Below are 57,089 nucleotides of genomic sequence, written 5' to 3' on the forward strand. Positions count from 1 at the left end.
GATATCCTTGCCGTCGACGTTCGGCTCGATGTGGTTCCTGAAGTAGGCCGTCTCGGCGCGCGGGACCTTCGCGGCGATATGGAGGGGCATCTGGACTGCGCGCGCGATACGGATGGCGTCCTGCGGACCCTTGTCTGCGGTGAGCCGCCCGAGAAACGCCAAATAGGACCCCGGTTCGTAGGACGGCCGAAACAGATCGGGCGGCAGCCCGTGCTGGATGGTTCCGATCCATTTCGCATCCGGAAGCGGCAGCCGCTGATGATCGGAAATCGACACGAAGCATGCTTCAGGGAAGTGCCTGACGACGTCGGGTAGCCCAGGCAAGTCGAGGCGACCGTGCATGGTCGTGAGGAACGGCACGCCGAGACGACTGAGCAACGGCAGGGACAGCCAGTCGACATGCGCGTGGGTTACGTCGAATTCTTTCGCACGCCTTGCGATTGCCTCCATCAGCATCGCGCTTGCGGCGGTCGGGTCCGCCCCCTTCTGTCCGAGCCGCAGCGCGCGGGGCCAGACCGGATGAAGCGCACCATTCGTCCTGGAATCGCCGCTCGCAAACAGCGTGACTTCGTGGCCGAGCTCGACCAGCCCATCCACCAGCCAGGCCACCACCCGCTCGGTGCCCCCGTAGAGCTTCGGAGGGACGCTTTCGGCCAGGGGAGCAAGCTGAGCGATGCGCATGGCAGGCTACCGTCAAGCCGCCGCACGCACGATCAGCACGATCGCGGCGGACAGAAGGTTCGAAATCGCGAGCAGCGTCCAATTCGGCCTGGCACTTGCGGCCGCGACCCGGCAGACGAGCCCTTCCACGAGCCTTAACATTCGTCCTCGGGAAGCCGATCGAGGTAGGCAATCCCGAATCCCGTGAGTTCTTCGGCATCGCTCCCGCGCGCTTCCCATCTCCCTTGCAGATGACGCTCGAGCAGGCAGCGACGGCAATCTGCGGCATCGACGTGGCGATGCCGGGCGCGGTAAACGGACCAAGCAATATCCACCGCCGTTCGCAGCGGGTCGTCGTCTACCATGTTCCAACTCCGAGATGGAGACGTTCATGGGACAGCAACTCGTTACGACGGCGGAAGTTTCCACTTTTTCCCGGTGGGGCCCGAAGCTGCGCACGGCCACCGCGGGCACAAGCAGGCGCCCTCGGAGAAATCAGGCGACGCGACGAGCCGCCATCTCTCCGGCTAGCACCAGCGCGGCGCGGCTGGCCCCGATTGATGCAATGCCCTGCCCGGCAATGTCGTACGCGGTGCCGTGCGCGGGCGTGCAGATCGGGAACGGGAAGCCGCCAAGCAAAGTCACGCCACGATCAAAACCCATCAGCTTCATCGCGATCTGGCCCTGGTCGTGATACATCGTCAGCACCGCATCGAAGGCGCCGCCCTTGGCGCGCAGGAATACGGTGTCAGCGGGAAATGGCCCTTCCGCGGCAATACCATCGCGCTGGCCGGCGGCGACCACGGGCGCAATGATGTCGATCTCTTCGCGGCCGAAATTGCCGCCGTCACCGGCATGCGGATTGAGACCGGCGACCGCGATGCGCGGCCGTGCGAAGCCGGCGTTGCGCATGCAGGCATCGGTCAGCTTCAGCGCGCTATGGATGCGTTCGCCGGACAGTCGCGCGGCGACGTCCTTGAGCGGGATGTGGGACGTCACGCGGGCGTTCCACAGCCGGTCCAGCACATTGAACTCGCTTGCGGGGGTTTTGAGTCCGACCACTTCGGCGGAGAATGCGATCTCGTCGTCATACTCGGCGCGGGCCAGCCGCATCGCCTGCTTGTTGAACGGCGTGAAGCAGACGGCATCGACCCGGCCGTCGCGGCCGAGCTCGAGCGCGTGCTTGTAGTTGGCAAGCGCGAACCTGCCGCCGGCAAGGCTCGCGATCCCCTGCTGGATGTCGCCGGGATCGAGATGGCCGAGGTCGACGAACAGAGTCTCGCCCTCCGCCGCGCGCAGATCGGCCCCCTGCTCCACTGTTGTCAGCTCCGGCTCGACGCCGGCAACGCGCGCGCCCGCGTCGAAGATGCGGCGGTCGCCGATCACGACAATCTGGCTGCGGGCGCGGATATCGTCCTGCACCACGAGCTTTGCGGTCAATTCCGGGCTGATGCCGGCGGGATCTCCCATTGCCAATGCAATGAGCGGCTTTGCGGTCATATGATCACTTTCTCCCGAGCGGTCTCTTGAGCGGTCTCTTGAGCTCTCTCTTGCGTTCTCTCTTGGGCTGTCGTCTCGTCGGTGGACGGCGCAGGCTTGCGCAGCAGGCGCGCAAGCTGCAGCACGAGCGGAAGCAGCAAAAGTGCGATGCCGGCCACGATCAGGCATGTCACCAGCTTGTTGGCGAAGAAGATCCCGAGCGATCCCTTGGACATCAGCATCGACTGCCGGAACGCGTCCTCGGCCTTGTCCCCGATGACGATCGCGAGCACGAGCGGCGCCAGCGGATAGAACAGCTTCTTGAAGAGATAGCCGACGATGCCGAAGCCGAGCATCATGACGACATCGAGATAGGAGTTCGATACCGAATAGGCGCCGACGACGCAGATGATCACGATCAGCGGCGCGATGATCACGAAGGGAATCCGCATCAGGGCCGCGAAGACCGGAACGGTCAGCAGCACGAGTGCGACGGCGACGATGTTGCCGACATACATCGAGGCAATCAGGCCCCAGACAAAGTCCTTCTGGTCGACGAACAGCATCGGCCCGGGATTGAGGCCCCAGATCATCAGCCCGCCCATCATGACGGCCGCAGTGGCCGAGCCGGGAATGCCGAGCGAGAGCATGGGCAGAAGCGCGCTGGTGCCAGCCGCATGATCGGCCGTCTCCGGCGAGATGATGCCTTCAAGCTCCCCGGTGCCGAAATATCTGCCACGGCGCGAGAAGCGCCGGGCGATGCCGTAGCTCATGAACGATGCCGCAGTCGGGCCACCGGGCGTGATCCCCATCCAGCATCCGATCGCCGCGCTGCGCAACAGCGCAACGCTATGCCGCGGCAGGCGACCGATCGCGCGAAACACCTCGCGCCACTCTATCTTCGACGAGACCGCGCGGGCATGAAACTCCTCTTCGACGGCCACGAGCAGCTCGCCGATGCCGAACAGGCCCATCACCGCGACGACGAAGTTGACGCCCTTGACCAGCTCGTCGACGCCCATGGTGAGGCGCACGCTGCCGGAGACGGTGTCGATGCCGATGGCGGCGATGGCAAAGCCGATCGCCAGCGCGACGACAGTCTTGATCGGAGCAGCCCCGCCCATGCCGACGAAGCTGGCGAAGGCAAGAAAATAGACCGCAAAATATTCCGCTGGCCCGAAGGCGAGTGCGACTTGCGCCACCCATGATGCGAGGAAGGTGATCAGGATGACGCCGATCAGCGCGCCGAATGCCGCCGAGCCGAAGGCGGTGGCGAGCGCCGTCGTCGGCCGTCCATCGCGCGCCATCGGGTAGCCGTCGAAGGTGGTGGCGACAGACGACGGCTCGCCCGGGATGTTGAACAGGATCGAGGTCACGGATCCCCCGAACAACGCGCCCCAATACATGCTGGAGAGCAGGATGATGGCAGAGACCGGCTGCATGCCGAAAGTCAGCGGCAGCAGCAGCGACACCCCGTTCGGAGCACCCAGCCCGGGCAGCACGCCGACGAGAATGCCGAGCAGCACGCCGATCACCATCAGCGCCAGATGCGGCAGCGTGATCGCGATACTGAAGCCGTGAAGGAGTTCCCCGAGATTGTCCATCGGCCTCTCCGTCAGAAGCCGAACGCCGCGGCGAGCGCGCCGTGCGGCAAGCTCACCTGGAACATGCGCTCGAACACGATGTAGAGCGCAAGCGCTGTCGCCGCCGCCATGCCAAGCGCGCGCGGCACGGATTGTTGTCGGGGGATCGCCAGTACCGCGAAGATGTACAGGGCCGAGGCGACGTACACCCCGGCCAACGGGATCGCAGCCACGAAAATCGCGGCCGGCACGAACAGGCCGGCAAGCCGGCGCAGCTCGATCGATGTGATGGCAATTGGGACGCTGGCGAGCGTCGCGGCCGGCATGACACCTCGAAACAGGTTGTAGAGGCTCCCGAGCACGATGATGATCCCGGTCAGGAACGGAAACGTCCCGGCGTCCACGCCCGCGCTCGACCAGCCGATGCCGTTATCGAGGCTGGAAATGACGACCGCCACACCGAAGCTGCCGGTGAGAACGGCTGTCGCAAGTTCGAGAGCGCGGCGCGATATCATCGAGGGCTCCGGTCAGGCCACGTACAGTGTCCGATTATGGCGCACGTGTTTTCCCAGCGTTCGCTGTCGTTCCGGCGGAGGGGTTTGAGGCGTGCGCAGCCTCACTTGACCAACCAACCCTGCTCGCTCGCAACCAGCCTGACGCGCTCGAGATCCTCCTTGATGAACTTGTCGAACTCGGCACCGGTCAGGAACGTGTCGACCTGGGAGGTTTTCTCGATGTAGTCCTTCCAGTCCGGCGTCGCCTGCACCTTCTTCATCAGGTCAACATAGAACGCGGCCTGGTCCGGCGTGACCTTGCCGGGGAGCCACACTGTGCGCGGCTGCTCATACTGCTTGATGTCGAGGCCCTGCTCGACGCAGGTCGGAACATCGCCCCAGCCTTCGGTCGCGGTGACCTTGGCGCCCTGCGGCAGCCGCTTCGGGCTGAAGACGCAAAGCGGGCGCTGGGTGGCGCCACGCCATTGCCCGAGACTCTCGCTGGGATTGTTGACGTGAGAGTCCAGGTGTCCGCCGGCGAGTTGCACGGCCGTCTCGGCGCCGCTCTTGAAGGGAATATAGGTCAGCTTGATGTGGCCGGCCTTCTCGATCATGCGGGTCAGCACCTCGTCGGTATCCTTTGACTGCGCGCCGCCCATCTTGAACTCGCCTGATGCGGCCGCCTTCAGATAATCGCCCGCCGTCTTGTAGGGCGCGTCCTGCTTGACCCAGAGCAGGAACTCGTCCTGCGCCATCGCCGCGATCGGGGTGAGATCGGTGTAGTTGAAAGCGACCTTGGAGACGAGCGGCTGCTGCCAGGCATTCGACGTGCCGAAGATCACCTTGTAGGGATCGCCGGCGGACGCCTTGCCGTAGACATAGCCTTCCGCGCCGCTGCCGCCGCCCTTGTTGACGACGACGATCGGCTGCTCCACCAGCTTGTGCTTGGTGATGATGTTCTGCACGGCGCGCGCGAGATTGTCCGTGCCGCCGCCGGGCCCGGCGGTCGCCACGAACTCGATCGGCTTTTGCGGCTGCCACGCCGAGAGCGCCGGCGTCGTGCCGGCGAGCACAATTACGGCTGCGGAGAGCAGAAGTTTTGATGTCTGACCCATGATGTCCTCCAGCTTATTTTTGTCTCTTGTTCTTGTTGTTTTCGACGTCCGGTCAGGCGACCCGTTCCTCGCCTCTTCCCGATGCCAACACGATTGCGCCTTCTTGTTCGAGCGCGTCGATCTGCTTCCGGTCGAACCCATGCTCGGCCAGCACCTCGCTTGTATGCTCACCGTAGACCGGCGCGCCCGTGCGCACTTTGCCTGGGGTCTCCGAAAACTTGACCGGCAAGCCGATCGTCTTCACGGGCCCGAGCGTGGAATGCTCGACCTCGACAACCATCTCGCGCGCCAGCGTCTGCGGATCGCTGAGCGCCTCCAGCATGTCGTGCACGGGCCCGCACGGCACGCCCTTCTCGTCCAGTGCCGCCAGCCAGTGCGCGCGCGTGCGGGTGCGGAAGCGCTCGCTCAGAACAGCTTCGAGCTCCTTCAAATTGGCCATGCGGTCGGCGCCGGTGACGAAGCGTGGATCGGCTGCGAGCTCGCTTGCGCCGAGCGCCTCCAGCATCAACAGCCAATGCTTCTTGTTGGCGCCGCCGACCACCAACCAGCCGTCCGAGGCCTCGAACGCCTGATATGGCGCGTTGAGCGGATGCGCCGAACCCATGGCCCGCGGCGCGGTGCCCGCGGCCAGCGCGATGGTCGACTGCCAGTAGGTCTGCACCAGCGCGGCCTCATAGAGCGAGGTCTCGACCCACTGCCCTTCGCCGGTCTTGAGACGGTGCGTGTAGGCCGCGAGGATGCCCATGCTCGCCAGCAGGCCGGCGGTGATGTCGGACAGCGGCGGGCCGCATTTCACGGGCGGACCATCGGGACGTTCGCCGGTAAAGCTCATGATTCCGCTCATGGCCTGGGCGACCAGATCGAAGCCGCGGCGATGCTTGTAGGGTCCGGTGCGGCCGAAGCCAGACAGCGAGCAATAGATCAGCGTTGGATGCTGCTTGTGCAGGTCGTCATAGCCGAAGCCGAGGCGCTCCATGGCGCCCGGCGCAAAATTCTCGACCAGCACGTCGGCGCCCGCGATCAGCCGCCGCAACACCTGCTTGCCGCCATCGGTCTTCAGATCCAGCACGATGCCGCGCTTGTTGCGGTTCATCATCAGGAAGGAGGCCGCCTCGTCGCCGATCTTCGGCGGCACCGAATGGCGGGTGTCGTCACCGTTCGGCGATTTCTCGATCTTGATGACGTCGGCGCCCATATCGGCCAGCATCAAGGTGCAGGTCGGCCCTGCCATGACATGGGTGAGATCGATCACCTTGAGGCCGGCAAGCGGCCCCGAACGGCCGGAGGTTGATTGCGAGCGATCGCTTTGCATCGGGGCGTCCTATTGGCCGCGCCATTGCGGCGCGCGCTTGGTGAGGAAAGCATCGAGCCCTTCGCGAAAATCCTGGCTCGTGTAGCACATCAGGATGAGGTCTTCGCCCTCGTCGGGCGTCAGGCGCCTTTGCAGGCGCGCCACGGCCTGCTTGGTCGCATTCAGCGTCAGCGGCGCGTGGCTGGCGAGCAATTTGGCAACCTCGTCCGCGCGCCTTTCGAGCGCGGCGATATCCTCGACGACCTCGCCGAGCAGCCCGACACTGGCAGCCTCGGTCGCGTCGACGAGCCGCGCCGTGAAGATCAGATCCTTGACGCGGGCGGCGCCGATCAGCGCGGTGAGACGACTGACATTGGACATCGACAGGCAGTTGCCGAGCGTGCGGGCAATGGGAAAGCCGATTTTCGCGCTTTGGGTGCCGATGCGGAGGTCACATGCCGCGGCAATGCCCGCGCCGCCGCCGGTGCAGAACCCGTTGATCGCCGCGATCGTCGGCACGCGGCACTGCTCGAGCGTGGTCAACACTCGATCGATGCGGTTCTCGTAGTCGATCGCGTCCTGCGGCGACTTGAAATCGCGGAACTGATTGATGTCGGTGCCCGCGGCAAACGCCTTGTCGCCGGCCCCGCGCAGCACCAGTACCTTGATCGCGTGATCGTCGTTGATCTCCTCGCAGATCGCGGCGAGCCGCTCATACATCGCGAAAGTGAAGGCGTTGCGCGCCTGCGGGCGGTTGAAGGTGATCCGCCCGATCCCGTCCTGGCGCTCGAAAACGAGGTCTTCCGCCTTCACCTGCTGGTCCATTTCCTCGATGTCCTTCTGCTTTTCTACATTTTTGAATGCAAAATGATCAATTTACAAGCCGGAACTTGCATTAATGCGTATATAGCTCCATTTTTGCATTCAATTGGACTTCAGACCCATGCTTCATGAGGAAGTCGTCGGCCGCATCCGGGCCATCCTGCTCGACGGCGAGATCCCGCCGGGCGCGCGGATTCCCGAGCGCGAACTGTGCGAGCGGCTGCAGATATCGCGCACGCCGCTCCGCGAGGCGCTCAAGGTGCTCGCCGCCGAAGGTCTCGTGCAGCTCCTGCCGCATCGCGGCTCGCGCGCAGCAAAACTGACCGACAAGGACATGCGCGACTTGTTCGAGGTCTGCCAGGGTCTCGAGGCGCTCGCCGGCGAACTCGCCTGCGAACGCATCACCGATGCCGAGATCGACGCGATTGCCGCCGCGCACGCGGACATGGTGCGGCATTATCGCGAACGCGATCTGATCCAGTACTATCGCGGCAACCGCGCCATTCACGAAGCCATCGTCGTTGCGGCCGGAAACCCGGTGCTCGCGGGGCTGTATACGTCCGTGACCGCGCGCATCCGCCGCGCGCGCTATGTCACGCCGATGACGCCCGAACGCTGGGCGGTCGCCGTGAAGGAGCACGATGCCATCCTGAACGCACTGCAGAGGCGCGACGGCGTCGGCCTCGCCCATATCCTGCGAGCGCATTTGCGCCACAAGCGCGAAGAGGTTTTGCAGGCGGGCTTTGCCGAAACGGAAGGGAGCGAGCTCGCGCCGAGAATTGCATGAGCCATAGGTCGCGGCGTACAAAGAATCTTGCGGTCACGCCGTATCGGGCGGCCAGCAGACACAATCACGACACAATCATTGATTGCCTTTGGCCGTACTGGCACGGATCGTGCTGACGAGGCTCGTCGGCAACGGACGTCTTTTGTCGCGCGCCGGAATTGCGCATCCAACTTCGACAAACCGAGATCATCGCCAAATCAATTCCACTTGCTCGCCTGCCTGAACCGGCGCAGCATTCGACCATCGGCGCGGGCCGAATGTAACGCGCAAGCAATTGCGCAAAACAAAAGACAAAAGCGGAGGAAACGCATGACAATCGATGTCTCACGTCGGTCCTTGTTGACCCTCGGGGCTGGCCTTGGTGCCAGCGCAATGCTCGGCGGCAGCGCCTTGGCGCGCGCTCCCAAGCTCGGCACCCAGACGCCCTACTGGCACCGCTTCGTTCTCGGCGACGCCGAAGTCACCGTCGTGTCCGACGGACCGCTTCCCCTGGGCGATCCCTCGGGCACCTTCACCGGTGTTTCCAAGGAAGAGGTGAAGAAGATGCTCGTCGACAATTTCCTGTCGCCGGACAATGTCGTGCTCGAGCAGAACTCGCCGATCGTCAACACCGGCGACAAGCTCATCCTGTTCGATACCGGCATGGGCTCATCCAAGATGTTCGGCGTCACCACCGGTCGGCAGCAGAAGAGCATGACCGAGGCCGGCATCAAGCCCGGCGACATCGACGCCGTGGTTTGCTCGCATGCCCATATCGACCACATCGGCGGCATCGTGGACGACGGCGGCAAGCCGCTGTTTCCCAACGCGCAGATCTACATCTCGCAGACCGATTTCGACTTCTGGACCGACGAAGGCAAGCTCGGCAGCGCGGCCAAGGATTTCGTCGTTCACGCCCGCAAGAACCTGCTGCCGGTCCGCGACCGCATCGTGTTCTTCAAGGACGGCCAGGAATTTCTGCCTGGCGTGCAGGCAATCGCAGCGCCCGGTCATACCGTCGGCCACACCATCTTCATGGTCTCGTCGGCCGGCAAGTCCTTCGCCTTCCTTGGTGACCTGTCGCATCATCCCGTCCTGCTGCTCGAGCGGCCGCGGATGGAATTCTCCTACGACACCGACCCGAAGCAGGCGGCCGAGTCACGCGTAAAACTGCTGACCATGCTTGCTGCGAACAAGACGCCCGTGATGTCCTATCACTTCGCCTGGCCGGGCTATGGCCATGTCGCCAAGGCGGGTGAAGGATTCCACTATTATCCCGAACCGATGCAGATGACTTTGTAATCGCCGGATCTGGTCCGGGCGACGCACGCGCCGCCCGGACCATCCGAACGATCACCGCCGTCCGACTGGCCGGTAAAGAACTTCAAATTGCGTGATGCCTCCGGCGGCGTTGGCGAACATTACTTCCTAGTTGCAAGTTAAGTTCATTTCGCTCAATTGCGTTTGGGAGCGTCAATGTCCCGCGAGAACGATGGTTTTGTCTTCCATCGCGACCTGCTCCAATGGGTCCCGGATGTTATCTATCGGGCCGTCAACTTCTTTGTCACATGGGACAAACTGCCGACCCTGCTCGGAGCCGTCAATCTCTCGGCGTTCCGCGACCGGCTGCGGGAGCGCAATCTGCACCATACCGGCTACGGCACGACATCGCCTCGCTGGAACACGGGCAATGACCGGTGGCGTTCCGCCGACGGCTCGTTCAACAGCCTCGACCATCCGCGCATGGGGATGGCTGGCGCCCGGTTCGGACGTAACTTCGCGCTGTCCGAATGCGTACCGGACAGCCTGGACGACCTGCTCGAACCCAGTCCGCGCGTGATCTCGGAGGAATTGCTGGCGCGCCACGAATTTATTCCGGCGACCAGCCTCAATCTGCTGGCCGCCGCCTGGATCCAGTTCGAAACGCATAATTGGTTCAGCCATGGGGCCCCTAAGTCGGGAAACGAGTTCAAAATTCCGCTGACGCCAAACGACGAATGGCCTGCGGATGAGCGGATCGACGACTGCATGAAGATCCGTCGGACCGTTTGCGACGAGACGCCACGTGAACCATGGCTCGGCGCGACCCCCACGTTCCGCAACCTCAACTCGCACTGGTGGGACGCCGGACAAATCTACGGCAGCGACCGCGCAAGGCAGATGCAGATCCGTTCCGGGGCAGATGGGAAGATCGCGGTCGGCGATGATGGGATGCTTCCAGCCGATCCGGTGCATCCCGGCGCCGATCTCACCGGCTTCAACGACAATTGGTGGGTGGGGCTCAGCCTGCTGCACAATCTCTTTGCACGCGAGCACAATGTCATCTGCGACGGCTTGAAGGCGCGGTATCCGACCTGGAAGGACGAGGAGCTATTCCAGCATGCGCGCCTGATCAACGCGGCCCTGATCGCCAAGATCCACACCGTCGAATGGACGCCAGGCATCCTCGGCCATCCCGCACTGGACTTCAGCATGCACGCCAACTGGTCGGGGATCCCGTGCCGGGTGCTGCGCGCCGTGCTCGGCAAGAACAGCGAAGCCGCCTTTGGCATCATCGGCTCTCCGACGGATCAGCACAGCGCGCCCTACGCGATGACCGAGGAATTCACCGCCGTGTACCGCCTGCACCCGTTGATCCCGGAAAACCTTGATGTACGGCGGCTCGATAGCACAGAGATTACCGCTAGCGACTTGGTCAAAATGCAGGGCCCCGCCTCCCGCAAGTTCATGCAGACTCACGGCTTCGCGAACCTGCTGTACTCGTTCGGCACCGCTCATCCCGGCGCCATTCGCCTCCACAATTTTCCCAACTTCCTGCGCCGGTTCACGAAAGACGGCCAGCCGCTGCTCGACGTGGCCGCGATCGACATCATGCGTGATCGCGAGCGCGGCGTGCCGCGCTACAACCGGTTTCGCGAGCTGGTCGGCAAGAAGCGGGTCAACACATTCGAAGAAATCACCAGCATCCCCGGTGCCGCCAGGAAGATGCGCGCGATCTACAAGGGCAACGTCGATCGCGTTGATCTGATGGTCGGATTATTGGCCGAGGACCTGCCGGAGGGTTTCGGCTTCAGCGATACCGCCTTCCGCATTTTCATCCTGATGGCATCGCGGCGTCTGAAGAGCGACCGGTTCTTCACCGATGACTACCGCGCGGAAGTCTACACCAACTTCGGTCTGGACTGGATCCACAACAACGGAATGAAATCGGTGCTGCTGCGGCATATGCCGCAACTCGGACCGGCGCTCGAGGGCGTCAACAATGCCTTCGCCCCGTGGAACGTCCTGCGAGGCTGAGCCTTGGCCCATATGTTCAGCATTCCGGGCCTCGTCCGCCTCGGATGAGCGTCAGCCGCCCTAGCACCCGAGCTTGTCGGCGATCCCACCAAAATCCTTGGCGACGATGTCCCAATTGCCGGTGGCCTCGAAATCGACCTTCTGAAGCGGACCGTATTCGGTCGGCCGCGCCACGAAGGCCGTCTTCAGCCCGTTCTTCTGCGCGGCGGCGAGATCGCCGTTGTGGGCCGCGACCATCATCACCTGCTCCGGCTTGAGGCCGAGCAGGCGCGCGGCGCCGAGATAGGTTTCGGGATCGGGCTTGTAGTGCTCGAACAGCTCGGCCGACATGATGAGGTCCCAGGGAAGCCCTGCGAACTTCGCCATGTTGGTGAGCAGCGCGACATTGCCGTTCGACAGCGGCGAGATCACGAATTTCGTCTTCAGTCGGGTCAGGCCGGCGACGCTGTCGGGCCACGGGTGCAAGCGGTGCCACCCCTTGGTGAGGTGATCGAGATCGGCCTCGGTCAGCTTTGGAATCGAAAATTGCGCGACCAGTTTTTCGAGCGAGCGGCGATGCAGATCATCGAGCATGACGTAGCCGCGCTCGGGATGTTTGCGCACGTCATCCATCGAAGCCATGTACATGCCGCGCCAGCCGTCGACCAAGGCGGTCCAGTCGGCGCTGATGCCGCGGCCCTTCGCCCACCACATGAAGTCGGTGATCAGGCTGGTGCGCCAGTCGACGACGGTGCCGAACACGTCGAAGACCAGGGCTTTGACGGCGGAGAGGTCGGACATGTGCGCTTCCTCTTTTTGTTGTTCGTCATTCGGGGACTCTCGTCAGAGCGGCCCCGGAATCCAGAGGTTATTGGCACGAGATTCCGGCCTCGACGCTGTCGCGCCGTCCTGAATGACGGCAGTCGTCAGTCGAGGTGGAATTTCGCCAGCTCGCGGTGCTCGGCCTTGATGTAGCGCACGGTGCCGGTGACGGAGCGCATCACCACCGTCTCGGTCTCGATCACGCCGTCCTTGCGGAATTTGACGCCCGACAGCAGCGAGCCCGTGGTGACGCCGGTGGCTGCGAACAGGCAGTCGCCGCGCGCCATGTCCTCGATGCCGTAGATCATCTTGGGATCGCTGACGCCCATCTTGGCGGCGCGCTCGCGCTTCTCGTCGGAGTCGAGGATGAGACGGCACTGCATCTGGCCGCCAATGCAGCGCAGCGCCACGGCCGCGAGCACGCCTTCCGGCGCGCCGCCGGTGCCGAGATACATGTCGACGCCGGTATTGTCGGGGTCGGCGCAGTGGATCACGCCGGCGACGTCGCCGTCGGTGATCAGGCGCACGGCGGCGCCAGTCGATCGCACGCTCTCGATGATGCTGGCATGGCGTGGCCGGTCGAGCACGAGAACGGTGATGCCGTCGGGCTTGACGCCCTTGGCCTTGGCGAGCCGGCGGACGTTTTCGGCCGGTGTCGCATCGAGCTCGACGACGCCCTTGTCGTAACCGGGACCGATCGCGAGCTTCTGCATATAGACGTCGGGGGCGTGCAGCAGCGTGCCGCCGTCGGCCATCGCCATGGTGGCAATCGAGCCCGGCATGTTCTTGGCGCACAGCGTGGTGCCTTCAAGCGGATCGACGGCGATGTCGACCTGCGGGCCGGCGTTCATGCCGACCTTCTCGCCGATGAAGAGCATCGGCGCCTCGTCGCGCTCGCCCTCGCCGATGACGATGGTGCCCTCGATCGGCAGCTTGTTGAGCTCGCGCCGCATCGCGTCCACCGCGGCCTGGTCGGCCGCCTTCTCGTTGCCGTGCCCGCGCAGACGCGCCGAAGACACCGCCGCCCGCTCCGTCACACGCACGATCTCCAGCGTGAGAATGCGCTCGAGCAATGCTTGCGGCGGGACTGAAATATGGGTCGACATCGGCTCACTCCTTCGAAACAGTTTTGGACGGACATCTCCGCCGCATCAACTCGTAACACCCACAGTTCGTTCGAACCGTGTCAGTTCTTCTCGATCCTGATAACCTGTGGCCGTCCGCTGATCACCTTGTCCTTCTGCACGGCCGCGAGCGCACGGCGCACGGCGTCCTCATGCGTGGCATAGGTGATGAGAATGACAGGCACCGGGACCGCCTTGCCGTCTGCCGGCGCAGGGCCGCCATTGGGATGGCGCTGCACGATCGACTCGATTGAAATCTTCTGCTCGGCGAGCCGGGTCGCGATCGCAGCCGCGGTGCCCGGGAAATCGCGTGCCAGAAGGCGGATGTAGTAGCCGCCCTCGTGGCGCTCCATCGGCGCCTTCTTGGTGTCGCGCAGCTGCGAAATCGGCCGGCCGAACGGATTGGCGCGAATGCCGCGCGCAACGTCGGCGATGTCGGCGACGACGGCGGATGCGGTCGCGGCGCCGCCGGCACCGGGGCCGACCAGCGTGATCGGCGGGATGCCCTCGCCATCGATCGTGACCGCGTTGGTGACACCCATCACCTGCGCTATCGAGGAGGATTTCGGAACCATGGTCGGATGCACGCGCTGCTCGATGCCCGTGGCGGTGCGAACCGCGACGCCGAGCAGCTTGAGCCGGTAACCGAGATCGTCAGCGGCACGGAGATCTTCCGGCGCGATGGAGGAGATACCTTCGACATACACCGCGCTTTGAGCAACTTTCGTGCCGAAAGCGAGGCTGGCGAGAATGGCGAGCTTTTGCGCGGTATCGTGGCCGTCGACGTCGAATGACGGATCGGCCTCGGCATAGCCGAGCCGTTGCGCGTCCTTCAGGCATTCGGCGAAGGACAGGCCCTCCTGCTCCATCCGGGTCAGGATGTAATTGCAGGTGCCGTTGAGGATGCCGTAGACCCGGTTGATGCCGGTTCCGGCAAGACCTTCGCGTAACGTCTTGATGACAGGGATCGCAGCGCCGACGGCTGCTTCGAAATTCAGCGCGCCGCCGTGCTTTTCGGCGGCCTTTGCCAGCTTGAGGCCGTGCTTTGCCAGCAACGCCTTGTTGGCGGTGACGACGGACTTGCCGGCGGCGAGCGCGGCCTCGACCGCCGCCAGCGCGGGATCGCCCGCGCCGCCCATCAGCTCGACGAAGCAGTCGATGCCCGGATGCGTGGCGAGGGCAAGCGGATCCTTGACCCATTCGATGCCGCGCAGATCGACGCCGCGCTTCTTCGCCTTCGAGCGTGCGGTGACGGCGACGACACGGATGCCACGGCCGCTGCGGCCGGCAAGCACCCGCGCCTGCGTTTCGATCAGACGGACAACTTCGGCGCCCACGGTGCCGAGCCCCGCTATGCCCACTTTCAGGGGTGCAACCATGATGCCTTGGAAAACCTGCGGAAGAGAACTTAACGCCGAGTGGCGAGCGGAACGACGTTGTGCAACGTTTCGATGCCGCTTTCAAGGAAGCGGCGCACGCCACGCGCGGCCTGCCTGATCCGTTGCTCGTTTTCCACCATGGCGATGCGGACATATCCTTCGCCATGCTCGCCGAAGCCGACGCCGGGCGAGACCGCGACACCGGATTTCTCCACCATCAGGGTCGCGAACTGCATGCTGCCGACGCTGCGGAAGGCTTCCGGCAGCGGCACCCAGGCGAACATCGATGCTTCCGGCGGCGGGATCTCCCAGCCGGCACGGCCGAACGATTCCACCAGCGCGTCGCGCCGCTTGCGGTAGGTGTCGCGCATCTCCTTGATGCAATCGTCCGGTCCGTTCAGTGCGGCGGTCGCTGCGACCTGGATCGGCGTGAACGCACCGTAGTCGAGATATGATTTGACGCGGCCGAGTGCCGCAATCACGCGCTCGTTGCCGACCGCGAAGCCCATGCGCCAGCCAGCCATCGAATAGGTCTTCGACATCGAGGTGAACTCGACGGCAACGTCCATCGCGCCCGGCACCTGGAGCACCGAGGGCGGCGGGTTGCTTTCGTCGAAATAAACCTCGGCATAAGCGAGATCCGACAGGATCAGGATCTCGTGCTTCTTCGCGAACGCGACCAGGTCCTTGTAGAAGTCGAGGCTCGCGACATAGGCGGTCGGGTTCGAAGGATAGCAGACCACGAGCGCCAGCGGCTTCGGGATCGAATGCACGATCGCCCGCTCGACAGCCTCGAAGAATTGCGGCGTCGGCTCCGAGGGCACCGAACGGATCACGCCGCCCGCCATCAAGAAGCCGAAGGCGTGAATCGGGTAGCTCGGATTGGGACAAAGGATGACGTCGCCGGGCGCGGTGATCGCCTGCGCCACGTTGGCAAAGCCCTCCTTGGAGCCAAGCGTCGCCACCACCTGGGTGTCGGGATTGAGCTTCACGCCGAAGCGGCGGGCGTAGTAGCCGGCCTGGGCCCGGCGCAGCCCGGGGATGCCGCGGGAGGCCGAGTAGCGGTCGGTGCGCGGCTTGCCCAGCGTCTCCTTCAGCTTCTCCAGCACGTGCGCAGGCGCCGGCAGGTCCGGATTGCCCATGCCGAGGTCGATGATGTCGGCGCCGGCGTTCCGCGCGGCTGCCTTGGCCCGGTTGACCTGTTCGAACACGTAAGGCGGAAGGCGGCGGATGCGGTAAAATTCTTCCATGGCTCTCTCGGCTCCGGCAACCGGTCAGGACAGAATCGACAGGCCATAAAGACCAGGCGGAAGGCGCCCGCATCTCTCGCGAAAATTACTCAAGATCAAATACTTAGAGCAATCATCGACGACGTTGACTGAAGTCGTTCGCCCTGACTCTCGGCTGAACTAAGGTCTTTTAGCACGGCGAGGCGGAGGCGCCAGCGATTACCTTGCGGCGCCCTATTTCGCGTCCTTGGTGGCAACCGCCTGACGGTCGCGCGCGGCAGCAAGTTCGGCCTCGATCTTGGCGCGTTGGTCCGGCGGCATGACGGCCTGATCGCGATCCGGCGGCAGATCGTGCACCGGCAGATAGCTACCGGCCTCTCTGGGATGCGCTTGAGCATCGGAAGGCGTCATATCCGCGAGCTGGCTCGAGCAGCCGCCCAGGGCGAGCGTCGCCATCAGCAGCGCGCCACAGATCCGCCGCGACTTTTGCAGGTCCCACAACGCCAACACTAGGGAAATCCCCACTTCGTCCCAAAGCACGGCCCCGGGCAACCTTACCCAAGTCCGCGCCCAAGCTCAAACCATTGCTGCCCAAATGGTGCGAGCGAGAAAATAGCCCCAGTCCATCAAGCCGAGCGGTGCGGCTCGATTGTGACGGAACCAAGAAAATTTTGTCGCACTGCAACACATCTTCGAGAGTGTTTAACGCCAAACATGCGAGCTTCGCGGTGACGAATACGGAATGAATCGTTACTGTTCTCCTCATGAGTATGGCCACCACCGATACGCCCAAACCCGAGACGAAGTTCGATGCGGAAGCCTTCGCGATGAATGTCGCGCGGGCGATGGAAAGCGGCGGCAAGGCGCTTGCCGCGTACCTGAAGCCGCGCGAGAGCGGCGAGGTGCAGGATCGTCCGCCGGCGGAGCTTACCGAGGTCATCAAGACCTTCACCGCCGTCGCCGAATACTGGCTGTCGGATACGTCGCGGGCCTCCGCACTCCAGACCAAGCTCGCCAAGGACTATCTTGACCTCTGGGGCTCGGCGGCGCGCCGCATGGCCGGTCAGGACGCACCGCCCGCGATCGCACCCTCGCCGCGCGACAAGCGCTTTGCCGATCCGGAATGGAAGTCGAACCAGTTCTTCGATTTCATGATGCAGCTCTATCTGCTCACGACCAAATTTGCGCAGGAGCTTGTGCGCGAAGCCGAGGGCCTCGATCCGCAGACCCGCCGCAAGGCCGAGTTCTACGTCCAGCAAGTCACCAACGCGATATCGCCCTCCAACTTCGTGCTGACCAATCCGGAAGTGCTGCGCGCGACGGTGGCCAGCAGCGGCGAAAATCTCGCGCGCGGCCTGAAGATGCTGGCCGAGGACATCGCCGCCGGCAAGGGCACGCTGAAGATCCGTCAGTCCGATCCGGACAATCTCGTCGTCGGCGTGAACATGGCGACGACGCCGGGCAAGGTGATCTACCAGAACGAGATGATGCAGCTGATCCAGTATGCGCCGGCGACGGAGAAGGTGCTGCGCACGCCGCTCCTGATCATCCCGCCCTGGATCAACAAATTCTACATCCTCGATCTCAAGCCGGAGAAATCCTACATCAAATGGTGCGTCGATCAGGGCATCACCGTGTTCGTGATCTCATGGGTCAATCCCGACAAACGCCTCGGAGCCAAGAGCTGGGAAGACTACATGAAGGAAGGCCCGCTCACGGCGATGGACGTGATCGAGAAGGTCACCGGCGAGATGAAGGTGCACACCGCCGGCTATTGCGTCGGCGGCACCATGCTCGCGACCACGCTGGCCTGGCTCGCCGAGAAGCGCCGCCAGCGCGTGGCGTCCGCGACGTTCTTCGCGGCACAGGTCGACTTCACCCATGCCGGTGATTTGCTCGTGTTCGTCGACGAGGAGCAGATCGCATCCCTCGAGCAGGACATGAAGGCGGCGGGCGTGCTCGAAGGCTCGAAGATGGCGATGGCCTTCAACATGCTGCGCTCCAACGATTTGATCTGGTCCTATGTCGTCAGCAATTACCTCAAAGGCCAGCAGCCGAGCGCGTTCGACCTGCTGCACTGGAATTCGGACGCGACCCGCATGACCGCGTCGAACCATTCGTACTACCTGCGCAATTGCTACCTTGAGAACCGGCTCTCGACCGGCACGTTGGTGCTGGACAACACCTTGCTCGATCTCTCCAAGGTCATGGTGCCGATCTACAATCTCGCAACCCGCGAGGACCATATCGCGCCGGCTGAATCGGTGCTGTACGGCTCCCAGTTCTTCGGCGGCCCGGTGAAATACGTGCTGTCCGGCTCGGGCCACATCGCCGGCGTGGTCAATCCGCCCGCCTCGAACAAATACCAGTACTGGACCAACGACAACGTGAAGTCCGCCAACGTCGCCGAGTGGATGAAGGGCGCGGTCGAGCACAAGGGCTCCTGGTGGCCGGACTGGCGGCAATGGCTGGGCGCACTCGATCCCGAGGAAGTCCCGGCCCGCACGGTCGGCAGCGAGGCGTTTCCCCCGATCGAGGACGCACCCGGCAGCTATGTCAGGGTTCGCGCATAGCAGAATCTTTCGCGCTTTCGTATAAGCTCCATGCCTGCAGCAGAAATTGATGAGGGGACCGGGTTATGACGCGTGAATTGTTCTGGCTGACACTGACGGTGGTCCTGACTGGAATCCTCTGGATTCCCTACACCATCAACCGCTGCCAGATTCGCGGGCTTGGTGGTGCGATGGCCAATCCCTCGCGCACCGACAAGCCGCAGTCGGAATGGGCGAACCGCCTGATGTTCGCGCATGACAACGCCGTCGAGAACCTCGTGCTGTTCGCGCCGCTGGTGCTGATCCTGAATGCGATCGACTACTCCTCGAAGTGGACGGTGCTTGCCTGCGCCGTCTATTTCTGGTCGCGCGTTGCGCATCTGATCGTCTATGCGATGGGTATTCCCGTCTTCCGCACCCTCGCCTTCACCGTCGGTTTTCTCGCCCAAGCCGTGCTGGCGCTCGCGATCTTCAAGGTGCTCTGATCGGCCCCGGTTGGGTTGGCGCCTGCAACGAACGGGTGAAATCTCGAAGGCCTATCGCGGCTGCCGGTGTTGCCGAACGACGACAGTGCGGAAAAAAGCAGCAATGCACTCTTGGGCTGACACGATGGATCGCACATCCAGAGGTATATTTGCCCATCGCAATTGATTGATTCGGGGCAGACATGAATTGGAAGATTGCATCCGCCGTCGGCGCGTTGTCGCTCGTTGCCGTCGCGACCCAGGCTAACGCCGCAGATCTCGCCGCCCGTCCCTACACCAAGGCGCCGCCGATGATCGCCGCGATCTATGATTGGAGCGGCTTCTACATCGGCGCCAACGGCGGATATGGCTCGTCACGCAATTGCTGGGACCAGACGGTTGGTTTCGCGGCCGGCGTTGCGGAAGGCTGCCATGACGCGACGGGCGCCGTCGCCGGCGGCCAGATCGGTTATCGCTGGCAGAGCAGCGCCTTCGTATTCGGCCTCGAAGCGCAGGGCGACTGGGCGGACCTCTCCGGCCGGAACGCCAGCACCGTGCTCGGCGTCGCGAACCGCACCCGTGTCGATGCTTTCGGCCTGTTCACCGGCCAGATCGGCTACGCCTGGAACAGCGCACTGCTTTACGCAAAGGGCGGCGCCGCCGTCACCCGCAATCGCTACCGCGGCATCGGAACCGGCGGTCTGGCCGGAGCCGAGTTCGACGGTGCCGACGACACCCGCTGGGGCGGCACGGTCGGCGTCGGCATCGAATACGGCTTTGCGCCGAACTGGTCGGTCGGCCTCGAATACGACCATCTGTTCATGGGCCGGCGCGACGTTACCCTCACGGCAAACGGCGTGCTGGCACCCGTCGGCACGTTCTCACGTACCGACCGCATTGGCCAGGACGTCGACTTGATCACGGCCCGCATCAACTACAGGTTCGGCGGCCCGATCATCGCGAAGTACTGAGAAGCGCCCCTCGCGGCCGTCATGCCCGGGACCAGCCCGGTCATGACGAGCAGCGAATGTTGCTCCTACGCCTCCGGCAATCCCAGCATCAGTCGCATGTTCTGCACGGCCGCGCCGGACGCGCCCTTGCCGAGATTGTCGAGCCGCGCGACCAGCACCGCCTGATGGTACTTGTCGCTGGCGAAGACGTAGAGTTCGAGCGTGTTGGTCTCGTTGAGCCCTTCCGGCTCGAGCTTGCCACCCTTGGTCGTCTCGTTCTGCAGCGGCATCACCGAGACGTATTTCGAGCCGGCGTAACGCTTTGCCAGCGCGGCCTGGAGATCGGCGCCGCTGGGCTTGCCGGGCAGCGTGTCGAGCTGGAGCGGCACCGACACCAGCATGCCCTGCCGGTAGTTGCCGACCGACGGGATGAAGATCGGCCGCCGCGTCAGGTTCGAATAGAGCTGCATCTCCGGCAGATGCTTGTGCTCGAAGCCGAGGCCGTAGAGTTCGAAGGACGGCGCGCTGCCGTCCTCGAAACTCGCGATCATCGACTTGCCGCCGCCGGAATAGCCGCTCACCGCATTGATGGTGACGGGATAGTCGCGCGGCAGCAGGCCGGCATCGACGATCGGTCGCAGCAGCGCGATCGCGCCGGTCGGATAGCAGCCGGGATTGGACACCTTCTTCGCAGCCTTGATCTTGCCAGCCTGATCCGGCGTCAGTTCCGGAAAGCCATAGGCCCAGTCGGGCGCGACCCGGTACGCGGTCGAGGCATCCAGCACCTTCGGGCCCGACGGCCCCATGCTGTCGATGAGCGCAACCGTTTCCCTGGCAGCATCGTCGGGCAGACAGAGGATGACCAGATCAACCTTCTCCATCAGCGCCTTCTTGGCCGCGGGATCCTTGCGCTTGTCGTCGGCAATCGTCTTCACGACCACGTCGCTCTGCAGCTTCAGCCGCTCGTTGATGCCAAGCCCGGTGGTGCCGGAGCCGCCGTCGACGAAGACGGTGGCCGGCTTTGTCGCAGCGCCAGTGGTCGGTGCTTTCGTCGTTTCAGTGAGGCTCATGGCGCGCTCCTTTCGAGCATGTTGGTTTCGGATGCGAAGGCCTCCGGCCTTACGTCCTGCATCAGTTGCGCGATCTCCCTGGCGTCGGCATGGGCTTGCGCGCCAAGCGCATTGGCGATCGCCATATAATCGGCGTCGGACTTGTGCTGGTTGAGCTTGAAGCTGGCTTCGACCTCCTCAACCGTCATGACCAGACCCACGATCGCCTTCTTCATCGCCTCGAGCCGCCCGGCCGTCATCTTGCCCGACGTCCACGGCTTCTTCGGCAACAGCCAGTTCTCGAACTTGTTGCTGAGCGTATCGATTTGCACGGCCAGTTCACCATCCGACAACAACCGCACCGGCCCGGTCAGATGGACCGACTGGTACAGCCAGGTCGGCACCTGATCCGGCGAGACGTACCAGTCCGGCGACACGTAGGCATCGGGGCCGTTGACCGCGAGGAGCCAGGAGGTCGTCCCGTCCGCAAGCTTTAGCAGCGGATTGTGACGGGCGACATGAAACGCGGCCTGCGGCGTGCCGTCCGCGGCATAGGTCAAATAGAACGGCAGCGGCGAGGCGATCGGCTTGTGGCCGTCGAAGGCGCACATGGTGCCGAAGCCGCGCGTGTCGGCGAATTTCAGGCTCGCGGCGCGGTCCTGCTTGAAAAAGGGTGGCGTATACATCGTAGTCTCCTGCTGGCCTCCTTGGTGGCCGCCGGATCAGATCGCACTGACAGGAGAGAGAATGCCGCGGATCGGATCCAGCGGCAAAGACGATGATCTCAAACGCGATCGACCGCCCAAACCGCTAAAGAGCGGCGGCGGCGACGGGCGAACAGGATGGTCGCGGCGTTGATCATGGCGCGGTGCTATAAGGCCAGTTGCGGTCGCCGTCAAGGTTCCGACGTCACACCACGCCCCAGATCCATTCCATGATCTTGGCGATCACATCTCCGAACAGCAGCAGCGCCGCCGACCAGATCAGTGCCGAGACGAAATTGGCGGCCTGGAAGCTCCAATAGGGCATCTCGAAAATGCCGGCTGCAAGCGGCACGGAGGCACGCAAGGGGCCGAAGAAGCGGCCGATGAAGATGCTCGGCACGCCCCAGCTGCGCACGAAGGCCTCGCCTCTGGGCAGGAGTTCCGGATAACGCGAGAGCGGCCACATCTGCGCGACCTGCTCCTTGTAGCGATAGCCGAACCAGTAAGAGACCCAGTCGCCCAGCGCCGCCCCGATGCCACCGGCGATCCAGACCGGATAGAAGCTGATGCCACTCGCGCCGATCAGCGCGCCGATAGCGACCAACGCGCCCCAGGCCGGGATCAGCAGCGAGATGAAGGCGAGCGACTCCCCGAAGGCGAGCACGAACACGATGGGAGCTGCCCACGTCTGGTGAGCGCGCACGAAATCGGCGAGCCCGTGCGCAAACTGCTCCATTCAAAAATAGCCTTTCCGTCCTGCCCGAAGGTGCTGCTCGATGAAAAGGACTGGTAAGCCAATGACTTGTGTGACATCAAGTCACAAAGCCAGGTCCAGCCGGACCGGACCGTCACATTGCCGGGAATTGATGGGGATGCGGCGTAAAATCGCCGGGATTGGCTCCCAACCACACCGCCCGGCCCGCCCCGCGATAACCTTTCCAAGTCAGAAGTGGCATAGTCGGCCCAACCGATTCGCCGCTCATGCGGCCCTCAAAACGCATAAAGATATATGTCCAAGCAGTTGAAGCCCAAAGCAAAAGACGATTTTTTCGGCGGCGATGAGCCCAAGCCCCGCGCCGCCAAGGCCGCCCCGCGCGCGGGCGGTGCCGAGGCCGACTACACCGCAGCCGACATCGAGGTCCTCGAAGGTCTGGAACCGGTGCGCCGCCGGCCCGGCATGTATATCGGCGGCACCGACGAGAAGGCGCTGCATCACCTCTTCGCCGAAGTCATCGACAACTCGATGGACGAGGCGCTCGCGGGGCATGCGACCTTCATCGGAGTCGAATTGAGCGCGGACGGCTTTTTGACCGTCACGGACAACGGCCGCGGCATCCCGGTCGATCCGCATCCAAAATTCCCGAAGAAGTCGGCGCTCGAAGTCATCATGTGCACGCTGCACTCGGGCGGCAAGTTCGACTCCAAGGTCTACGAGACCTCGGGCGGCCTGCACGGCGTCGGCATCTCCGTGGTGAACGCCCTCTCCTCGCTGCTCGAGGTCGAGGTCGCGCGCAGCCAGAAACTCTATCGCATGACGTTCGAGCGCGGCCACCCGAAGGGCAAGCTCGAGGATCTCGGCAAGATCAACAACCGCCGCGGAACCCGCGTGCGCTTCAAGCCGGACACCGACATCTTCGGTGCCAAGGCCGCGTTCAAGCCGCAGCGCCTGTTCAAGATGACGCGTTCGAAGGCGTATCTGTTCGGCGGCGTCGAGATCCGCTGGAATTGCGCGCCCGAACTGCTTAAGGGCGTCGACGACGTGCCGGCGGAAGCGACGTTCCACTTCCCCGGTGGCCTCAAGGACTATCTGGCCGCCGCGATCCATGCCGACACGCTGGTGCATCCCGACATCTTCTCCGGCAAGTCGGGCCGCAACGGCGCCCATGGCGCCTGCGAATGGGCGGTGGCCTGGACCGCGGATGCCGACGGCTTCCTGTCTTCCTACACCAACACTGTGCCGACGCCCGACGGCGGCACGCACGAATCCGGGCTGCGCAGCGCGCTGCTGCGCGGCCTCAAGGACCACGCCGAACGCGTCGGCCAGGGCAAGCGCGCGTCGTCCATTACGTCAGAAGACGTGATGGTGGGTGCAGCCGTGATGCTCTCGGTGTTCGTGCGCGAGCCTGAATTCCAGGGCCAGACCAAGGACCGTCTCGCCACCGCCGAAGCGCAGCGCATCGTCGAACAGGCGATGAAGGATCCGTTCGACCATTGGCTGTCGGGCAATCCGAACCAGGCCAACAGGCTGCTCGACTTCGTGGTCGACCGCGCCGAGGAGCGGCTGCGCCGCCGCCAGGAGAAGGAGACCGCGCGCAAGACCGCCGGCAAGAAGCTGCGCCTCCCCGGCAAGCTCGCCGATTGCAGCGATGCAGGGTTGGAAGGCTCAGAACTCTTCATCGTCGAGGGTGACTCGGCCGGCGGCAGCGCCAAGCAGGCGCGCGACCGCAAGACCCAGGCCGTGTTGCCGCTGCGCGGCAAGATCCTCAACGTCGCGTCCGCCGGCAAGGACAAGCTGACGGCGAACACGCAGCTCGCCGACCTCGTGCAGGCGATCGGCTGCGGCATGCTCGCGCAGTATCGCGAAGAGGATCTGCGCTACCAGCGCATCATCATCATGACCGACGCCGATGTCGACGGTGCCCACATCGCGTCGCTGCTGATCACCTTCTTCTACCGGCAGATGCCGCGGCTGATCGATGAAGGCCATCTCTTCCTCGCCGTGCCGCCGCTCTACAAGCTGACCAACGGCACGAAGTCGGTCTACGCCCGCGATGACGCGCACAAGGCAGCGCTGATCAAGAGCGAGTTCAACGCCAACGCCAAGGTCGAGGTCAATCGCTTCAAAGGCCTCGGCGAAATGATGCCGGCGCAGCTCAAGGAAACCACCATGGATCCGGCCAAGCGGACCATGCTGAAGGTGGTTCTGCTCGCCGACGACCGCGACACCACGGCGGATTCGGTGGAACGCCTGATGGGCACCAAGGCCGAAGCCCGCTTCGCCTTCATCTCGGACAAGGCCGAATTCGCCAATGACGACCTGCTGGACGTCTGATCCGCAGGCGCTGCCCGGTCGTATCCATCCAGAGCCCCGGCATGATGCCCGGGGCTCTTTTGTTTTTTGGGAGATGACAACCGCTCTTTCCCGCCAATCCCGCCAACGTCCGCCTCGATTTCGTTGATTCCCGGCCTCATCGCGCCGCGACTCGGCCAACGACTCACCGAGCCATGACTGATGCAGGACTGCCTCCATTTCGGACAAAGCCGGATTCGCTAACGAGAAGCTACCAAAACGCAAATCGCAAAATTCGACGTACTGCATTGATAATGCGTACTTATTTCACATTTCCACGACGGCACCCAGAATCCCTGCCGTGCGGCGTTTCCCGGCGACTGTGCCTGCTCTGCAACAGCATTTCGGAGAGAAGCAGGTATAGTCCGGGACATCAGATCACACGGACTTCAGTGCGCTCGCGCCTGCCAGACAGACCAAAGCTTGGGGATTTTTAAGATGAAGAAGATTTTGCTCGCACTGACCGCGGTTGCTGCCATGACCGCTTCGGCTTCGGCCGCTGACCTTGGCGCCCGTCCCTACGCGAAGGCCCCGATGGCGGCTCCCGTCGCCAACTGGACCGGCTTCTACATCTTCGGCGGCGCCGGCGGCGGCCTCTCGGCCTCTGACCAGCGCGTCCAGACCACGGTTGGCGCAGTTCCCCTGACGATCGATCAGCGCCAGGGTGGCTCGGGCTGGTTCGGCACCGTCGGTCTCGGCTACGACTGGCAGTTCAGTGGCACCTGGGTCGCCGGCGTGTTCGCTGACGGTCAGTTCGGCAGCATCCGTGCTACCATTCAAGATCCCCTGCTCGGCATCACCGGCAACCAGAAGCTGGAAGACTCCTGGGCCGCTGGTGTGCGCCTCGGCTGGCTGGTCGCTCCGAACGTTCTCTCCTACGTCAACGGCGGTTACTCCGGCGCCCACTTCGGCAGCACCAACTTCATGACCTTGGCTGGCGCTCCGGCCGGCGTTCACCTCAACGGCTACAACCGCAATGGCTGGTTCATCGGCGGCGGCGTTGAGAACAACCTGAACATCTTCGGCATCCAGTCGCCCGGCTGGTTCATGAAGACCGAGTACCGTTCGGCCTTCTACAATGCCAAGACCCAGGACATCCTGTTCGATGCCGGTAACCTCCCGGTCGGTCAGAGCATTCGCGCCAACAGCTGGAACCAGACGATCTCGACTTCGCTGGTTTACCGCTTCAACTGGACCGGTCCGGTCGTCGCGAAGTACTGATCCGAACGCAAGTTCAGACGTCAAAGCCCCGGCATCGTCCGGGGCTTTTTCGTTGTACGGTGCTTCAGCGGACCTTGCGTATGGACATGCATCCGCCCTGCGGCCTGCATCAGCGGCCATTGTATCCCGACCACGGCTACGGCTAGTCTCCCGGCAAGTTTTCGGGCCGCGGCAATCGTCATGTCGCGTCACGACAGAAGCAAACCGCCGGGGAGGAATGCATGCGCAGATTTCTGCTGATAGCAGGCCTGTTTGCCCTTGCCGTCGGGCTGCTCTGGATCGGACAGGGTACGGGCACCGTCGCGTGGCCGCGATCGAGCTTCATGGTCAACCAGCTGCAATGGGCCGGCTATGGCGCAGCCTTGGCCGGCTTCGGGCTGGTGCTGATCTGGCAGAGCAACCAATAGAAGAACCAGGGAATAGCAGCATGACAACCAGTCGGTTCGATCTCCGCGGCAAGGTCGCGATTGTCACGGGAGGCAATGGCGGCATCGGGCTCGGAATGGCCCGTGGCCTCGCCGATGCCGGCGCCAACATCGCCGTGGTCGGGCGCAACGAAACCAAATCCGCCGCCGCCGTCGCTGATCTCAGCCAGCGCGGCGTGAAGGCGATCAGTGTTGCCACCGACGTCACCGACAAGGCGGCCATCGCCGCGATGATCGATCGCGTCGTCAGGGATTTCGGCCGCATCGACATCCTCATCAACAATGCCGGCATGAGCATCCGCAAGCCGCCGCACGAGCTCGAGCTCGACGAGTGGAACACGGTGATCAACACCAATCTCACCAGCGCCTTCCTGTGCTCGAAGCTGGCCTATCCGGCGCTGAAGGCGTCCGGCAACGGCAAGGTGATCAACATCGGCTCGATGATGTCGATCTTCGGCGCGAGCTTCGCAACGGCCTATGCGGCGAGCAAGGGCGGCATCGTTCAGTACACGCGCGCCTGCGCCAATGCGTGGGCGCCCGACAACATCCAGGTCAATGCCATCCTGCCGGGCTGGATCGACACCGACCTGACCCGCGGTGCGCGGCAGCAGGTATCGGGATTGCACGAGCGGGTGCTGGCACGCACGCCTGCGGGGCGGTGGGGCGACATCGACGACTTCGCCGGCATCACCGTGTTCCTCGCCTCATCCGCCTCCAACTTCGTCACCGGCACCGCGATCCCCGTCGATGGCGGGTTCTCGGTGATGGCGTAGGCCGCACCAATAAATCTGCACACAAAAAAGAAGCCCCGGACAATGCCGGGGCTTTTGAATTTGGGCAGTGATCGTCTTTTATGGCTGCTTGGTCGTTCGTTGACCCACTTAGTAGCGGGCGATGACCGGCGCGTCGAACTTGTAGCTGGCGCGCACGACGGCCCACTGCAGGTCGCGCGGCTTGGCATCGAAGCTGTAATTGCCGGAGGTGCCGCCGAGTTGATAGGTCTGGCTGGCGAAGGCTGCGTAGTTGTACTCGAGGCCGACGATCCAGTTGCGGGTGATGCCGTATTCCCAGCCGGCACCGACGGTCCAGCCGTTGGCCCAATGGGTCTGACCGCCGGAACCGGTGGCCGGACCGACCGTATCGGTGACCGACAGACGGTTGTTCACGCCGGCATAGCCGCCCTTGATGTAGAACAGGTTGTTCTGCACGGCGAAGCCCGCGCGACCGACGACGGTGGCAAGCACATTGGTGCGCCAGGAGAACACGTCGTCACCCGCGCCGAACGCGGTGTTCAAGAACGAGCCCTTGTTGTCGAGGCCCGAGATCGTGCCTTCCATACCGAACACGTAGTTGTTGGCCTGCCAATTGTAGCCGATCTGGGCGCCGCCCAGGATGCCGGAGTTGCGCTGACGGTAGCCCTGCCCCGGGGTCAGATCGCCAAACGGTGCCCCGGTCCCGTTGTTGATGAACTGCTCGTTGGTCCATGCACCGCCGATGTGGCCGCCGACATAGAAGCCGGTCCAGTTGAACATCGACTCCATATAGGCCGGCGCCTTTGTGTAGGGCCGAGCACCGAGATCGGCGGCGGAAGCGGCGCCGGTCGAAATCAGAGCGGTCGTGCAGGCGAAGGCGGCAATCAACTTGTTACGCATGGTACACCCCGTGTCCTTTGATGGGTGCACGCTCACACGCAGGTCTTACTCAAATTTGAATCAAGACAGTTAAGACGTCGGATTGGCAAGCAGCGCGCCTTCAATCCGTTTGCGCTGTTGCACGCAGGCAACGCGTCGAGCGCGATTTAACGCCGCGTTATCCCTACCGGGCCCTTGCGCTACCGTGCCGGCGTAGCCTTCGACTGCACGTGCTCGGGCCGGACGCCAAGCGCGAGCAGGCGCGCCGGAATGCCCTGGAGCCACGGCAGCGCGGTGATGAGGCGCAGGACCAGCGGCACTTTCAGCGGCCGGTCGCCGCCCTGCAAGGCGCCGCTGATGATGTTGTTCTGCACGATCATCTGCATCCGCTGCGTCATCTTCACCGGGAATTCGCGGCGACGGCGCACGGCATCGAGTTCGTCCTCCGACGGGCAGCCGCGCTGCAGCTCGTCCGCCAGCAGGTTTGCGGTCGCGACCGCATCCTGGACGGCGAGATTGACGCCGACACCGCCGACCGGCGACATCGCATGTGCGGCGTCGCCGATCAGAAGCAGGCCCGGCCGCGTCCAGCGCGGCAGGCGGTTGATCGCGACGGTGAGCAGCTTGACATCGTCGAAGTTCTTCACCTCGGCTATGCCGCTCTTCAGGACCGGCGCCATGCGAACGACGTCGTCGAGCAGCGCCTGCAATCCCCTCGCCTTCACCGCGTCGTATTGTCCCTTGGCGATGACATAGGCGCACTGCCAATAGTCGCCGCGGTCGAAGGTGATCATCATCTTGCCGGGCTCGACGCGCGCGAACAGGTTCTCGGTCTCGTTCGCCTTGCGTCCGACGCGGAACCACAGCACGTCCATTGGCGCGCCGATCTCCTCGACCTCGAGGCCGGAATGCTGGCGCACGGTCGAATGCCGGCCGTCACATGCGATGGTGAGATCAGCTTCGATGTCCACGATACCGTCAGGCGTATTCGCCCGCACGCCGGCGATGGTCTCGCCGCGGCGGATCAGATCGACGGCCTCCGTGTTCATCATCACCTGCAGCGAGGCGAAGCGCTGGCCGGCCTCGCGCAGGAAATTCAGGAAATCCCATTGCGGCATGAAGGCGATGAAGGGGTACTTGGTGCGGAGGCGGCTGAGATCGGCGATGCGAACGGGGGTACTGCCGAACAGGCCGTCCAGCTTTTGCAAGCGCTGATGCGGCAGCTTCAGGAATCCGTCGATCAGGCCGAGCTCGTCCATCACCTGGAGCGTCGAAGGATGCACGGTGTCGCCGCGGAAGTCGCGGAAGAAATCCGCATGCTTCTCCAGCACCACGACATCGATGCCGGCGCGCCCGAGGAGATAGCCGAGCATCATGCCCGCCGGTCCGCCGCCGACGATGCAACACCGCACCTTCAGCGGGGAGCCCTGGGGACGCTGCAACGTATCGGGTTTCACGGTCGGGTCCTCCTTCACGAGCCAAGCATTCTGTGCAGTGCAGCAAGCAAGATTCATTTGCTGCGGTTGTGAATGGCCGTTAGCCTTGCCTCCAATTCCGACTCATTCGGGAAATTGCAGTGCAGACAATCCTCATACTGCTCGGCGTCTGGATCCTGATCAACGTGCTTTTCGTCTTGATCATGATCGCACCGCGCAGGCCGCCGCTTGCGCCGGTGCGCATCGAACAGAACGGTTATCCGCACGAGGAGCAGGTCAAGCTCCTGCCGCGCCAAGTCATCATCTCGATCGCGATGGGCGCTTTCTTCCCGCTGACCCCGTCCTTGATCGAGGCCCTCAAACGCTTCATCCGGAAGCGCCGCGAATAGCTAAGCGGCCTGCTCGACACCTCAGTTGTTGCTGCGGTTCGCGCTGCGGAAGCTCTTGATCTCCGACACGCTGCCGTCGCGATAGGTCAGCTCCACCGAGATGAACTGCGTTGCCGGCGCGAGCTTCATGGAGAGCGGCATGCCGGCGCTGATCGCACTGGGATCGCGCATGTCGCAGCCCGGCATCTTCAACACCTGGTTCGGAACGGCGGTATCGATGCCGATGCGCACCTCGCGGATGGCGCAGCGGTAGGACACTAGGTGCGTGTAGTAGACCAGCAGCCCGTTGAACTCGCGGAATGACAGCCAGCTCGTCGCGGTCATGTCCAGGATCTTGCGCTGGTCACGGATCAGCGCGGCTTCGGGATCGAACCTGATCGGGAACGGCCCCTGCATGTCACCGGATTGGTCGACATAGCGAACCTCGATGGTGCCGGCCTGCGCGTCCGGCGGCAATTCGATCGACGGGTTCGGCATCCTCTTGCGCGTGCGCGGGTCGAGCGTATCGATGAAGCCGGTTTCGCGGAAGTCGCCGTTGCCGGCCATGCGCCAGGAAACGCCGAGGGTCGGATCGGCAAAGGAGAACACCACGCTCCAGCCGCCATTGTGACGCGAGAAGCTCGCGATCGGCGCGTTGGTGGTCTCCTCCTTCGGCACGCGCGGCACCGACACCGGTGGCAGCGCCGCGAGCTTCTGCGCCGGCGGATCGGCCGGGCGCGCGGCGGCATCCTTGGCGATGCCGCTGAGGAAGACGTCATCGACCATCTGATCGAAATAGACCGGCACCTGCCTGTGCTTGACAGTGTCGGCCATCTCGCTCACGAGACGGCGCGTACGCTGCGCCACTTGCACCAGGTTCTCGCCGGGCTGGAGCAGTTCCTTGGCGAAGGTGCGCGTGAATACCGAATTGGGATTGGCGTCGTCATTGGAGAGGCGGTCGAGCGCGGTCTGGCGCGGGCCCGCCGAGAAGACCGAGAACACGCCTTCGGGCAGCTGCACCATCGGGGCAAGCCCGCCGCCACCGGAGACGGCGCGGGTACCCTTGCGCTCGAACGGGTTGTTGCGGCAGGCGTCGAACACCAGGATCGAGGTCCGCGCCTTCTTGTTCTGGAGGCGCTCGACGATGCGATCGGCCAGGATGGAGGCGTCACGCACCAGTTCTTCCTGCCCTTCCGTCGCCGCGGGCACGTCCGTCGGCAGCAGATAGTTCTGGCCCGCGATCTCGAAGCCGTGGCCGGCATAGAAGAAGAACGCGGTGTCGCCGGGCTCGATCGTCCGATCGAACGCGAGCAGCGTCTCCGAAAATTGCTGCCGGCTCTGGTTTTCGGCGAGCATTACGGAGAATCCGAGCTGCTTCAGCGTATCGCCCATGGTGCGGGCGTCGTTGACCGCCTTGAGCAGCTTCGGAACGTTCCTGTAGTCGTTGTTGCCGACGACGAGCGCAACGCGCTTCTCGGCACAGGCGGGAAGCGCGAAACCGCTGAGGCCGGCCGCAAGGCCAAGCGCTGCCAGTACTCTGAGAAGCCGACGCGTCATCGAAAATCCCTCAAGAACGGCCCACGCCGGTTCCCTCGAACAGCGGTTCATGGGAACCGCGCCGTTGATGTGATAGTCGGCCCAGCCACATCGCTGGTTCAACCGCCCTGAGGACTCAGGTCTGTTGTCTAGCCTATGGTAGATGCCACCGGAATTTGCTTTTTCTCGGTCAATTCTTGTGGGCAATTCCGCTGGAAGCGAGGGGCCGCCGTGTATCGCTGGTGCACCGACGAGGTCGAGCCGCACGACCGCTTCGACTTTTGGCGCGAGGTGCGCGCCAAGGGCCTGTTCGGCGTCACCGTCGAACTCGAGCCCGAACGCCGCGCGAACTTCTTCGGCGAATTCTCGCTGCGCCAGCTTGGCGGAGCCGGCCTCGTCGAGCTGAAGGCCTCCCATTACACGGTCGAGCGCAGCGTGACCGATATCGCTCACGCGCCGGGCGACAGCCTCTGCGTCTATCAGCAGCTCGGCAGCGGCGGCTGGTTCGGCGGCATGCGCGGCAGCAACTTCACGATCGCCAATGGCAGCTTCGCTACCAGCCATACCGACCAGCCCTATCGCGCCGCGCCGCTGGGCACGGGAGGCTTCCACCTGCGGATCCTGAAAGTCTCGCTGAGCGGCCTCTCCACGCAGGACAAGCGCATGCGCGAGCTTGCGCCCCGGACGTTCGACGATCCCGGCTTGAAGCCTCTACTCGGCGCCTGCTTTGCGGATCTCGGCGAGGTTGCCGCGGGTGATGACGGCGCGGCCGATGCCGCTTCCCTCGTCGAGGCTTTAGCTCATCTGGCGCTGATCGAGCGCGGCATCCTGCGGCCCGGCAGCCGCCTCGGGCAGGCCGCACTGCGGACCGCCCGGCTCTCGTACGCACGGCGCCTGATCGCGCGGCACCTGCAAGACCCAAATCTGGCGCCGACCATGGTGGCCGACCTGCTCGGCGTCTCCGTGCGTCACCTGCATACGTTGTTCGAGAGCGCGGCCAGGAGTTTCTCGCAAACCGTGACGGACGAACGCCTGAACCAGAGCCGCCGCTTGATGCGCGAAGCCCCGGACCGGTTGATTGCCGACATCGCGACCTCCTGCGGCTTCGAGAGCGTCGCGACCTATTACCGGGTCTTCAACGCCGCCTACGGGATCGCGCCCGGCGACTTCCGCGCGCAGGGGCCGGAGGGGCGCTAGCCGACGTTTGGGCGGAAAACCGCAGCCGCTCCCACTATTTGGGCGAAAACCTCAGGTTTTTTAGGGCCTTCCCGCGCCCGCTCCATTGACTTTGGCCGATTCCCCCCTATGTTCCGTGGCGACGCGGCTCAGATCGAAGAGCGATTCCTGAGCTTGGCGCTTTGTTCGCGTGAGTCAGCACCCCCAGCTTCTTTGAGAGCGCGCCGTTTTGGGGTGGAACGCGACAGCCTTATTACCCTCGATTCCGAACGGCGGTTTCGACCAGAGGCTCAATGTCTTTTACCCATCTCGGACTATCCGAAAAAGTCCTCGCTGCAGTGGCGGCCACCGGTTACACCACCCCCACCCCCATTCAGGAACAGGCGATCCCTCACGTCCTCGCTCGCAAGGACGTGCTCGGCATCGCCCAGACTGGCACCGGCAAGACCGCGGCCTTCGTGCTGCCGATGCTCACCATCCTCGAAAAGGGTCGCGCCCGGGCGCGCATGCCGCGCACCCTGATCCTTGAGCCGACCCGCGAACTCGCGGCGCAGGTGAAGGAAAACTTCGACCGCTACGGCGCGGGCCAGAAACTCAACGTCGCCCTCCTGATCGGCGGCGTTTCCTTCGGCGACCAGGATGCCAAGCTGACGCGCGGCGTCGACGTGCTGATCGCCACTCCCGGCCGCCTGCTCGACCACACGGAGCGCGGCGGCCTGCTGCTCACCGGCGTCGAGCTGCTCGTCATCGACGAAGCCGACCGCATGCTGGACATGGGCTTCATTCCCGACATCGAGCGCGTCTGCAAGCTCGTCCCGTTCACGCGGCAGACCCTGTTCTTCACCGCGACCATGCCGCCGGAGATCCGGCGCATCACCGAAACCTTCCTGCACAATCCGCAGAAGATCGAGGTATCGAAGCCCGCCACCACCGCTGTCACCGTTACGCAGTGTCAGGTCCCGGCCGGGCGCGAGGCGCACGAGAAGCGCGAGCTGCTTCGCCGATTGCTGCGCGAGGCCAAGGATCTCCAGAACGCGATCATCTTCTGCAATCGCAAGCGCGAGGTCGCCGTCGTTCACAAATCGCTGCAAAAGCACGGCTTCAGCGTCGGCGCGCTGCACGGCGACATGGACCAGTCGGCCCGCACGGCGGCACTCGAGCAGTTCCGCAAGGGCGAGCTGCCCCTCCTGGTCGCATCCGACGTCGCCGCCCGCGGCCTCGACATCCCCGAGGTCAGCCACGTCTTCAATTTCGACGTTCCCCACCATCCCGACGATTATGTCCACCGCGTCGGCCGCACCGGTCGCGCAGGCCGGTCCGGCATGGCGATCTCGCTCGTCACGCCGCTCGACCAGAAGTCGATGGTGGCGATCGAGAAGCTGATCGGCCAGAGCATTCCACGCGCGGAGGGCGATTTCGAAGTCCGCACCGATGCTTCCGACGCGAGCGAGCGTCCGCGCGAGCAGCGCGGCCGTGAACGTTCACGCGGCGGACGCGGCAAGCCGCAGCGCGGCCGCGATCGTGAGCGAAGCCACGAGCCGCGCGAACCGCGTGGCGAGGCACAGCCTTCGGCCGAAGCACGGTCCGCTCCCGAGACAAGGCCCGCTTCCGAAGCAAGGCCCGCGCGCGAGGCAAGGCCTCCGCGTGAAGCAAGACCTTCGCGTGAAGCCAGGCCGCCGCGCGAAGCCAAGCCATCATCCGAGCCGCGTGACGGTGCGCGCCAGCAGGCCAATCCGTCGCATGTGCCGTCGATCGGCCGTCCCGAGCCGCGCCGCCAACGCGAAGCCGACAGCGAGCCGGGTGACCACTCGCATCTGCCGGCCTTTCTGCTGCGTCCAGTTCGCTCCCCCGCCGGCGCCTGAAGCACGATGCGCGCCCGGCTTTGGTTGAAACCAAGCCGGCGCGCACTTTTTCGGATGCATTCGTGGACGTATATTTACGGGGCGTTCACGATCGTCCGTTAGCCTACGAACATAATTTAAGTATTGCTGCGGTCGTCGGCGCGCCGGTCGCTGTGGGGTATGTTCCGTGGTCAAGGTGCTCGACGAACACGAACGCACGATGGCGTTCGCCGAGGTGGCGCTCGGTCAGATCCGATCGCTACGGCAGACGGCTATTCCCCGCAATTACGAGATCTGGTACGTCTACGCCACCGGCTACAACGCCCCGCTCAACAAGATCATCAACGAGACGCTGACGCGAAGCGGCAAGCTGACCGAAGCCGATCTCGATCAGATCTACGAGACCTATCTCTCCCACATCAAGACCACCGAGCGCATCGACAAGGTCGGCGCGCGCGTCATCGGCGAGATCGACGACGTCATAAAGGTTCTCGGCGACGCGCTCGCGATGACCGGCTCCTACGATGCGAGCCTGTCGGACGCGACCAAAAAGCTGTCATCGGCCGAAAGCCGCGAGCAGATCAAGTCGATCGTCGAGACGCTGCTGCATTCGACCAGCGAGATGCGCGAGACCAACAAGGCGCTGGAAGACCGGCTGACGCTCTCGAGGAGCGAGATCAGCAACCTCCAGCAGAGCCTGGAGGCGATCCGCGCCGAGAGCCTGACCGATCCGCTGACGGGGCTCGGCAACCGCAAATATTTCGATCGCATGATCGACATGGCCGTGCAAGGCGCGCTCGCCTCCGGCGAGCCGCTGTCGCTGCTGCTGGTCGACATCGATCATTTCAAGTCGTTCAACGATTCCTACGGCCATCTCACCGGCGACCAGGTGCTGCGGCTGGTCGGCCTGTCGCTGAAGCAGACCATCAAGGGCCAGGACATCACCGCCCGCTATGGCGGCGAGGAATTCGCGGTCGTGCTGCCCAACACCGCGCTGCGCCAGGCCCTGACGGTGGCCGATCACATCCGCCGCGCGGTGATGGCGAAGGAACTAAAGAAGAAGTCCACCGGCGAAATCCTTGGCCGGGTCACCATCTCCGTCGGCGTCTCCATGCTCAAGCAGGGCGACGACACCGATGCGCTGATCGAACGCGCGGATGCCTGCCTGTACGCCGCCAAACGCAACGGCCGCAACCGCGTGATCTGCGAGGCCGATCCGGAATTCGCGGTCGAGACGCATAACCGGGTGGCGTGAATCCGAAGCTGCGCACCGACAGCCGCGCTTGACATTCTGACCCGACGAACGACATCTCCCTCGCCGTCTCAAGGCGTCCGACTGCGAGCATCCGGAGGACTTTTCGCCTTGCCAAACCCGCATGATTTTCACTCACCGCAACCGTCCTACACCAGGGACGAGCTGCTGAGATCGAGCGAGGGCGGCTATTTCGGCCCGGGCAATGCGCAATTGCCAGCGCCGCCGATGCTGATGATGGATCGCATCACGGAGATCAGCCTGGATGGCGGCGAGTTCGGCAAGGGCCATATCGTCGGCGAACTCGACATCGCGCCGGGCCATTGGTTCTTCGATTGCCACTATCACGGCGATGCCACGATGCCAGCGTCTCTGGGTTTGGATGCCATGTGGCAGATGGTCGGCTACTGGCTGGGATGGTCGGGCTCGCCGGGCAAGGGCCGCGCCATCGGCGTCGGCGAAGTCGCGTGCACGGGCGAGGTCACACCGAACGCGCAACGCGTGCGCTACGAGGTCTCCGTGAGGATGGTCCGGCGCGGCAAGCTGGTGCTCGGAATTGCCGACGGTCGCGTGCTGGCCGACGGCGTCTGCGTCTTCACCGCCAGGGACATGCGGGTTGGTCTGACCAAGGCCGTGGAGTGAAGTCCCATCGGGTGGGCAAAGGCGCTCAGCGCCATGCCCATCATCTCCCACACCAGCACGTCAGCGGAGGGCACGCTTCGCTTTGCCCGCCCTGCGCACTGTTTTCTTCTTGGTCGGCCGCTTCGTTGCAACGGGCTTCTTCGCAACCTTCTTCGCCGCCTTCTTCACCTTGGGCGGCTTCTTCACCTTGGCGCGCTGGGCAGCAGCAAGCGCGGCCCTCGCCCATTGCGCGAGTTCCGCGGAATCGTCGAACAGGCGGGCCGGCAGCTCCCAATAGGAGTTCACCACCACGGTCTTGGCGCGGGTCGAGTATTGGAACGGCTTCGAGCCTTCCGCCTCAAAATCCGGGATGGTCATCTCGTCAGCGCGGAAGAACAGGCCGGCGCGCAAGGCCAGCGCGAAGTTGACGCCGTCGGCGGAGATGCCGTAGCCGGAGAACATTTTCCGGATGGCGACGGGGCCGAAATCGGCGAACAGGTCGATCAGAAATTCGCGGTCCATGGCTGAACTATTTCCGCACGGTCGTCCTGGCGAAAGCCAGGACCCATTCCACGGGAGGGAGTTTAGCGAAGACTGCCAGTCGTGCCAGCGTCGGTATTGGCACCGACGATCACCGCGAGATCACGCGGTATGGATCCTGGCCTTCGCCAGGACGACAGCGGAGTGATTTGCGAGAAACGGACTACCCGTCGATCTGCGCCGGACGCAGCTCGACCGACTCGCCACAGCCGCAGGCGGAGACTTGGTTGGGGTTGTTGAAGACGAACTGGGCCTGCATCTTGTCGGCCTTGTAGTCCATCTCGGTGCCGAGCAGGAACAGCACGGCCTTGGGATCGACCAGGATCTTGACGCCCTTGTCCTCGACGACCTCGTCGGTCGGCCGGACATCATGGGCGTATTCGACGGTGTAGGACTGTCCGGCACAGCCGCCGTTCTTGACGCCGACGCGCAGGCCAACGATCTCGGAATCGGCCCGCTGGGTCAGCTCGCTGATGCGCTGGGCGGCAGCGTCCGTCAGCCGCATGACCTGCGGGCGGGGCCGCCTCGGCTTTGGAGTGGATGCTGGTGTCGAGCCCGACGATATCTGTGTCATGTCAATGATGTGGTCCGTTGCCGAGCGAATTCAATGCCAAGGATCTAACAAGGATCTAAAGCCGAGGTTACGCGTCACCACATGTTGAGCACGAGGCGGGCCTCGTCGCTCATGCGTTCCGGCGTCCAGGCCGGCTCCCAGACCACCTTGACGTCGACCACGCCGACGCCGGGGACGCTGGCGACCGCGTTCTCGACCATGGTCGGCAGCTCGCCGGCGGCCGGGCAATTCGGTGTCGTCAGCGTCATTTGCACATCGACGGAACGATCGTCCTTGATCTCGACCTTGTAGATCAGGCCGAGCTCGTAGATATCAGCCGGGATTTCCGGGTCGAACACGGTCTTGAGCCCGGCGATGATCTCGGTGGTGAGACGCTCGGTCTCCTCAGGCGGCAGCGCCGACTGGGTTTCCATCGGATTGGCTTTGATTTCGGCCGTGTCACTCATGCGAACAAATCCCGCGCCTTCAACAGCGCCTGTGCCAGATGATCGACTTCTTCCCGCGTATTATACATGCCGAACGACGCCCGGCACGTGGCTGTGACGTTGAACCGCTCTAAAAGCGGCATCACGCAATGGGTGCCGGCGCGCACCGCGATGCCCTGGCGGTCGATCACGGTGGCGACGTCGTGGGCGTGCGCGCCCTTGAGTTCGAAGGAGATCACCGGGCCCTTGCCCCGCGCCGTGCCGATCAGCCGCAGCGAGTTGATCTCGCGCAGCTTATCCTGGGCGTAGGTGACGAGATCGTGCTCGTGCGCGGCGATGCGCTCCTTGCCGATCGAATTGACGTAGTCGATCGCGGCGCCGAGCCCGACGGCCTCGACGATCGCCGGCGTGCCGGCCTCGAATTTGTGCGGGGGATCGCCGTAGGTGACGATGTCGCGCGAGACCTCGCGGATCATTTCGCCGCCGCCGTTATAGGGGCGCATCGCGACCAGGTGGTCGTACTTGGCCCAGAGCACGCCGATGCCGGTCGGCCCGTAGACCTTGTGGCCGGTGAAGACATAGAAGTCGCAGCCGAGGTCCTGGACGTCGACTGGGATATGCACCGCGCCCTGGCTGCCGTCGACCAGCACGGGAATGCCGCGGGCGTGGGCGATCTTCACAACGTCCTTGACCGGGACGATGGTGCCAAGCGCGTTCGACATCTGCGTGATCGCGACCAGCTTGGTCTTCGACGTCAGCAGCTTTTCGAATTCGTCGATGAGGAAATTGCCCTCGTCGTCGACCGGCGCCCATTTGATCACGGCACCATGGCGTTCCCTGAGGAAATGCCAGGGCACGATGTTGGAGTGGTGCTCCATGATCGAAATGACGATCTCGTCGCCTGCTTTGATGTTCGGCTCGCCCCAGGACGAGGCGACGAGGTTGATCGCCTCGGTCGCGTTGCGGGTGAAGATCACTTCCTCGGTCCGCGGCGCGTTGATGAACTGCGCCACCTTGGTGCGGCCGCCCTCATAGGCTTCGGTCGCGGCGTTGGCGAGATAATGCAGGCCGCGGTGCACGTTGGCATATTCGGAGGTGTAGGCCTGCGTCATGCGATCGAGCACGGCGCTCGGCTTCTGCGCAGATGCGGCGTTGTCGAGATAGACCAGCGGCTTGCCGTAGATCTGCATGGCCAGCGCCGGAAAATCCTGGCGCACGCGCGCAACGTCGTAAGAGCCGTTCTTGACTGCCGGATGCGTGCTCATTGGCGCCGCTCCAGCCAGCGCTCGGCAATGCCGATCACGTGCTCGCGCAGATCATCGTCGGCGATCTGCTCGATCGCCTCGCCGACGAAGGCCTGGATCAGCAGCGCCTGGGCCTGCTTCTCCGGCAGGCCGCGCGCCTTCAGATAGAACAGCAGACTGTCGTCCAGCGCACCGGCGGTGGCGCCGTGACCGCAGGAGACGTCGTCCGCAAAGATCTCGAGCTCGGGCTTGTTGTCGGCTTCCGCCTCATCCGAGAGCAGCAGCGCGCGGATCATCATCTTGCCGTCGGTCTTCTGCGCATCGGGACGAACGATGATGCGGCCCTGGAACACCGAATGGGCGCGATCGTCGATCACGGCGCGGAAAACTTCTCGGCTGACGCAGTTCGGCACGGCATGGTCGACCACCAGCGTGGTGTCGCCGTGTTCGGTCTTCTGCAACAGGTTCACGCCGTTGACCGAGAGCTCGCTGCCCTCGCCTGCCAGCGTGATGAAGCCTTGCAGGCGGCTGACTGCCGCGCCGGTCGTCATGTTGAAGAAGTTGAGCTTTGTATTCGCACCGACCGTGACGAACTGCGAGGTGATGTTCACCGCATCCGGCGAATCGTCCATCAGACGGATATGCGCGATGTCGGCATTATCGCCAACCGAGAGGATGACGGCATCGTTGACCTGGTAAGCCTTGGCGCCGGCCGCGACAAAGCTCTCGATGATGGTGGCACGAGCGCCCTTCCCGACCGCAACCTGCGAGCGGGTGAAAGCCGACGCGGAAGATGCAACCGCGATGTGGATGATCTGGATCGGCGCGGACAGCTGCGTGCCGTCGGCGATATCAAGCACGACACCGTCGGTCGCCATCGCCGCGTTCAGCGCGATCACCGCATCGATGGCCGCGGTCCTTAACAGACCGGAATCCTTCTCCAGCGTCTCCCGCAACGTCTTAAAGCTCGCCTCGGAGGCGAGCGCCTTGACGTCGGAGAGATCGGGAGCGAACACACCGTCGACCAGCACCAGCTTGCGGGCGCCGGCGATCGCATGTGCTTTCACCGCGTCCGCGGCGCGCTTCAACGCAGTCGCATCGGGCGCAGCCGCGAGCGGCAGTACCTCGCCGACCAGCGCGCGCAGATCGGTGTACTTCCACTCCTCGATCCGGCGGTGCGGCAGGCCGAGACGCTCATAGGTCTCGAACGCCTCGCGGCGTACCGCGATCACGGAAGGCGAACCCGGCAGCCGGCTTTCGGCGCTGGCGAAGAGATCGCTCACCGCGCGGCCGTTTCCGGTCTTTGCCACAGCAACGTTCATCTCAAAATTCCTTACGCGGCGTCCTCGAACTGGGCGTAGCCGGACGCTTCCAGCTCCAGCGCCAGTTCCTTGCCACCGCTCTTCACGACACGGCCTTTTGACATCACGTGCACGACGTCAGGCACGATATAGTTCAGCAGCCGCTGATAATGGGTGATGACGACCATCGCGCGCTTGGGCGAATGCAGCGCGTTGACGCCGTCGGCTGCAATGCGCAGCGCGTCGATGTCGAGGCCGGAATCCATCTCGTCGAGGATGCACAGGCTCGGCTCGAACAGCGCCATCTGCAGCACCTCATTGCGCTTCTTCTCGCCGCCGGAGAAGCCGACATTGACACCGCGCTTGAGCATGTCCTGCGGGATGTTCAGCGACTTCGAGACTTCGCGGACTTTCTTCAAAAAGTCGGGCGTCGAATATTCGCCCTCGCCGCGCGCCTTGCGCTGCGCGTTCAGCGCGGTGCGCAGGAAATTCATGGTGGAGACGCCGGGGATCTCGACCGGATACTGGAACGCCAGGAACACGCCCTTGGCGGCCCGTTCGTTGGGCGCCATCGCGAGCAGGTCTTCGCCCTTGAACAGGATCTCGCCGTCGGTGACCTCGTAACCAGGCTTGCCGGCGATGACGTGGGACAGCGTCGATTTGCCGGAGCCGTTCGGCCCCATGATCGCGTGGATCTCGCCCTCGTTCACGGTCAGCGTCAACCCATGGAGGATCTCACGCTCCTCGACACGAACCTTGAGGTCTTTCACTTCAAGCAAAGCCATCTTGGTGTCCAGTTTATTCAAATGATGCATAGGGCGCGCGACGCGCGCCGCGAGGGCCGGCGCTAGCCGACCGATCCTTCAAGCGAGATCGAGATCAGCTTCTGCGCTTCCACCGCGAATTCCATCGGCAGTTGCTGCAGCACGTCCTTGACGAAGCCGTTGACGACGAGGCCGACCGCCTCCTCCTGCGTGAGGCCGCGCTGGATGCAGTAGAACAGCACGTCCTCGGAGATCTTGGACGTGGTGGCCTCGTGCTCGAACGTCGCCGACGAGTTCTTGGCTTCGATGTAGGGCACGGTGTGCGCGCCGCATTTGTCGCCGATCAACAGCGAATCGCAGGCGGTGAAGTTGCGCGCGCCGGTCGCCTTGCGATGCGCCGTCACGAGGCCGCGATAGGTGTTCTGCGATCTGCCGGCGGCGATGCCCTTGGAGATGATACGGCTCGACGTGTTCTTGCCGAGATGGATCATCTTGGTGCCGCTGTCGACCTGCTGATAGCCATTCGAGATCGCGATCGAATAGAATTCACCACGCGAATTGTCGCCCCGCAGGATGCAGCTCGGATACTTCCAGGTGATCGCCGAACCTGTCTCGACCTGGGTCCAGGAGATCTTGGAATTGTTGCCGCGGCAGTCACCACGCTTGGTGACGAAATTGTAGATGCCGCCTTTGCCTTCCGAATTGCCGGGATACCAGTTCTGCACCGTCGAATATTTGATCTCGGCGTCGTCGTGCGTGACGAGTTCGACCACGGCCGCGTGCAGCTGGTTCTCGTCGCGCTGCGGCGCGGTGCAGCCCTCGAGATAAGAGACGTAGGAGCCCTTGTCGGCAATGATCAGCGTGCGCTCGAACTGGCCAGTGTTGCGCTCGTTGATGCGGAAGTAGGTGGACAGTTCCATCGGGCAGCGCACGCCCGGCGGCACGTAAACGAACGAGCCGTCCGAGAACACCGCCGAGTTCAGCGTTGCGTAGAAATTGTCCGACGTCGGCACCACGGATCCCAGATATTTCTGCACCAGCTCGGGATGCTCGCGGATCGCCTCCGAGATCGGCATGAAGATCACGCCGGCCTTCTTCAGCTCGGCCTTGAAGGTGGTCGCAACCGAGACCGAATCGAACACCGCGTCGACCGCGATCTTGCGCCTGTTGGGGTCTTCCTCGCCGGGCTTCGGCTCGACGCCTTCGAGCATGGCGACTTCCCGCAAGGGAATGCCGAGCTTCTCGTAGGTCTTCAGAATCTCGGGATCGATCTCGTCGAGCGAGGTGATCGTCTTCTTCGGCTTGGGAGCCGAATAATAATAGAGGTCCTGAAAGTCGATCTTGGGATAGTCGACGCGGGCCCAGGTCGGCTCGGTCATGGTCAGCCAGCGCCGATAGGCCTCGAGCCGCCACTGGAGCATCCAGGCGGGTTCGTTCTTCTTCTCGGAGATGAACTTGACGGTTTCTTCCGACAGCCCCTTTGGGGCCTTGTCGGACTCGATCAGGGTCTCAAACCCATAACGATACTGATCGACGTCGATGCGCTTCACGCGCTCGACCGTCTCTTGCACGGCTGGCATTCTATCCTCCGCTCGCGGTTTCAAGGACCGCGGTGGATCATCAAATTCGGACGACTATTACGATGTTTCTTGGCGGGACGCACGCGCTTAGAACCGTTCAAGCCGTGTTTCATCGCTTATCCCTTAAGTAGGGTATTACCGAGCTTTCGCCAAGCCTCTAACGCCCTGTTGATGTCATCCGGCTCCGTGGACCAGCCCAGACTGAGACGCACCGCTCCTTGGGCGACGGTGGGATCATACCCCATCGCCGACAGCACGTGGGACGGCTGTACCTTGCCCGAGGAACAGGCAGAGCCCGAGGACACCGCGACACCTTCGAGGTCGAAACCGATCACCGCGGTCTCGGCTTTCAAGCCGGGAGCCGTGAAAAGAACGGTATTTGGCAACCGCCTGGCGTCATCTGAGAAGACCGTTGCGCCGGCCATGGAGCGAATGCCATTTTCCAAGCGATCTCTGAGGGTTGCCATCCGTTCCGCACCCTCCGGCAAAGCCTGAAGGGCAGCCCGCACGGATGCCCCGAAGCCGGCAATGCCGGCGACATTCTCGGTTCCGGCACGCCGGTTCAGCTCCTGCCCGCCGCCCCGCAGCACCGGCTCAAGTCCGGCCACGCCCTCGGCCACGACCAGCGCGCCGACCCCCTTGGGGCCGCCGATCTTGTGCGCAGAAAAGGTCGCAAGGTCCGCACCGATCACCTTGATATCGAAGGGGATTTTCCCAAGCGCCTGGATTGCGTCGACGTGCAGGAGGCCGCCGGCCCCGTGAACGATTCCCGCGGCCTCGGCGATAGGCTGCAGCGCGCCCGTCTCGTTGTTGGCCGCCATGATAGAGACCAGCGCCGGCGGGCCCTCTCTGAGCAGCGCCTTCAAATGATCGAGGTCGATCACGCCGGAGCGTGTGACCCTGATCTGACCGATCTCATCTGCCGGGAACCGGCCGCCTGCCAGTACCGAAGCATGCTCGACGGCCGAGACCAGAAGCCGCTCGACAGGCCCCCCAGACTGCCCCCGAAGCCCCGGTGAAAGCGCCAGCGCGTTGGCTTCGGTTCCCGTGGAGGTGAAGACGACGTTCCGCGGCAGCGCGCCTACTGCGGTCGCAAGGATGGCCCGCGCCCCCTCGACAAGCCGTCGCGCCTCGCGCCCCTCGGCGTGAACAGAGGACGGATTGCCGATCAGCTCGTAGGCTGCGAGCATTGCGCCTCGCGCCTCGGAGCGAAGCGGCGTGGTCGCGTTCCAGTCGAGATAAACACGGCTCGGCATGACGTATTATGTTACCATTCGGACCAGGCTGCTTCGCCCGCACTGGTACCCGACATGGGCCCCCGGGCAGCGCTTGGCAATCTCGATTCCCAATCGCCTTCGCGCGATGACGGCCATGACACGCTAACGTCTTGAGCCGATTGCGGGATGTTCAAGATGCTTGCTTTTTGACCCTCGCCTCATGTTAGAACGCGCGCGTCAGTTCGCCGCGCGCCGCTCGCGCATCATCCGAGGGCGCCGCTCCACCCTTCCATTCGCGGCTTGATCGGCCCAGCAGCCGATGAAATCCGCACAATCGGTTGATTGTTGAAGAGCGTCTTCAAGGGATCAATCAAGAGATCATCATGCCTGAAGTTATTTTCACCGGCCCCGCCGGCCGCCTCGAAGGCCGCTACCATCCGGCCAAGCAGAAGAACGCGCCAATCGCGATGGTCCTGCATCCGCATCCGCAGTTCCACGGCACGATGAATCATCAGATCATCTACCAGTGCTACTATGCGTTCGCGCATCGCGGCTTCTCGGTGCTGCGTTTCAATTTCCGTGGCGTCGGCCGCAGCCAGGGCTCGTTCGACCACGGCACCGGCGAATTGTCGGACGCGGCCGCGGCGCTCGACTGGGCGCAGACCATCAATCCCGAAGCGCGCGCCTGCTGGGTTGCCGGCTTCTCCTTCGGCGCCTGGATCGGCATGCAGCTGCTGATGCGCCGCCCCGAGGTCGAGGGCTTCATCTCGATCGCGCCGCCCGCCAACCTCTACGACTTCTCGTTCCTCGCACCCTGCCCGTCCTCGGGGCTGATCGTGCATGGCGAGAAGGACGCGGTGGTGCCGCCCAAGGACGTCAACACGCTGGTCGAGAAGCTGAAGACCCAGAAGGGCATCGTGATCGACCAGCAGGTCATCCCGGGCGCCAACCACTTCTTCGACGCCAAGCTCGAGCCGCTGATGGAAACCATCACCGCCTATCTCGACATGCGCCTCGCCAACGTGCGCTGAGCTTTCCGTGGGTGCGTTCATCGCATTGCTGCGTGCCGTGAATGTCGGCGGCACCGGCAAATTGCCGATGAGCGAACTCAAGGCCATGTGCGAGGAGCTCGGCTACGCCGCCGTGCGCACCTATATTGCAAGCGGCAACGTCGTCTTCACAAGCCGCAAGTCGCAATCTGCGATCAAGACCGCACTCGAAAAGCGATTGCACGCCTATGCCGGCGCGCCGGTCGGCGTGCTCGTGCGCAGCGCCACCGAGATGGCGCAGGTCTTGGCCGATAATCCGTTTCCAAAGGCCGCCCCCAACCGTACCGTCGCGATCTTCCTCGACAAGGCGCCGCCGGCGGATGCGCTCGCCGGCATTCGCGGCCAGAACAAGGAGGAGATCCGCCTCGGCCGCCGCGAGATCTACGTGCATTACGGCGACGGCATGGGCACGTCGAAGCTGGTCATCCCCGCCGCCAACCGGCACCGCGCGCAACATGAAAACGATCGCGACGCTCGCGAAAATGGCCGCAGAGCTCTAGGCCAGCTTGAGCGCCGCGATCCCCGTCAGCACCAGCAGGATCCCCGCGATCTTCATCGCGCTCAGCGCCTCGCCGAACAGCACCACACCCATGACGACGGTGCCGGCGGCGCCGATGCCGGTCCAGACCGAATAGGCGACGCCGACCTCGAGCACCTTCAAAGCACGCCCGAGCAGGACAACGAAGGCTACGAGCAGCACGAGCGAAACGACGCTCCAGCCAGCGCGCGTGTAGCCTTCCGCATATTTCATCGAGATCGCCCAGCCAACATCGAGTGCGCCTGCGATCACCAGCATCAGCCAGGCCATGGATTGCGACATCGGCGTGGGCTCAGGCCGCAAGCTTGAGCAGATGCGCGTCGTGGCGCACGAGGAAGGCGCGCAGCAATTGCGGATAGTCCGCGCCCACCGCAGTACGGACGCTCGGACGCTTCGCCAGTTCGGCGCGCCATGCGCGGACCTTCGGCACATCGCGGAAAATGCCGTGGTCGGTCAGCTCGTCGAACAGATCGAAGTAGCGGAAGACGGGGGCGAATACGGCGTCGACGAGACTGAACGCTTCGCCAGCAAAATAAGGACCGGCACCGAGCGCCGCTTCGACCCGGGCGAACTTCACCATCAGCGCCTGGCGCTTGCTCTCGAACGTCGCCGCATCGGTCGTGGTCTCTAGGCCCCAGAGATCGGCGAGCACTGCTGAACCGAACTCCATCCACGCCCGGTGCTCGGCACGCTCCAAGGCATCCGCCGGATGCAGTCTCACGCCGCCTTGCGTCTCCTCGATGTACTCGCAGATCACGTTGCTCTCGAACAGCGCGACCTCGCCCTTCTCGCTCGTCACGACCAGCACCGGCACCTTGCCGAGCGGCGACAGTTTGAGAAACCAGTCGGGCTTATTGGCGAGATCGATGTCGACCCGCTCGAACGGCACGCCCTTCTCGTTGAGCGCGATCACCGCGCGCTGCACATAGGGGCAAAGCTTGTGGCTGATCAGTTTCAGTGAAGCGGTCATGGCGAGAATCCCGACGGTTAGATGCAACTGCATCAAAGATAGATGCATGTGCATCTACCTGTCAAGATCAATGCATCTGCATCATCCCGCCTATCATCTCAAGGCCGCGCGATCACCCCGCCCGTCATCGGCATCGGCACGCCCGTGGTCCCGGGATACGACAGCGGCAGGCCCTTCAGGCCGCGCGCGGCGAGGAAGCCGAAGGCCTGCGCCTCGATGGCGTCGGAGGCCCAGCCGACTGCCTCCGCGGCCTCGACAGTGGCGGACCCAACGCGCTCCCGCAGCATCTGGAGCATGGTCCGGTTGCGGGCGCCGCCGCCGCAGACGATCCAGCTCCGCGGCCTGCGTGGCAGCAGCGGGATGATGCGGGCGATGGCCGCCGCGGTGAAGGCGGTCAGGGTCGCGGCGCCGTCGGCCGGCAGGACATCGCCGAGCTTTAGTGCGGCAAAATCGTTGCGGTCGAGCGATTTCGGCGGCGGGCTTACGAAGAACGGCAGCTCCAGCGCCCGCGCGATCCAGGCTTCGTCCGCCTTGCCGAGGGCTGCGAGCTTTCCGTCCGCGTCGAACGCCTGGTTCATGGTGCGGTACATGAAATCGTCGAGCAGCGCGTTGCCGGGTCCGGTGTCGCAGGCAATCAGCGTGTCGTTGCCGTCGATATAGGTGATGTTGGAGACGCCGCCGATATTGACCACGATGATCGGCCCTTCGCGCTCCAGCGAATGGGCGAGCGCGCGGTGATAAACCGGCACAAATGGCGCGCCCTGCCCGCCGGCCTCGACGTCGGCGGCGCGAAAATCATGCATCACGGGGATATGGATCGCCCTGGCCAGCGCCGGCGCGTCGCCGATCTGCACCGTCAGCCGCTTCTCGGGGCGGTGCAGCACGGTCTGGCCGTGGAAGCCGACGATGTCGATGTCTTCCGGCTTCATCCGGTTCTGGGCGACGAAGGCGGCCACCGCCTCGGCATGCGCGAGCGTCACTGCGCGTTCGGCCTCGGCCAGAACTCCCGGCCTAGCATCGCGTTGCGCCAGGTGCACGGCCTCGCTCAGCGCCTGACGCAGCAGGTTGCGCTCCGCCGGGCTATACGGCCGGTAGCCGGACGGCCCGAATGCCTTCACCTGCTTTCCGTCGGTTTCGATCAGCGCGACATCCACCCCGTCCAGCGAGGTGCCGCTCATCAAACCGAGTGCCGTCAACATCATGGATCAGCGTCCTCAAGAGACCCTTCCGGCATGCCGATCTTGTGCCAGAGGGACACATCTTATAATGCCACAGGCCAAAGTAGCGGGCAGCAACCGAGTTCCCACGGATGACCCTTAAATTGCTCCCAAAACAGTAAACCAAGAATTGTCAGGCGCGCCGACAAATGACTGCATTCAAATCGGATTTCCTCAATACGCTGCAGGAACGTGGATTCATCCACCAATGCTCCGATTTCGAGGGGCTGGACGCCCTCGCCGCCAAGGGCGAGGCGACGGCTTATGTCGGTTACGATTGCACCGCCCGCTCGCTGCACATCGGCAACTACCTGACCATGATGATGCTGCACTGGCTGCAGCAGTCCGGCAACAAGCCGATCACGCTGATGGGCGGCGGCACAACCATGGTCGGCGATCCCTCCGGAAAGGACGAGACGCGCGCGATCCGCACCGTCGCCGAGATCGAGGCCAACAAGGAATCGATCCGCGGCGTGTTCGCAAAGGTGCTGCGCTATGGCGGGGGCAAGAGCGACGCCATCATGCTCGACAATGCCGAGTGGCTGACAAAGCTCAACTACATCGAGATGCTGCGCGACGTCGGGCGGCATTTCTCGGTCAACCGCATGCTGACGATGGACTCCGTGCGCCTGCGCCTCGAGCGCGAGCAGGAGATGAGCTTCATCGAGTTCAACTACATGATCTGCCAGGCCTACGACTTCGTCGAGCTCGCCAGGCGGACCGGCTGCAACTTGCAGATGGGCGGCTCCGACCAGTGGGGCAACATCATCATGGGCGTCGATCTCGGCCGCCGCATGGGCACGCATCAGCTGTTCGCCCTGACGACGCCGCTGCTGACGACGGCGTCGGGGGCCAAGATGGGCAAGACCGCTCAGGGCGCGGTCTGGCTCAACGCCGACCAGTTCTCGCCGTATGATTTCTGGCAGTACTGGCGCAACACCGAAGACGCCGACGTCGGCAAGTTCCTCAAGCTGTTCACGACGCTGCCAATGACCGAGATCAGGAAGCTCGAGGCGCTCGGAGGCTCCGAGATCAACGAGGCCAAGAAGGTGCTCGCCACCGAGGCGACCGCGCTCCTGCATGGCCGCGACGCAGCGAACGAGGCGGCCGAGACCGCGCGCCGCACCTTCGAGGAAGGCGCGCTGGCCGAGAGCCTGCCGACCGTGGAAATTCCGCGCGGCGAGTTCGACGCCGGCCTCGGCGTGCTCAACGCCTTCGTCAAGGCGGGCCTCGTTGCCTCCAACGGCGAAGCACGGCGCCAGATCAAGGGCGGCGGCCTGCGCGTCAATGACGAGCCCGTCACCGACGAGAAGATGGCGTTGTCGGCGGCCGACCTGACGCCGGAAGGCGTGGTCAAGCTGTCGTTCGGCAAGAAGAAGCACATCCTCCTGAGGCCTGCATAGGCGTATGAGCTTTTCGCTGCTTGTCAGGGCGCGCTGAAGCGCGCTCCCTGATCGGCAATGGACCAGAACACGCTAGAGGAACAGTCCAAGCAAGCGACCAGGGAACGCGTCACGGCGACGCCGCAGGGCGTCGTGCGCACCGCGCTGGTGGTGCTCGCGCTCTGCTTCACACTCGCCGTGCTCGGCCGCGGCCTCAGCGAAAGCTTCACCGTCTTCCTGAAGCCGATCTCGGAAAACTTTGGCTGGGATCGCGCCCAAGTGGTCTCGATCTATTCGCTGACGTGGCTCGTCAGCGGACTGACGGCGCCGTTGGTCGGGCGCCTGTTCGATCATTCCGGACCGCGCATCGTCTATGCACTGGGCCTTTTGCTGCTCGGCTCGGCCTTCCTGATCGCAAGCCACGCGCAGTCACTCTGGCAGTTCCAGCTCTCGATCGGACTCTGCGTCGGCATTGGCGTCGCCTTCATCGGCAATGTGCCGAACTCGATCCTGCTGGGCCGCTGGTTCGGCCCAAAACTCCCGACCGCGATGGCGGTGGTCTACTCGGCCATGGGTGGCGGCGTGCTGGCGCTGCTGCCGGCCTCGCAGCTTTTGATCGATCATCTGGGGTGGCGCGAAACCTACCAGCTGTTCGGCTTCGCCGCGCTCGGCCTGCTGGTGCCGCTCATGCTGCTGCCATGGCGGCTGTTCGCCTCGGGCTCGCCGCAGATCGCGAAGAAGACCGATCCGGATTTCGTCGATCACGGCTGGACCCTTCCGAGCGCGATGCGCCATCACGCCTTCTGGGCGCTGTTCTCGACATTCTTCTTCACCGCGGTCGGCATGTATGCGATCGCCGCCCAGATCGTGGCCTATTTGATCGATGCCGGCTTTCCACCGCTGCAGGCCGCCACGGCCTGGGGCTTCTCCGGCATCGTGCTGGTGTTTGGCATGCTAGGCGTGTCCGCGCTCGACGGCCTGATCGGTCGCCGGCCGTCGGTGCTGCTCAGCTACGCGATCTCGATCCTCGGCATCTTCCTGCTGTGGCTGTTGCAATACTCCGCCAATTTCCTCCTGCTCACCGGATTCGTGGTCTGCTTCGGCAGCATGATGGGCTCACGTGGACCGCTGATCACGGCGACCGCGATGAAGATCTTTGGGGGCAAGCGCGTCGGCACCATCTACGGCACCATCTCGATCGGCAGCGGGCTCGGCTCGGCTTTCGGCTCCTGGAGCGGCGGCCTGATCCATGACGCGACCCATGGCTACAACGCGCTGCTCGCCTTCGCACTCGCGAGCGTGGTGCTCGGGATGATCCCGTTCCTGGTCGTGCCCGCCTTGCGGCGGTAGGTCTCCTGAAGGTAACTTGAGCGCATTCGCGTCACCGGGAAATTACGGATGGGCACGACGCGAACAGCTACGAAGATGTGGATCGCACGCGGCTGAAAGTCCTTCCTGCGGTGTTTTGTCCGACATGACAAAAATGTCAGCGCAAATTGCCCTTGGGCGGCTTGCAGGGCGGAACTGAATGCGGTCCTAGTCGCAGCATTGGATGGAGGGCACAAACCAATGAACTTTCCCTATCTCGTTCGCTTTCAACCGGTTCTCTTGAGCCTGTTTCGCTTCATCACCGGCCTGCTGCTGTTCCAGTACGGTGTCGCCAAGCTGTTCAAGTTTCCGGTGCTTCCCTACTTCGCAAACATCCCGCCGATCATCTACGCAGCCGGTACGCTTGAGCTCGTGCTTGGCGCGTTGCTGATGATCGGCCTGTTTACCCGCCTCGCGGCATTCATCCTCTCGGGTGAGATGGCCTTCGCCTATTTCATGGGGCACATGTTCAAGGGCGAAACGCCGGTGTTCCTGCCGCTGCTCAATGGTGGCACCGCGGCGATCCTGTTCTGCTTCGCCTGCCTCTACCTCTCGGCAGCCGGCGGCGGCTCGGTCAGCGCCGATGCGGCGATGGGCAAGGACTAGCGGCGCGTTCGCGCGGCGCTGAGGCGTCAGCGATTGATTCGCGAATGAAGAGATGGCATCCGTATGTTCACGGGTGCCATCTCAGCGCGAGCCCAGCACGTTCCAGACCAGGACGAGGACCGCGACCAGCAGCATCGACATGATGAGGCGGTGAACGAATCGGTTCATTGCCGCTCCCAACGGATTAGGTCGCGACTAAAGACCCACACGATTTTTCTCCGAGTTGACGCGCCATGCGCCCGAGAAGCGCATGACGACCTGCATGTTTGCGCACGCGGCTGCGCACGCAGCTTGCGCAGCAGCCGTCGCACGCGTCCATTCATGATTGGTAAGAATTTCATGCTACCGACGCGAGCAACAATAACCATTCCGTCGAGGCCGTGATGAAGCTGCTGAGTCACCTCAAGATCCGCACCAAGCTCGCCAGCATGGTCTGTCTTTCGGCACTCACGGTCACGGCCATCATCGGGGTGTCGTCCGTGCTCAGCAAGAGCCGCATGCTGGAGGATCGCGTTCAGCAGATGCGGACCGCGGTCGACATGCTCCACAACCTCGCCCAATCACTCGAAGAGGAGGTCGGCGCCGGCAAGCTGACGCAGGCCGAAGCGAAAATCCAGTTCCATCTGCGCGGCCGCCGCATGAGCTTCAATGGCGGCCAAGGCTATCCGGTGGTCTATAACGCCGATACCTCGATCCTGATCAATGGCGCGAACCAGCAGCTCGAAGGCAAGATCACGGGCGCCAAGGACTCCAACGGTGTCCTCATCGCAGATGCGATCGTAACGGCCGGCAACCAGGCTGCTCAGGGCGGCGTAACCTCATATCTCTACCCCCGCCCCGGCCAGACGGAGCCCGTCCGCAAGACCGTTTTCGCGCGCAAATTCGCGCCCTGGAACGCGACGATCAGCTACGGCCTCTATGTCGACGACATCGACGCCGACGTGCGAGCCTTGACGCTGGAGCTGGGGGCGATTGGCATCGGCTTGATGCTGCTGATGGCGACACTGTCCTGGCTGATCGCCCGCGACGTGCTCGGCGCGCTCGATCGCCAGAAGAACCGCATGCAGGCCATTTCCGAAGGCGCCATCGACACGGCGGTCGAGGAGACCGGTCGCGGCGACGAGATCGGCCGCATGGCCGAGACCCTCGAAGTGCTCAGGCAGACCGCGCTGACGGCCCGCAAGCTGGAGGCGGAGCAGGTCGCCACCAAGACCCGCAGCGAACAGGAGAAGCGCGACGCGCTGATCTCGCTTGCCGACCGGTTCGATGCCTCCGTCGGCCAGCTCGTCGGCCTGATGGCCTCGGGCTCCGGCGAGCTGGAGGTCACCGCCAAGTCGATGTCGTCGACCGCGGAAGGCACCAACCGCCGCGCCGCCGTCGTCGGCTCGGCCGCCACCGAAGCCAGCCAGCGCGTCCAGACGGTCGCGGCCGCGGCCGAGGAGCTCTCCTCCTCCATCACCGAGATCAGCCGTCAGGTCGCGCAGTCCGCCGTGGTCACCGGCCGCGCCGTGGACAGCGCCCGCCGCACCGACACCATCGTGCGCGCCCTCTCGGACGGCGCCCAGCAGATCGAGCACGTCGCCGAGCTGATTTCCAGCATCGCGGCGCAGACCAATCTGCTCGCGCTCAATGCCACCATCGAGGCCGCACGCGCCGGTGAAGCCGGCCGCGGCTTTGCTGTCGTCGCTTCGGAGGTGAAGTCGCTGGCGAGCCAGACTGCAGAAGCCACCCGCGAGATCGGCGACAAGATCGCCCAGATCCAGGGCGCGACCAAGGAAGCGGTGGACGCCATCGGCGGCATCACCGCCACCATCGAGGAGGTCAGCCGGATCGCGACCTCGATCGGCGCCGCGATCGAGGAGCAAGGCGCCGCCACGGCCGAGATCGCCCGCAGCGTCTCCCAGACGGCCGAGGCAACCCAGGAAGTCACCACCAATATCGGGGGCGTCAGTACGGCAGCGAACGAGACCGGCAATGCCGCAGGCATGGTGCTCGCAGCAGCCTCAAACCTCTCCAAGCAGGCCGAGCAGCTCTCTGGCGAAGTCGGGACTTTCCTGGCGGGCGTGCGCGCGGCGTAAGGCGGCGCGGAAACCAAGGTGTAGCCTCGCCACTAACGTCGCGCGAGGGTGCAGCCGCTCGATAGCTGGCGCGTCGATCCGGTCGAGCCATCGTTCGACTGCGACGGGAATTCCTCGAACGGCGAGTTCTGTTTGCCGGTGTTGAATTCGAAGATCTTGCGGAACAGACCGGGGGCCATCGCCGAAATCGGGTTGACGCGCATTACGGGCGCTGCCGGCGTGCCGACGACCTCGTAGGTCACGCCGATCAATCCTTCATTGTTGCCGCCGCCGAGGAAGATGCCGAACAACGGGATCTGGCCGAAGATGTTGTTGACGCCGTACATCGGGACGAAGGTGCCGCTCATACAAACCTGGTTGCCGGGAAAGTCGATTGAGCCCTCGATGGTGGCGCCGATCATCGGCCCCTTGACCACGCCGTCGCGGATCGTGAGCGCGCCGTTCTGCCGCGTGAACTCCGCGCGCATCGCCGTGAAGGCTACGCCGTTCTGGGCGCCGTTGGGAGCCCCCGCCGCGACGCGATCGAGTTGCTCCATTCCCTTGACCGAGAAGTCACGCACATTGATCAGTCCTTCCCGTGTCGTAGGCTCGGACGTCGGCGGCTCCATCGCCACCACCATCTGGCCGCCGAAGACCTTGTTGGTGGTGTCTGTGAAGCGCAGGAAGTTGCCGGCATCGCTGGTCTGGAGATAGATGACCTCGCGGTTGCCCTGGGCGCGGCCGCCGCGCAGGTCGGCTGCCACGGGCGTGTCTTTTCCGATCCTGCCGCTCAGCGTGAAGGCTTTGACCGCACCATTGCGCCGCGACATCTTGGCGTCGACGCTGCGCATCGCCTCGCCGTTGAAACCCATGACGGCGCCGAGCTTCACGTCGATGTCGAAATCGAGGTTCTTCGTCTTGCTCTTGGCATCGTCCTTGGAATTGCCTGAGATCGCCGACTTCAGGAAGCCGCGGCCGTCGAATACGTCGCCGCGCATCGTACCCTTGAGCACGCCGTCCTGGCTGCGCTCCACTTTCAGTGAGGCCTTGTCGCCGTCGGATGGCGCGTAGGTCGGGAAGTTCGCGTTCATGAGCTCGCCGTTGGCATCGACCTCGAGCGACCCCTTGATCGAGGCGCCGCCGCCTTCGATGACGATGTCCTCCAGACGCGTCGATTGCGCCGTCGGCACCACCTTGAAGCTGGCCTTGCCCGCTCTTCCCGGCAGCTTGACCCAGCCGGGCAGGATGTTGTCGAGCTTGACCGAGGTCAGGTCGGCCTCGATGCCGAGCTTCGTCGTCTGGTCGGGTCCCCCGGCGATCTTGCCCGACAGTTTGATCGGCACCGATCCGCTGACGGCGGGACCCAGATCGAATCCGAGGCGCGCGCGGCTCGCATCGTCCAGCGTGGTCTGCAGTTTGACGTCCGCATCGCCCTCGGCCGGCTTGCGGTAATCGAGCGAGGCCGCCTGCCCGTTGATCTTGACGTCGCCCTTGACCTGATAGCCCTGGTTGCTCGCGACGATCTTGAGGTTGTTGGCCTCCAGCTTTTGGTTCATCACCAGCTTGTCGGCACCAAAACCGTTGAGATCGGCCGTAACGCTGTAGGTGGTGTCGGCTTTGGTCAGCTCGCCCTTGACCGGCAGCCCAAGCTGGACGTTCGCCGAGAACGTCCCCTTGCTGGTATTGGGATCGATGACGGTCGACGACAGATCGCTCAAGCGATCGTTGGAAAGCATTTCGGCGGCCGCAGGCACCGGACCTTCGACACGAAACCTCGTCCGCGACGGCGACGGCTTGGGCGCCATATCGGGCACCTCGAAAACAAAGTCGGAAATCGTGACCTTGCGCCCCGCCGGCGTATCGGCAATGCCCTGCCCGATATTCACCGTCGCGGTGCGGCCGGTCACGCGCGCCTTCAAATCGGCATCGTGCACCACGGGCAGGCCATCGACGGGGCGAACCGTGACACCGCTCGCCACGATATTGACCGACAAGCCGTCGTCGGGAATGGGTGGGCCCTTGCGCGGAAGATTCTTCGTCGGCGAATTAACGCCGATCTCGATGCGCTGGAGCGTTCCACGCTCGATCCGCTCGATCACCCATTCGCGCAACTCGGGAACGACAAGCGTCGGCCACATCCGCTTGAGCGCGGAGGCCGACATCGGCGTTCCCGCAAAACCCAATGTCAGCCGCGGCTCGCCCGAATAGTCGATGGCACCGGTGCCGGCGACGCCGATCTCTCCGTTGGAGATATCGGCCTGGGTCAACAGCAGCCTCTTGTGGTCGGTATCGAAGCGGAAGCCGATCGCAATGCGGTTGAAGACCAGCGGCGGCTCGTTGTCGATGCCGCCGAGCAGGATCGAACCGCCGCTGAAACCGAGCTGCCAGTCATTGACGGTGCCGTTGGGCGGCTCGACATGAGCCAAAAGCGTCAGGCGGTTCGCGCCCGAGAGGACCTTGAACGGAGCAACCAGCACCCGCCGATTGGCGTCCCACTCGACATTGATCTCGGCCGAGTCGATCGCCATCGGATAATCGGGCGTATCGGTGTCGATGATGTTGCCCGCACCGACCGTGATCTTGCCGCGAAAGAAGGTCGGCACGCCGTCGCGGCCGAGCTCGCCCTTGAGCTCGCCGGTCAGCGGCAGGTCGGCGGTGTAGGTGAGATCCTTCACCCGCAGCGCCAGCAGGATGTTGGCGGTCGAAACCTTGTCGGCGCGGATATCGACCGAGCGCACGCCGTTCTCGGTGGGGCCGATCGTGGCACGCAACGACCACGGACGTGCGCCCTCTTCACCGAGGCTGAGCGCGACGCCGCCACGGCTCGGTCGGCGCAGGCTGAGCGTGATGTTCTCAAACGTCCATTTGCTGCCGCGCTGCTGGTCGTCGACGATCAGATTGCCGTTCTTCAGGCCGATCTCGTTGAGATTCTGGCCGTCGAGGCCGGTCATGCTCAGACTGTCGAGCCAGTCGAGGCCCTGAAGAATGCCAGTCGGGGACGTGGCCTGGGGCGCGGCTTGCGGTGCGTCGGAGGTCGCAGGCTCGGTGGCGAATGGCGGCGGTGGCACACCGTTGCGCGGGAAAGTCGGCGGCAGTCCCGCGTCCCTTTTGGAGGCGACGCCGGTTGCGAGCGGCTTTGCGGTGTCGCCGGCCGATACCGTGACGGTGCCGTCAGGCGCGATCCGGATTGCGAGCTCGGCATCGACAAGGTTGAGGCTTTCGGCGCGCAGATGCCCCATCAGCAGGCCCGCACCCGACAGCTTCACCTCGGCCTTCGGCGCGGTGGCGACAATGACGTGATCGTGGTCGCGCACGACGATATCACGGATGCGCACGGCGATGCGGATCCGCCCGGCCCGCTCGATCTGCGTGCCGCCGACCTCCACGGTGTTGCCGTGACCGATATTGTCCTCGATCGCGGCCGCGAGCCACGGCGTCGCAATGTCGAGATTGATGGGACCGGCGCCGAGCCGCCACCACAGCGCGCCGAAACAGCCGACGAAGATGACGACCAGGACACCGACGACCACGGTCACGCGCTTCAGCCAGCGACCGCCGCCCAACCAGCGGCGCAACGGCCCAAACCCGTCAGCGAAGCGATGGAAGCCCGAATTGGAACGCGACAACAGCCGGCGCGCCCGATGGCCCGCCGCCGCTTCCTGATCCGGATCCCAGTCGGCGTCGTCCCATTGCTGCTGCTCTGGTTGGCTGCCGCGCCGATCCAAATCCCGATTGTAATCCTGGGGCGACGTATTCCTTGCCATTGCCTCTCGATACAGGCGCCCGTCGTGGGATTGAGCGCCGCCGGGGCCGCAGCCGTCGACGGGAAGCGAAGCTTCCCGCGCCGGCATTGCCGCCATACCTCGAATATTCCTTCTGTTCGTCATGTCGCCCCGGGAGCGCGTTCAACGAGCAGTGGGG

General features: G+C 64.0%; 51 protein-coding genes and 1 pseudogene (1 of these 52 running past the window's edge). 21 read left to right on the forward strand and 31 right to left on the reverse strand.

Annotated elements, in window-relative coordinates; translation table 11 throughout:
- From IVB54_RS20950 to IVB54_RS20985, 8 genes are all read right to left on the reverse strand, one after another.
- Window positions 1-681: the 5' portion of a glycosyltransferase family 4 protein gene (locus tag IVB54_RS20950; protein ID WP_247776434.1), read on the reverse strand. 381 nt of this gene lie to the left of the window's left edge; the window shows 681 of its 1,062 coding nt (coding positions 1-681); it begins with the start codon at window positions 679-681; the stop codon falls past the left edge of the window.
- Window positions 682-815: 134 nt separating this feature from the next.
- A complete protein-coding gene (locus IVB54_RS20955; protein WP_083926364.1) occupies window positions 816-1,025 on the reverse strand; it encodes a hypothetical protein in 210 nt (69 codons plus the stop codon).
- A 130-nt stretch (window positions 1,026-1,155) separates the two neighbouring features.
- Window positions 1,156-2,160: a 4-hydroxythreonine-4-phosphate dehydrogenase PdxA gene (locus tag IVB54_RS20960; protein WP_018454417.1), complete on the reverse strand. Its 1,005-nt coding sequence runs from the start codon at window positions 2,158-2,160 to the stop codon at window positions 1,156-1,158.
- On the reverse strand, window positions 2,157-3,743 hold the full coding sequence (locus IVB54_RS20965; protein WP_018454418.1) for a tripartite tricarboxylate transporter permease: 1,587 nt from the start codon (window positions 3,741-3,743) through the stop codon (window positions 2,157-2,159). The genes IVB54_RS20960 and IVB54_RS20965 overlap by 4 nt, the downstream gene beginning before the upstream one ends.
- Window positions 3,744-3,754: 11 nt before the next feature.
- Window positions 3,755-4,237: a tripartite tricarboxylate transporter TctB family protein gene (locus IVB54_RS20970; protein ID WP_018454419.1), complete on the reverse strand. Its 483-nt coding sequence runs from the start codon at window positions 4,235-4,237 to the stop codon at window positions 3,755-3,757.
- A 101-nt stretch (window positions 4,238-4,338) separates the two neighbouring features.
- Complete coding sequence (locus tag IVB54_RS20975; RefSeq protein WP_026232729.1) at window positions 4,339-5,331, reverse strand: tripartite tricarboxylate transporter substrate-binding protein; 993 nt, start codon at window positions 5,329-5,331, stop codon at window positions 4,339-4,341.
- Window positions 5,332-5,383: 52 nt separating this feature from the next.
- The gene (locus IVB54_RS20980; RefSeq protein ID WP_204511108.1) at window positions 5,384-6,643 is read right to left on the reverse strand and encodes a CoA transferase; all 1,260 of its coding nucleotides are present in this window, start codon (window positions 6,641-6,643) and stop codon (window positions 5,384-5,386) included.
- Between the two features lie 9 nt (window positions 6,644-6,652).
- A complete protein-coding gene (locus tag IVB54_RS20985; protein ID WP_018454422.1) occupies window positions 6,653-7,447 on the reverse strand; it encodes an enoyl-CoA hydratase/isomerase family protein in 795 nt (264 codons plus the stop codon).
- 118 nt (window positions 7,448-7,565) lie between these two features.
- Here IVB54_RS20985 and IVB54_RS20990 point away from each other — a divergent pair, with 118 nt between their 5' ends.
- The 3 genes from IVB54_RS20990 to IVB54_RS21000 all read left to right on the forward strand — a co-directional run bounded on the left by IVB54_RS20990 (window position 7,566) and on the right by IVB54_RS21000 (window position 11,507).
- Window positions 7,566-8,231: a GntR family transcriptional regulator gene (locus tag IVB54_RS20990; protein WP_018454423.1), complete on the forward strand. Its 666-nt coding sequence runs from the start codon at window positions 7,566-7,568 to the stop codon at window positions 8,229-8,231.
- 309 nt (window positions 8,232-8,540) lie between these two features.
- Entirely contained in the window at window positions 8,541-9,512 is a 972-nt protein-coding gene (locus IVB54_RS20995; RefSeq protein WP_026232731.1) for an MBL fold metallo-hydrolase, read from the forward strand.
- Between the two features lie 174 nt (window positions 9,513-9,686).
- Window positions 9,687-11,507 carry a peroxidase family protein gene (locus IVB54_RS21000; protein WP_018454425.1) on the forward strand — a complete coding sequence of 607 codons (1,821 nt, stop codon included), beginning with the start codon at window positions 9,687-9,689 and terminating at the stop codon, window positions 11,505-11,507.
- 60 nt (window positions 11,508-11,567) lie between these two features.
- Here IVB54_RS21000 and IVB54_RS21005 read toward each other — a convergent pair whose 3' ends face one another.
- From IVB54_RS21005 to IVB54_RS21025, 5 genes are all read right to left on the reverse strand, one after another.
- Entirely contained in the window at window positions 11,568-12,287 is a 720-nt protein-coding gene (locus IVB54_RS21005) for a haloacid dehalogenase type II (RefSeq protein WP_018454426.1), read from the reverse strand.
- Window positions 12,288-12,412: 125 nt separating this feature from the next.
- Entirely contained in the window at window positions 12,413-13,414 is a 1,002-nt protein-coding gene (gene glpX, locus IVB54_RS21010; protein WP_018454427.1) for a class II fructose-bisphosphatase, read from the reverse strand.
- A gap of 80 nt (window positions 13,415-13,494) precedes the next feature.
- A complete protein-coding gene (locus IVB54_RS21015; RefSeq protein ID WP_018454428.1) occupies window positions 13,495-14,811 on the reverse strand; it encodes a homoserine dehydrogenase in 1,317 nt (438 codons plus the stop codon).
- Window positions 14,812-14,840: 29 nt separating this feature from the next.
- On the reverse strand, window positions 14,841-16,061 hold the full coding sequence (locus tag IVB54_RS21020; RefSeq protein ID WP_018454429.1) for an LL-diaminopimelate aminotransferase: 1,221 nt from the start codon (window positions 16,059-16,061) through the stop codon (window positions 14,841-14,843).
- Window positions 16,062-16,274: 213 nt separating this feature from the next.
- The gene (locus IVB54_RS21025) at window positions 16,275-16,550 is read right to left on the reverse strand and encodes a hypothetical protein (protein WP_026232732.1); all 276 of its coding nucleotides are present in this window, start codon (window positions 16,548-16,550) and stop codon (window positions 16,275-16,277) included.
- Between the two features lie 254 nt (window positions 16,551-16,804).
- On the opposite strand from IVB54_RS21025, the gene phaC reads away from it, so the two are divergent.
- The 3 genes from phaC to IVB54_RS21040 all read left to right on the forward strand — a co-directional run bounded on the left by phaC (window position 16,805) and on the right by IVB54_RS21040 (window position 20,027).
- Window positions 16,805-18,613, forward strand: a complete 1,809-nt coding sequence (gene phaC / locus IVB54_RS21030; RefSeq protein ID WP_026232733.1) for a class I poly(R)-hydroxyalkanoic acid synthase — start codon at window positions 16,805-16,807, stop codon at window positions 18,611-18,613.
- A gap of 65 nt (window positions 18,614-18,678) precedes the next feature.
- Entirely contained in the window at window positions 18,679-19,077 is a 399-nt protein-coding gene (locus tag IVB54_RS21035; protein ID WP_018454432.1) for an MAPEG family protein, read from the forward strand.
- A gap of 182 nt (window positions 19,078-19,259) precedes the next feature.
- Complete coding sequence (locus IVB54_RS21040) at window positions 19,260-20,027, forward strand: outer membrane beta-barrel protein (protein WP_018454433.1); 768 nt, start codon at window positions 19,260-19,262, stop codon at window positions 20,025-20,027.
- A gap of 65 nt (window positions 20,028-20,092) precedes the next feature.
- On the opposite strand, the gene argC is transcribed toward IVB54_RS21040, so the two are convergent.
- From argC to IVB54_RS21055, 3 genes are all read right to left on the reverse strand, one after another.
- Window positions 20,093-21,076: an N-acetyl-gamma-glutamyl-phosphate reductase gene (gene argC, locus IVB54_RS21045; RefSeq protein ID WP_018454434.1), complete on the reverse strand. Its 984-nt coding sequence runs from the start codon at window positions 21,074-21,076 to the stop codon at window positions 20,093-20,095.
- Window positions 21,073-21,741 (reverse strand): FMN-binding negative transcriptional regulator, encoded by a 669-nt coding sequence (locus IVB54_RS21050; protein WP_085353489.1) that lies wholly within the window; start codon window positions 21,739-21,741, stop codon window positions 21,073-21,075. Before IVB54_RS21050 ends, argC begins: the two co-directional genes overlap by 4 nt.
- A 223-nt stretch (window positions 21,742-21,964) precedes the next feature.
- Complete coding sequence (locus IVB54_RS21055; protein WP_018454436.1) at window positions 21,965-22,495, reverse strand: DedA family protein; 531 nt, start codon at window positions 22,493-22,495, stop codon at window positions 21,965-21,967.
- A 273-nt stretch (window positions 22,496-22,768) separates the two neighbouring features.
- On the opposite strand from IVB54_RS21055, the gene parE reads away from it, so the two are divergent.
- The 4 genes from parE (at window position 22,769) to IVB54_RS21075 (ending at window position 27,248) form a co-directional block, all read left to right on the forward strand.
- On the forward strand, window positions 22,769-24,811 hold the full coding sequence (parE, locus tag IVB54_RS21060; protein WP_018454437.1) for a DNA topoisomerase IV subunit B: 2,043 nt from the start codon (window positions 22,769-22,771) through the stop codon (window positions 24,809-24,811).
- A gap of 456 nt (window positions 24,812-25,267) precedes the next feature.
- The gene (locus IVB54_RS21065; RefSeq protein ID WP_018454438.1) at window positions 25,268-26,050 is read left to right on the forward strand and encodes an outer membrane beta-barrel protein; all 783 of its coding nucleotides are present in this window, start codon (window positions 25,268-25,270) and stop codon (window positions 26,048-26,050) included.
- A 221-nt stretch (window positions 26,051-26,271) separates the two neighbouring features.
- The gene (locus IVB54_RS21070; protein WP_018454439.1) at window positions 26,272-26,457 is read left to right on the forward strand and encodes a hypothetical protein; all 186 of its coding nucleotides are present in this window, start codon (window positions 26,272-26,274) and stop codon (window positions 26,455-26,457) included.
- 20 nt (window positions 26,458-26,477) lie between these two features.
- Complete coding sequence (locus IVB54_RS21075; RefSeq protein ID WP_018454440.1) at window positions 26,478-27,248, forward strand: glucose 1-dehydrogenase; 771 nt, start codon at window positions 26,478-26,480, stop codon at window positions 27,246-27,248.
- A 108-nt stretch (window positions 27,249-27,356) separates the two neighbouring features.
- Here the strand turns inward: IVB54_RS21075 and IVB54_RS21080 are convergent, their stop codons facing one another.
- Complete coding sequence (locus IVB54_RS21080; protein WP_204511099.1) at window positions 27,357-28,127, reverse strand: outer membrane beta-barrel protein; 771 nt, start codon at window positions 28,125-28,127, stop codon at window positions 27,357-27,359.
- Between the two features lie 179 nt (window positions 28,128-28,306).
- Window positions 28,307-29,563: an FAD-dependent oxidoreductase gene (locus IVB54_RS21085; protein WP_083926369.1), complete on the reverse strand. Its 1,257-nt coding sequence runs from the start codon at window positions 29,561-29,563 to the stop codon at window positions 28,307-28,309.
- Between the two features lie 119 nt (window positions 29,564-29,682).
- Between IVB54_RS21085 and IVB54_RS21090 the strand changes: the two genes are divergently transcribed.
- Window positions 29,683-29,931, forward strand: a complete 249-nt coding sequence (locus tag IVB54_RS21090; RefSeq protein ID WP_018454443.1) for a hypothetical protein — start codon at window positions 29,683-29,685, stop codon at window positions 29,929-29,931.
- A gap of 21 nt (window positions 29,932-29,952) precedes the next feature.
- Here IVB54_RS21090 and IVB54_RS21095 read toward each other — a convergent pair whose 3' ends face one another.
- A complete protein-coding gene (locus tag IVB54_RS21095) occupies window positions 29,953-31,467 on the reverse strand; it encodes a caspase family protein (protein ID WP_018454444.1) in 1,515 nt (504 codons plus the stop codon).
- 210 nt (window positions 31,468-31,677) lie between these two features.
- On the opposite strand from IVB54_RS21095, the gene IVB54_RS21100 reads away from it, so the two are divergent.
- The 4 genes from IVB54_RS21100 to fabA all read left to right on the forward strand — a co-directional run bounded on the left by IVB54_RS21100 (window position 31,678) and on the right by fabA (window position 36,357).
- Window positions 31,678-32,643: a helix-turn-helix transcriptional regulator gene (locus IVB54_RS21100; RefSeq protein WP_018454445.1), complete on the forward strand. Its 966-nt coding sequence runs from the start codon at window positions 31,678-31,680 to the stop codon at window positions 32,641-32,643.
- A gap of 272 nt (window positions 32,644-32,915) precedes the next feature.
- Window positions 32,916-34,484, forward strand: a complete 1,569-nt coding sequence (locus IVB54_RS21105) for a DEAD/DEAH box helicase (RefSeq protein ID WP_026232735.1) — start codon at window positions 32,916-32,918, stop codon at window positions 34,482-34,484.
- Between the two features lie 166 nt (window positions 34,485-34,650).
- Window positions 34,651-35,718: a GGDEF domain-containing protein gene (locus IVB54_RS21110; protein ID WP_018454447.1), complete on the forward strand. Its 1,068-nt coding sequence runs from the start codon at window positions 34,651-34,653 to the stop codon at window positions 35,716-35,718.
- Window positions 35,719-35,826: 108 nt separating this feature from the next.
- The gene (gene fabA, locus IVB54_RS21115; protein WP_018454448.1) at window positions 35,827-36,357 is read left to right on the forward strand and encodes a bifunctional 3-hydroxydecanoyl-ACP dehydratase/trans-2-decenoyl-ACP isomerase; all 531 of its coding nucleotides are present in this window, start codon (window positions 35,827-35,829) and stop codon (window positions 36,355-36,357) included.
- A 60-nt stretch (window positions 36,358-36,417) separates the two neighbouring features.
- On the opposite strand, the gene IVB54_RS21120 is transcribed toward fabA, so the two are convergent.
- The 8 genes from IVB54_RS21120 to IVB54_RS21155 all read right to left on the reverse strand — a co-directional run bounded on the left by IVB54_RS21120 (window position 36,418) and on the right by IVB54_RS21155 (window position 44,020).
- Window positions 36,418-36,858 (reverse strand): TfoX/Sxy family protein, encoded by a 441-nt coding sequence (locus tag IVB54_RS21120; protein ID WP_018454449.1) that lies wholly within the window; start codon window positions 36,856-36,858, stop codon window positions 36,418-36,420.
- Between the two features lie 181 nt (window positions 36,859-37,039).
- Complete coding sequence (locus tag IVB54_RS21125; RefSeq protein ID WP_083926365.1) at window positions 37,040-37,450, reverse strand: iron-sulfur cluster assembly accessory protein; 411 nt, start codon at window positions 37,448-37,450, stop codon at window positions 37,040-37,042.
- 74 nt (window positions 37,451-37,524) lie between these two features.
- Window positions 37,525-37,896 carry an SUF system Fe-S cluster assembly protein gene (locus tag IVB54_RS21130; RefSeq protein ID WP_007591551.1) on the reverse strand — a complete coding sequence of 124 codons (372 nt, stop codon included), beginning with the start codon at window positions 37,894-37,896 and terminating at the stop codon, window positions 37,525-37,527.
- Window positions 37,893-39,140 (reverse strand): cysteine desulfurase, encoded by a 1,248-nt coding sequence (locus IVB54_RS21135; RefSeq protein WP_018454451.1) that lies wholly within the window; start codon window positions 39,138-39,140, stop codon window positions 37,893-37,895. Before IVB54_RS21135 ends, IVB54_RS21130 begins: the two co-directional genes overlap by 4 nt.
- Window positions 39,137-40,441 (reverse strand): Fe-S cluster assembly protein SufD, encoded by a 1,305-nt coding sequence (sufD, locus tag IVB54_RS21140; protein ID WP_018454452.1) that lies wholly within the window; start codon window positions 40,439-40,441, stop codon window positions 39,137-39,139. Before sufD ends, IVB54_RS21135 begins: the two co-directional genes overlap by 4 nt.
- Before the next feature lie 11 nt (window positions 40,442-40,452).
- Window positions 40,453-41,205: a Fe-S cluster assembly ATPase SufC gene (gene sufC, locus IVB54_RS21145; protein ID WP_007609807.1), complete on the reverse strand. Its 753-nt coding sequence runs from the start codon at window positions 41,203-41,205 to the stop codon at window positions 40,453-40,455.
- A gap of 62 nt (window positions 41,206-41,267) precedes the next feature.
- Window positions 41,268-42,764, reverse strand: a complete 1,497-nt coding sequence (gene sufB / locus IVB54_RS21150) for a Fe-S cluster assembly protein SufB (protein WP_007609805.1) — start codon at window positions 42,762-42,764, stop codon at window positions 41,268-41,270.
- A gap of 116 nt (window positions 42,765-42,880) precedes the next feature.
- On the reverse strand, window positions 42,881-44,020 hold the full coding sequence (locus IVB54_RS21155; RefSeq protein ID WP_247776435.1) for a cysteine desulfurase family protein: 1,140 nt from the start codon (window positions 44,018-44,020) through the stop codon (window positions 42,881-42,883).
- A gap of 344 nt (window positions 44,021-44,364) precedes the next feature.
- Between IVB54_RS21155 and IVB54_RS21160 the strand changes: the two genes are divergently transcribed.
- Both IVB54_RS21160 and IVB54_RS21165 read left to right on the forward strand, forming a co-directional pair.
- The gene (locus IVB54_RS21160) at window positions 44,365-45,012 is read left to right on the forward strand and encodes an alpha/beta hydrolase (RefSeq protein WP_007591562.1); all 648 of its coding nucleotides are present in this window, start codon (window positions 44,365-44,367) and stop codon (window positions 45,010-45,012) included.
- Window positions 45,013-45,019: 7 nt separating this feature from the next.
- Window positions 45,020-45,530: pseudogene (locus IVB54_RS21165) on the forward strand (DUF1697 domain-containing protein).
- Here IVB54_RS21165 and IVB54_RS21170 read toward each other — a convergent pair.
- The 3 genes from IVB54_RS21170 to IVB54_RS21180 form a co-directional block, all read right to left on the reverse strand.
- Window positions 45,527-45,850 (reverse strand): multidrug efflux SMR transporter, encoded by a 324-nt coding sequence (locus tag IVB54_RS21170; RefSeq protein WP_039799056.1) that lies wholly within the window; start codon window positions 45,848-45,850, stop codon window positions 45,527-45,529. The pseudogene IVB54_RS21165 and the gene IVB54_RS21170 sit on opposite strands and share 4 nt — an antisense overlap.
- 10 nt (window positions 45,851-45,860) lie before the next feature.
- Window positions 45,861-46,538 carry a glutathione S-transferase family protein gene (locus tag IVB54_RS21175; RefSeq protein WP_018454457.1) on the reverse strand — a complete coding sequence of 226 codons (678 nt, stop codon included), beginning with the start codon at window positions 46,536-46,538 and terminating at the stop codon, window positions 45,861-45,863.
- Window positions 46,539-46,636: 98 nt separating this feature from the next.
- Complete coding sequence (locus IVB54_RS21180; protein WP_018454458.1) at window positions 46,637-47,740, reverse strand: anhydro-N-acetylmuramic acid kinase; 1,104 nt, start codon at window positions 47,738-47,740, stop codon at window positions 46,637-46,639.
- Window positions 47,741-47,904: 164 nt separating this feature from the next.
- On the opposite strand from IVB54_RS21180, the gene tyrS reads away from it, so the two are divergent.
- From tyrS to IVB54_RS21200, 4 genes are all read left to right on the forward strand, one after another.
- A complete protein-coding gene (gene tyrS, locus IVB54_RS21185; RefSeq protein WP_018454459.1) occupies window positions 47,905-49,158 on the forward strand; it encodes a tyrosine--tRNA ligase in 1,254 nt (417 codons plus the stop codon).
- 57 nt (window positions 49,159-49,215) lie between these two features.
- A complete protein-coding gene (locus tag IVB54_RS21190; protein ID WP_085353503.1) occupies window positions 49,216-50,487 on the forward strand; it encodes an MFS transporter in 1,272 nt (423 codons plus the stop codon).
- Between the two features lie 219 nt (window positions 50,488-50,706).
- Window positions 50,707-51,111, forward strand: a complete 405-nt coding sequence (locus IVB54_RS21195; RefSeq protein WP_018454461.1) for a DoxX family protein — start codon at window positions 50,707-50,709, stop codon at window positions 51,109-51,111.
- A gap of 383 nt (window positions 51,112-51,494) precedes the next feature.
- Window positions 51,495-53,189, forward strand: a complete 1,695-nt coding sequence (locus tag IVB54_RS21200; protein WP_018454462.1) for a methyl-accepting chemotaxis protein — start codon at window positions 51,495-51,497, stop codon at window positions 53,187-53,189.
- A gap of 32 nt (window positions 53,190-53,221) precedes the next feature.
- Here the strand turns inward: IVB54_RS21200 and IVB54_RS21205 are convergent, their stop codons facing one another.
- Window positions 53,222-57,019, reverse strand: a complete 3,798-nt coding sequence (locus tag IVB54_RS21205; RefSeq protein ID WP_051112968.1) for a DUF3971 domain-containing protein — start codon at window positions 57,017-57,019, stop codon at window positions 53,222-53,224.
- Window positions 57,020-57,089 lie beyond the last annotated feature (70 nt).

This window comes from Bradyrhizobium sp. CW1 (assembly GCF_023100665.1).
Lineage (GTDB): Bacteria > Pseudomonadota > Alphaproteobacteria > Rhizobiales > Xanthobacteraceae > Bradyrhizobium > Bradyrhizobium canariense_D.

Bases quoted from the DNA above. Each gene is read 5' to 3' on its own strand.
- IVB54_RS21135 (WP_018454451.1), bottom strand. From the start codon at position 39,140: ATGAGCACGCATCCGGCAGTCAAGAACGGCTCTTACGACGTTGCGCGC.
- glpX (WP_018454427.1), bottom strand. From the start codon at position 13,414: ATGTCGACCCATATTTCAGTCCCGCCGCAAGCATTGCTCGAGCGCATT.
- sufC (WP_007609807.1), bottom strand. From the start codon at position 41,205: ATGGCTTTGCTTGAAGTGAAAGACCTCAAGGTTCGTGTCGAGGAGCGT.
- argC (WP_018454434.1), bottom strand. From the start codon at position 21,076: ATGAGCCTCACTGAAACGACGAAAGCACCGACCACTGGCGCTGCGACA.
- parE (WP_018454437.1), top strand. From the start codon at position 22,769: ATGTCCAAGCAGTTGAAGCCCAAAGCAAAAGACGATTTTTTCGGCGGC.
- IVB54_RS21195 (WP_018454461.1), top strand. From the start codon at position 50,707: ATGAACTTTCCCTATCTCGTTCGCTTTCAACCGGTTCTCTTGAGCCTG.
- IVB54_RS20965 (WP_018454418.1), bottom strand. From the start codon at position 3,743: ATGGACAATCTCGGGGAACTCCTTCACGGCTTCAGTATCGCGATCACG.
- sufB (WP_007609805.1), bottom strand. From the start codon at position 42,764: ATGCCAGCCGTGCAAGAGACGGTCGAGCGCGTGAAGCGCATCGACGTC.
- IVB54_RS21095 (WP_018454444.1), bottom strand. From the start codon at position 31,467: ATGACGCGTCGGCTTCTCAGAGTACTGGCAGCGCTTGGCCTTGCGGCC.
- sufD (WP_018454452.1), bottom strand. From the start codon at position 40,441: ATGAACGTTGCTGTGGCAAAGACCGGAAACGGCCGCGCGGTGAGCGAT.
- IVB54_RS21120 (WP_018454449.1), bottom strand. From the start codon at position 36,858: ATGGACCGCGAATTTCTGATCGACCTGTTCGCCGATTTCGGCCCCGTC.
- IVB54_RS21050 (WP_085353489.1), bottom strand. From the start codon at position 21,741: ATGTATACGCCACCCTTTTTCAAGCAGGACCGCGCCGCGAGCCTGAAA.
- IVB54_RS20975 (WP_026232729.1), bottom strand. From the start codon at position 5,331: ATGGGTCAGACATCAAAACTTCTGCTCTCCGCAGCCGTAATTGTGCTC.
- IVB54_RS21160 (WP_007591562.1), top strand. From the start codon at position 44,365: ATGCCTGAAGTTATTTTCACCGGCCCCGCCGGCCGCCTCGAAGGCCGC.
- phaC (WP_026232733.1), top strand. From the start codon at position 16,805: ATGAGTATGGCCACCACCGATACGCCCAAACCCGAGACGAAGTTCGAT.
- IVB54_RS20995 (WP_026232731.1), top strand. From the start codon at position 8,541: ATGACAATCGATGTCTCACGTCGGTCCTTGTTGACCCTCGGGGCTGGC.
- IVB54_RS21070 (WP_018454439.1), top strand. From the start codon at position 26,272: ATGCGCAGATTTCTGCTGATAGCAGGCCTGTTTGCCCTTGCCGTCGGG.
- IVB54_RS20960 (WP_018454417.1), bottom strand. From the start codon at position 2,160: ATGACCGCAAAGCCGCTCATTGCATTGGCAATGGGAGATCCCGCCGGC.
- IVB54_RS21000 (WP_018454425.1), top strand. From the start codon at position 9,687: ATGTCCCGCGAGAACGATGGTTTTGTCTTCCATCGCGACCTGCTCCAA.
- IVB54_RS21080 (WP_204511099.1), bottom strand. From the start codon at position 28,127: ATGCGTAACAAGTTGATTGCCGCCTTCGCCTGCACGACCGCTCTGATT.
- IVB54_RS21180 (WP_018454458.1), bottom strand. From the start codon at position 47,740: ATGATGTTGACGGCACTCGGTTTGATGAGCGGCACCTCGCTGGACGGG.
- IVB54_RS20990 (WP_018454423.1), top strand. From the start codon at position 7,566: ATGCTTCATGAGGAAGTCGTCGGCCGCATCCGGGCCATCCTGCTCGAC.
- IVB54_RS21075 (WP_018454440.1), top strand. From the start codon at position 26,478: ATGACAACCAGTCGGTTCGATCTCCGCGGCAAGGTCGCGATTGTCACG.
- IVB54_RS20980 (WP_204511108.1), bottom strand. From the start codon at position 6,643: ATGCAAAGCGATCGCTCGCAATCAACCTCCGGCCGTTCGGGGCCGCTT.
- IVB54_RS21020 (WP_018454429.1), bottom strand. From the start codon at position 16,061: ATGGAAGAATTTTACCGCATCCGCCGCCTTCCGCCTTACGTGTTCGAA.
- IVB54_RS21065 (WP_018454438.1), top strand. From the start codon at position 25,268: ATGAAGAAGATTTTGCTCGCACTGACCGCGGTTGCTGCCATGACCGCT.
- IVB54_RS21125 (WP_083926365.1), bottom strand. From the start codon at position 37,450: ATGACACAGATATCGTCGGGCTCGACACCAGCATCCACTCCAAAGCCG.
- IVB54_RS21105 (WP_026232735.1), top strand. From the start codon at position 32,916: ATGTCTTTTACCCATCTCGGACTATCCGAAAAAGTCCTCGCTGCAGTG.
- tyrS (WP_018454459.1), top strand. From the start codon at position 47,905: ATGACTGCATTCAAATCGGATTTCCTCAATACGCTGCAGGAACGTGGA.
- IVB54_RS21205 (WP_051112968.1), bottom strand. From the start codon at position 57,019: ATGCCGGCGCGGGAAGCTTCGCTTCCCGTCGACGGCTGCGGCCCCGGC.
- IVB54_RS21175 (WP_018454457.1), bottom strand. From the start codon at position 46,538: ATGACCGCTTCACTGAAACTGATCAGCCACAAGCTTTGCCCCTATGTG.
- IVB54_RS20970 (WP_018454419.1), bottom strand. From the start codon at position 4,237: ATGATATCGCGCCGCGCTCTCGAACTTGCGACAGCCGTTCTCACCGGC.
- IVB54_RS21200 (WP_018454462.1), top strand. From the start codon at position 51,495: ATGAAGCTGCTGAGTCACCTCAAGATCCGCACCAAGCTCGCCAGCATG.
- IVB54_RS21005 (WP_018454426.1), bottom strand. From the start codon at position 12,287: ATGTCCGACCTCTCCGCCGTCAAAGCCCTGGTCTTCGACGTGTTCGGC.
- IVB54_RS21170 (WP_039799056.1), bottom strand. From the start codon at position 45,850: ATGTCGCAATCCATGGCCTGGCTGATGCTGGTGATCGCAGGCGCACTC.
- IVB54_RS20955 (WP_083926364.1), bottom strand. From the start codon at position 1,025: ATGGTAGACGACGACCCGCTGCGAACGGCGGTGGATATTGCTTGGTCC.
- IVB54_RS21130 (WP_007591551.1), bottom strand. From the start codon at position 37,896: ATGAGTGACACGGCCGAAATCAAAGCCAATCCGATGGAAACCCAGTCG.
- IVB54_RS21155 (WP_247776435.1), bottom strand. From the start codon at position 44,020: ATGCCGAGCCGTGTTTATCTCGACTGGAACGCGACCACGCCGCTTCGC.
- IVB54_RS21015 (WP_018454428.1), bottom strand. From the start codon at position 14,811: ATGGTTGCACCCCTGAAAGTGGGCATAGCGGGGCTCGGCACCGTGGGC.
- IVB54_RS21040 (WP_018454433.1), top strand. From the start codon at position 19,260: ATGAATTGGAAGATTGCATCCGCCGTCGGCGCGTTGTCGCTCGTTGCC.
- IVB54_RS20985 (WP_018454422.1), bottom strand. From the start codon at position 7,447: ATGGACCAGCAGGTGAAGGCGGAAGACCTCGTTTTCGAGCGCCAGGAC.
- IVB54_RS21190 (WP_085353503.1), top strand. From the start codon at position 49,216: ATGGACCAGAACACGCTAGAGGAACAGTCCAAGCAAGCGACCAGGGAA.
- IVB54_RS21035 (WP_018454432.1), top strand. From the start codon at position 18,679: ATGACGCGTGAATTGTTCTGGCTGACACTGACGGTGGTCCTGACTGGA.
- IVB54_RS21055 (WP_018454436.1), bottom strand. From the start codon at position 22,495: ATGGAGCAGTTTGCGCACGGGCTCGCCGATTTCGTGCGCGCTCACCAG.